This window comes from Streptomyces sp. NPDC047315, from assembly GCF_040643215.1.
GTDB lineage: Bacteria > Actinomycetota > Actinomycetes > Streptomycetales > Streptomycetaceae > Streptomyces.
In genome coordinates, this window is record NZ_JBEYTZ010000002.1 from 57,672 (window position 1) to 112,133 (window position 54,462).

The following is a 54,462-nucleotide window of genomic DNA, read 5'->3' on the forward strand; positions in this document are numbered from 1 at the left end:
CCACGAAGCGGGCGTCGTCCATCTGTGCGTCGTAGTACTGCATGGCGCCGACCAGGGCGTCCTTCTTCAGGCAGGGCGCCACGCGCAAGGCGCCCCGCCGGGAGAGGTGGCGGTGGACCGGCAGGCCGCGGCCGTGGCCCGAGGAGACCGACATCGCGTCGTACAGCGCGACGCCCGATCCGGCGTAGAAGCGCTCCCAGCCCTTGTGCTGGAGGGGGTAGAGGAACGGAACCGGCTTCACCAGATGGGGCGCCAGCCGCTCCAGCAGCAGACCCCGCTCCTTCAACGCTTCGCGGACCAGCGCGAAGTCCAGCATCTCCAGATAGCGCAAGCCGCCGTGAATGAGCTTGCTGGAGCGGCTCGACGTACCCGATGCCCAGTCCCGGGCCTCCACGAGCCCGGTCGAGAGCCCTCTGGTCACCGCGTCGAGCGCGGTGCCCGCGCCGACAACGCCGCCGCCGACCACCAACACGTCCAGCTCCCGCTCGGCCATTGCGGCGAGCGCCTGCGCGCGCTCCTCGGGTCCCAGTGTCGCTGTCCTCACTGCGTGCCTCCCGTCGCCCCCGTCTGTCGTGCCCGGGCCCGGATCCCGGCCCCGGCGTCGGCCGGGGCCCCGTCCACGGACGCCCGCGTCCCGTGCGCGCGTCCAAGTCCCGTACCGCACACGCGCGGCCCGCACGTCCGTGCGCTTGCCGCGCGGACGTCCGCACCGTGCGCCTGCCCGCACGGGCCCGACCCATGTGCCGCGCCCCCGCCCAACCGGGCGGACGACACGACCCACTGCTGTGCCCACCTCCGGGAATCCGCCCCGGTGGCCCGGCTCACAACATCGATTCTGTCCGCACTCGCCGACTTCAGCCACCGCCTGTGGATAACACTCGGGCGGCCACGCCCGCGCAATACCGCATATCGGTCATATTTACGCCTAGTCTGACATTGCGCCCGCCTCATTTCGCCCACAGGGCTTGCGCCAACGCCCGCCATCGGTTAAGGGAAGGACGGCCAACGCCATGCCCGCAGATCTCGCCGTCATCGGACTCGGTCACTACGGTCTGCCGCTGGCCCAGGCCGCCGTGGCCGCCGGGATCCAGACCATCGGCTACGACACCGACCCCCGCCAACTCGCCGAACCCGCGGCCGGCCGCACCCCCGCCGACATCCGCCGCATGGTCTCCAACGGGTTCCGGACCGTCACCGACCCCGCCGAACTCGGCCGGGTCCGCACCGCGGCCCTCTGCGTCCCCACCCCGCTCGGCGCCGACGGCAACCTCGACCTCACCGCCCTCGCCGACGCCGCCCGCGCCCTCGCCGCCCGCATGCGCCCCCACACCACCGTCCTGCTCGAATCGGCGGTGCAACCCGGCACCACCGAGGGCTTCCTGCGGCCCCTCCTCGAAGAGGGCTCCGGGCTGCGGGCCGGCCGCGACTTCCACCTCGCCCACTCCCCCGGACGGGTGGATCCCGGCAGCCGCACCCACGGCTACGCCAACACCCCCAAGGTCATCGGTGGACTAACACCCGCCTGCACCGAAGCCGCCGCCGCCTTCTACGGCCGGCTCAGCGACAAGGTCGTACGCGCCCGCGGACCCCGCGAAGCCGAGACCGTCCAGGTCCTGGAGACCAACTTCCGCCACGTCAACATCGCGCTCGTCAACGAGATGGCGATCCTCTGCCACGACATCGGCGTGGACCTGTGGGACGTGGTGCGCTGCGCCGAGACCAAGCCGTACGGCTTCCTCGCCTTCCGCCCCGGGCCCGGCGTCGGCGGACACGGCGTCCCGATCGACCCGGGCGTCCTGCCCCACCCCGGACGCACCCCAGGCCCCCCGCTGCGGATGGTGGGCCTGGCTCAGGAGATCAACAACCGGATGCCCCAGTACGTCATCCAGCGCTGCGCCACCCTCCTGAACGAACACGGGAAGTCCGCGCGCGGCGCGCGCGTGCTGCTGCTCGGCGTCACCTACCGCCCCGACATCGCCGACCTCCAGGGCTCCCCCGCGACCGAGATCGCCCGCCGCCTGATGGACCTGGGCGCGTCCGTCAGCTACCACGATCCGTACGTCCCCGGCTGGCACGTGCACGAACGGCCCGTCCCCCGCGCCGACTCCCTCTACGAGGCCGCGTCCGGCGCCGACCTGACGGTCCTCCTCCAGCACCACCGCACCTACGACCTCCAGGGACTGGCCGTGAAGGCGCAGCTCCTCCTGGACACCCGCGGCGCCACCCCCGTCGGCGCCGCACACCGACTGTGACCGGTAAATCCCGCGGCGTTGTCAGTCGCCGCTGTTAATCTCCCGACCATCGACCCGCACGTGCGTGCGGGAGCCAGTCTTGGGGGGATCCACCGATGAGCCAGTCCGTTCCGCCGCCGTCCGGCAATCCGTTCGCCCCGGGCCCCGAGGGCCAGGGGCCGCAGGGCGCGCCCTTCGCACCCGGCGTCCCGCTCGCCCCCGCCCCCATGCCCGTGCGCAGCAAGCCGGGGCTCGGCGTCGCTGCCGGCGTCGCGGCGGCCCTGGTGGCGGCGGTCGCGTACGGGCTGGTCACGGGCTCCATCGAGCGCGAGTTCGGCTGGGCCGCGCTCGGCGTCGGCGCCCTCATCGGCTTCGCCGCCAACAAGGCCGGCGGCGGCCACAAGCTGCTGCCCTTCGTGGCCGCGGTGCTGGCGCCGCCCGCGGTGTACCTGGGCCAGCTCATAGGTCTGTCCATGGTCCTCGCCGAGTTCTTCAAGGTGCCCTTCACCGAGATCTTCTTCGAGGAGTTCGGCGCGGTGCGGGACGCCTGGAGCAAGGAGGCGGACTTCGCGACGTACAGCTTCATGGTCGTCGGAGCCCTCGTCGCCTTCGCCACCGCCCGGCGCAGCGACTGACCCCGCGCGCGCCCGTGGAACCGCCGCACGCACACCGGCGCTGACGCACGAGGGCCCGTGTCGGACCGTCCGGTCCGACACGGGCCCTCACCCGCTCCGTGCTCGCGCGTCAGCGCTTGTGCTGGGAGTCCCCGACGGTCACCTCAACGCGCTGGAACTCCTTCAGCTCGCTGTAGCCCGTGGTCGCCATGGCGCGGCGCAGGGCACCGAAGAAGTTCATCGAGCCGTCCGCGGTGTGCGAGGGGCCCGTCAGGACCTCCTCCGTCGTCCCGACGATGCCCAGGTCGACCAGCTTGCCGCGCGGCACGTCCTCGTGCGCGGCCTCCATGCCCCAGTGGCGGCCCCGGCCGGGCGCGTCCGTCGCCCGGGCCAGCGGCGAGCCGATCATCACGGCGTCCGCACCGCAGGCGATCGCCTTCGGCAGGTCGCCGGACCAGCCCACGCCGCCGTCGGCGATGACGTGCACGTACCGGCCGCCGGACTCGTCCATGTAGTCACGGCGGGCGGCGGCGACGTCGGCCACCGCCGTCGCCATGGGCACCTGGATGCCCAGGACGTTGCGGGTGGTGTGCGCGGCGCCGCCGCCGAAGCCGACGAGCACGCCCGCCGCGCCCGTGCGCATCAGGTGCAGGGCCGCCGTGTACGTGGCGCAGCCGCCGACGATCACGGGGACGTCCAGCTCGTAGATGAACTGCTTCAGGTTCAGCGGCTCGGCCGCGCCGGAGACGTGCTCGGCGGAGACGGTGGTCCCGCGGATCACGAAGAGGTCCACGCCGGCGTCCACCACGGCCTTGGAGAACTGCGCCGTGCGCTGCGGGGAGAGCGCCGCGGCGGTGACCACGCCGGAGTCGCGCACCTCCTTGATGCGCTGCCCGATCAGCTCCTCGCGGATCGGCGCGTCGTAGATCTCCTGCAGGCGCCGGGTCGCGGTGTCGGCCGGCAGCTCGGCGATCTCGTCCAACAGCGGCTGCGGGTCCTCGTACCGCGTCCAGAGCCCTTCGAGGTTCAAAACGCCCAGACCGCCCAGCTCGCCGATCCGGATCGCGGTCTGCGGGGAGACCACCGAGTCCATGGGGGCGGCGAGGAAGGGCAGGTCGAAGCGGTAGGCGTCGATCTGCCAGGCGATCGAGACCTCCTTCGGGTCCCGCGTGCGCCTGCTCGGTACGACGGCGATGTCATCGAACGCGTACGCCCGCCGTCCGCGCTTGCCGCGCCCGATCTCGATCTCAGTCACCTGTTTGGGCCTTTCCCTCTGTGTCAGCGTCTTCCAGTATCCCCGACTCATGCCGAAGGGGCGGTGCCGGGCAGCCCTGGGGACCGCCCTGCACCACCCCTGTGCGCACGCGCGGGGAGTGCCGGCTCGCGCCTACTTCCTGCTGTAGTTCGGCGCCTCGACCGTCATCTGGATGTCGTGCGGGTGGCTCTCCTTGAGACCCGCCGAGGTGATCCGGACGAACCGGCCGTTGGCCTGGAGGTCGGGCACGGTGCGACCGCCGACGTAGAACATCGACTGGCGCAGCCCGCCCACGAGCTGGTGGACGACGGCCGAGAGCGGACCCCGGTAGGGCACCTGGCCCTCGATGCCCTCGGGAACCAGCTTCTCGTCGGAGGCCACGCCCTCCTGGAAGTACCGGTCCTTGGAGAAGGAGCGCTGCTCGCCGCGGGACTGCATCGCGCCCAGCGAACCCATGCCGCGGTACGACTTGAACTGCTTGCCGTTGATGAACAGCAGCTCGCCCGGGGACTCCTCGCAGCCGGCGAGCAGGGAGCCGAGCATCACCGTGTCGGCGCCGGCGACCAGCGCCTTCGCGATGTCTCCGGAGTACTGCAGGCCGCCGTCACCGATGACCGGAACGCCGGCTTCCTTGGCGGCGAGCGACGCTTCGTAGATGGCGGTGACCTGCGGGACGCCGATGCCGGCGACGACGCGCGTCGTACAGATCGAGCCCGGGCCGACGCCGACCTTGATGCCGTCGACACCGGCGTCGATCAGGGCCTGGGCGCCGTCGCGCGTGGCGATGTTGCCGCCGATGACGTCGACGTGGGACGCATTCGACTTGATCTTGGCGACCATGTCGCCGACCAGCCGGGAGTGACCGTGGGCGGTGTCCACGACGATGAAGTCGACGCCCGCCTCGATCAGCGCCTGGGCGCGCTCGAAGGCGTCACCGGCGACGCCGACGGCGGCGCCGACGAGCAGCCGGCCGTCCTTGTCCTTGGCCGCGTTCGGGTACTGCTCGGCCTTCACGAAGTCCTTGACCGTGATCAGGCCCTTGAGGACACCCGCCTCGTCGACCAGCGGAAGCTTCTCGATCTTGTGACGGCGCAGCAGCTCCATGGCGTCCACGCCGGAGATCCCGACCTTGCCGGTGACCAGCGGCATCGGGGTCATGACCTCGCGCACCTGACGGCCGCGGTCGGTCTCGAAGGCCATGTCGCGGTTGGTGACGATGCCCAGGAGCTTGCCGCTCGGGTCGGTGACCGGGACGCCGCTGATGCGGAACTTGGCACAGAGCTGGTCGGCCTCGGCGAGGGTGGCGTCCGGGTGCACCGTGATCGGGTCGGTGACCATGCCGGACTCGGAGCGCTTGACCAGGTCTACCTGGTTGGCCTGGTCGGCGATGGAGAGGTTGCGGTGCAGTACGCCCACGCCGCCCTGACGGGCCATGGCGATCGCCATCCGCGACTCGGTGACCTTGTCCATGGCCGCGGAGAGCAGCGGGATGTTCACCCGTACGTTCTTGGAGATGTACGAGGAGGTGTCGATCTGGTCGGGAGCCATGTCGGAGGCGCCCGGCAGCAGCAGCACATCGTCGTAGGTCAGCCCGAGTGTCGCGAACTTTCCGGGCACTCCGTCGACGTTGGTCATGACACCTTCCCCAAATGGCCTTGATCGGTGCGGATGTCCATGCTAACGGCCCCGGGCACCGTCTCATTCCACGATCAAGATCACCCGGCAGCTTTGTGCTTTGACACACATCCGCCACGGAGGAGTACGGAGGAAGGCGCCGCCCGACTCAGCCGCCGACTCAGCACTGGCGAAAGCAGCGGCGAAAGCGGCAGCGAGAGCAGCGGCGAAAGCGGCGGCTCAAAAGAAGTGGCCCGGTCCGCGCCGGACCACCGGACGCCCGGGCTACTTACTGGCCGGCCAGTGCACGCAGCCGGCTGAGCGCACGGTGCTGGGCGACCCGTACGGCGCCGGGGGACATCCCCAGCATCTGCCCGGTCTCCTCCGCGGTCAGCCCCACCGCGACCCGGAGCACCAGCAGCTCGCGCTGCGTCTCGGGGAGGTTGGCGAGGAGCTTCTTGGCCCACTCCGCGTCGCTGCTGAGCAGGGCGCGCTCCTCGGGGCCGAGGGAGTCGTCCGGGCGCTCCGGCATCTCGTCGGAGGGCACGGCCGTCGAACCCGGGTGGCGCATGGCGGCGCGCTGGAGGTCGGCGACCTTGTGCGAGGCGATGGCGAAGACGAACGCCTCGAAGGGGCGGCCGGTGTCGCGGTACCTCGGCAGGGCCATCAGCACGGCGACGCAGACCTCCTGTGCGAGGTCTTCGACGAAGTGCCGCGCGTCGCCGGGCAGGCGGCTCAGCCGGGTGCGGCAATAGCGCAGCGCGAGGGGATGGACGTGCGCGAGGAGATCGTGCGTGGCCCGCTCGTCTCCGTCGACGGCACGATGAACGAGGGCACCGATCACCGTGCTCTTGTCGTCACGCATCGGTCCATGGTGCCTCGGTGTCCGTTGTTCCGTGGCACCGCGTCCCATGTTGTGCACCGAAGCGTTATGAGCAGGTGCGCTGGAACTCATCTCCTGCGCCCTCCCCTTCCGCTCGACCGACTCCCCGAGGAACTCCACATCTCAAGGATGCGGCATCGCGCGGGAAACGGACGCCCGAAGCGGTCCGTCTCCCCGCCCACCACCGTAAGGCGAGCGGGGTTCACAACACCTTCGGGGGACCCGCGCCCCGCCACGGCACGTCCTCAGCGGACCAGACCCCAGCGGAATCCGAGCGCGACGGCGTGCGCCCGGTCCGATGCGCCGAGCTTCTTGAAGAGCCGGCGGGCGTGGGTCTTGACCGTGTCCTCGGAGAGGAACAGCTCGCGGCCGATCTCCGCATTGGACCGGCCGTGACTCATGCCTTCGAGCACCTGGATCTCCCGCGCGGTGAGCGTGGGCGCGGCGCCCATCTCGGCCGAGCGCAGCCGCCGCGGGGCGAGCCGCCAGGTCGGGTCGGCGAGGGCCTGCGTCACGGTCGCCCGCAGTTCGGCGCGCGAGGCGTCCTTGTGCAGATAGCCGCGGGCGCCGGCGGCGACCGCGAGCGCGACGCCGTCGAGGTCCTCGGCGACCGTGAGCATGATGATCCGGGCGCCCGGGTCGGCCGAGAGCAGCCTCCGTACGGTTTCGACGCCGCCCAGGCCGGGCATGCGCACGTCCATCAGAATCAGGTCCGAGCGGTCCGCGCCCCAGCGGCGGAGGACTTCCTCGCCGTTGGCCGCGGTCGTCACGCGCTCGACGCCGGGCACGGTAGCCACCGCACGGCGGAGCGCCTCTCGGGCAAGCGGGGAGTCGTCGCAGACGAGGACGGATGTCATGACTGACCTCCGTGGCTCTCGCAGCTGATGCGCGTCACCTTGAGCCTCCAGGCTGGGTACGTATCGTCACCTGTGCGGTTGAACGCTCTCGGACATGTGCCCGAGCGCTCGTTCCTTCAACCGCCTCCGACCTACCAACGACGGTCACTCGAAAGAGTTACGGGTTCCGCAGCCCTCTTCCGCACCTCGCCCGGAACCGCGTGTTCGGCGGGTTTACCCGGAGGCAATGCCCCATTTAGATGCTTTTTCTTCACTTTGGGTAGTGTCTGGGGCTAGATTCGCAATGAATCATATTTACATCTACTTAGATAGTAGATGTACGGTCGTGAGGCATGGTGCGGATGCCTGATGCGGCCCGCATCCCGCAGCCGCACGACCCGACCGGATCCACTCAGCACGGTTTCAAGGGGCAAGCGCTATGGCAGATTTCTCCCGCCTTCCCGGACCCAACGCCGACTTGTGGGACTGGCAGCTCCTCGCGGCCTGCCGTGGGGTGGACAGTTCGCTCTTCTTCCACCCCGAGGGCGAGCGGGGTGCAGCACGGAGCGCGCGCGAGAACTCGGCGAAAGAGGTCTGCATGAGGTGCCCGGTACGCGCGGAATGCGCGGCACACGCACTGGCGGTCCGAGAGCCGTACGGCGTGTGGGGCGGACTGACCGAGGACGAACGCGAGGAGCTCATGGGGCGTGCACGCCACCGGCTGGTCCCGGCGACGAGCGGCGCGCCGGGGACGCGGCACCACTGAACGACCGCCGACCCAGGACATCGAAGAAACGTTTCTCTGCATCGCCCCGTAGATCCTGACCGCCGTCACCGGCGGCGCCGGACCACCGGGGTGCACGGAGAGTCGTCCGTACCTCCGAAGGAGGTTGGGGGGCGGGGCACACGCATGCCCAGCCGCAGCCGACCCCCGCTCTGCGGGGCGGACCGACCCGGGCCGCCGTCAGCGCGCGGCGGCCAGGGTCAGCTGGTCGAGGGTGGCGGCCACCGCCGGCACCTGGGAGAGGTCCGGGAGGGTGAGCGCGACGATCTCACGGGCCACTTCGGGGGCGAGGGTGACGGCCACGACCCCCTTGGGCCGTACGGATTCCAGCGCCAGCTCGGGCAGGACGGCCACGCCCAGGCCCGCGCCGACGAGCCCGACCACCGCGGGGTAGTCGTCCGTGGCGAAGTCGATGCGGGGGGTGAAACCGGCGGCCTCGCAGACGTCGACGAGCTGTCGGCGACAGCGCGGACAGCCCGCGATCCACGGGTCGTCGGCGAGGTCCCCGATCGAGACCGTGCCCGCCGCGGCGAGCCGGTGGCCCTCGGGGACGAGCGCGACGAGGCGATCGGTGAGGAGGGGGCGTACGACGAGGTCGTCCCACTCGGTCTCGGTGCGCTCGGCACCCGAGCCGGAGCCCGAACCCGAGCCGGGGCCTGGACCCGAGCCGGAGCCTGGGTCCGCCTCGCGCTCGCCGTCGGCCGCGGCCCGGGCGGCATCCCCGTACCGGAAGGCCAGGGCCACGTCGCAGTCGCCCTCGCGCAGCATCTCCACGGAGCGCGGGGGCTCGGCGTCCACGAGGGAGACCCGGGTGCCGGGGTGGGCGGCCCGGAGCGCGGCGAGGGCGGCGGGCACGAGGGTGGAGCTGCCGCTGGGGAACGAGACCAGGCGCACCCGGCCGGCCCGCAGGCCCGCGATGGCCGCGACCTCCTCCTCCGCTGCGGTGAGCCCGGCGAGGATGCCGGTGGCGTGGCGCACCAGCGCCTCGCCGGCCTGCGTCAGCCGCATCTCGCGGCCGGTACGAATCAGCAGGGGGGTGCCCGCGGAGCCTTCCAGGGCCTTCATCTGCTGGCTGACGGCGGGTTGGGTGCAGCCGAGGGTCCGGGCGGCGGCGGAGAAGGAACCGGTGCTTGCCACGGCGCGGAGCACTCGGAGGTGACGTGCCTCGATCATGCTTCAAATATAAGAGACGCTTGGGCCTCGGGCGACTAATCGTCTAGAAGGTTTGAGGCCGTGGGTTTAGCGTGGGCACATGAAACTACTGACCGTGAACGTGGGCCGCCCGAAGGCTGTGGAGTACACCAATACGCCCGGCGGTCTCACCGGGATCGACAAGCAGCCGATCGACGGGCCGGTGCGGGTGGCCGACCCGAACGACCTCGGGCGGACCGACGGCGGCGGTAGCGGGCTGGACGGGGACGCGGTCTGCGACCCGAAGCACCACGGGGGCACCCACCAGGCCGTTTACGTGTACGCGCGGGAGGACCTGGACCGCTGGGAGCGGCGGCTGGGGTCGCGGCTCGCCAACGGCGCGTTCGGCGAGAACCTGACCACCGTCGGGCTGGAGGTGTCCGGGGCGAGGATCGGCGAGCGGTGGCGCATCGGCGACCGGGTCGTCCTGGAGGTCACCAGCGGTCGCGTGCCGTGTCGGACGTTCGCGGGGTGGATGGGGGAGCTGGGACTGCCGGAGAAGGGTTGGGTGAAGGAGTTCACCCAGCAGGTGGAGCCCGGTGCGTATCTGAAGGTCATCGAGCCGGGGGAGGTACGCGCCGGCGATCCGATCGAGGTGGTGCACCGGCCGGATCACGACGTGACGGTCGCCGTCGCCTTCCGGGCCCAGACCACCGAGCGCTCGCTGCTTCCGTCACTCATGGTCGCCGGGGAGGCGCTCAACCCCGACTTGGTGAAGCTGGCCCGGGATTACCTGGCCAAGCACGGTGGCCAACAACTCCCGGCGTAGTGCGTTGCTTTAGCCCGCAACTCTCGGTGTAGGGGATGGTCAACCGGGGGCTTAGGGGATCCACCGGGGATCCGGGGGCGGATGACTCAGGGGCGAGTGGGGGCTCGCCCCTGATGTCCTGGTGGCCGCGGTTTGCGACGCTGGTCGTACGTTCCGGGTGGGGCTCGGATGACGATCGCGAAAAGATCGCGGAAGGGGGTGGGACAGGGGGAACCGTGCGTGCGCGGAAGGCGTGCGAGGGGCACTAACGTGCCGTCTATGACGACCGCACTGATTACGGGAGCCACCGCGGGCATCGGTGCCGCGTTCGCGCGGCGACTCGCTGCCGATGGACGCAACCTGGTCCTGGTGGCCCGCGACACCACCCGCCTACGGGAGCAGGCCACCGAGCTGCACGATCGGCACGGCATCGAGGCGGAGGTGCTGACCGCCGATCTGGCGACGGACGACGGGATCGCCGCCGTCGAACGTCGGCTCGGCGACCGTAGGAACGCGGTGGACCTGCTGGTCAACAACGCGGGCTTCGGCAACAAGGGCCGCTTCCTCGAAGTGTCCATGGCCGATGAGTTGACGATGCTGAAGGTGCACTGCGAGGCCGTGCTCCGGCTCACGGCGGCGGCGGTCGAGCCGATGCGTGAGCGCGGTAGGGGCGGTGTGATCAATGTGGCGTCGGTGGCGGCTTTCGTGCCCCGCGGGACGTACGGGGCGTCGAAGTCGTGGGTCGTCCAGTTCACCCAGGGCGCGGCCCGGGACATGGCGGGTTCCGGGGTGCGGCTGATGGCGCTCTGCCCCGGCTTCGTGCGCACCGAGTTCCACCAGCGGGCCGGGATGGGGACGGACAACATCCCCGGCTGGATGTGGCTCGACGCGGACAAGGTGGTGGAGACGGCCCTCGCCGATCTGGCGCGCGGCAAGGCGGTCTCGATCCCCGACCCCCGTTACAAGGCGCTGATGGGAGTGGTGAAGGTGACCCCGCGCGGGCTGCTGGGCGGCGTCACGTCGAAGACCGGAAGGAAGTACGGACCGCAGTAGGAACAGCAGGAGGGGAGGCGTATGGACGCAAGCGCGGGTGCGGGCAGGAACGCGAGCGTGAACGCGGGTATGAGCACCGGGTGATGACGAAGCGGCAGTCCCCCGAAGGCGTCCCGGCGCAGGACCCGACCGACGGCGCGGCCAGCAGCGCGACCAGCAGCGCGGCCGGAGGGGCCGAGGGCGGAGGGGCCGGCGACGGTGGGGGCGCAGGTCGGGTGCGGCGGCCCGAGGTGCTGTTGGCCATGGGGCCCGGGATCGCCGAGCAGCTGTTCACCGAGCGGCACCTTCGACGGCTCACCGCCCTGGCGCACACCGATCCCGACGTGATCGCCCACGACCTGGTCGCTCCCCCGCCCCGGGTCCGGGCGGCGCTCGCTTCGGCGGAGGTGCTCCTCACCTGCTGGGGGACGCCCGTGCTGAGCGCCGAGGTGCTGGCCGAGGCGCCCCGGCTGCGCGCGGTGGTCCACGCGGCCGGGTCGGTGAAGGGCCACGTCACCGCGGCCTGTTGGGAACGCGGCCTCGCCGTCTCGTCCGCGGCTGCGGCCAATGCGCTCCCGGTCGCGGAGTACGCACTCGCCGCGATCCTCTTCGCGGGCAAGCGGGTCCTGCCGTCGGCGCGCCTCCACGAGCGGTTGCGCACCCGGCACGACTGGCGGGTCGAGTTGGCGGACGCGGGGAACTACCGGCGCACCGTCGGCGTCGTCGGGGCGTCCCGCGTCGGTCGGCGGGTGATCGAGCTGCTGCGCCCCTTCGACGTGGCCGTGCTGTTGTACGACCCGTACGTGGGCGAAGCGGAGGCGGCGGCGCTGGGGGTGGTGCCGGTCGAGCTGGACGAGTTGTGCCGGCGGAGCGACGTCGTGTCGGTGCACGCGCCGGAGCTGCCCGCGACGCGGCGGATGTTCGACGCGCGGCGGCTGGCGCTGTTGCCGGACGGTGCGACGCTGGTGAACACCGCGCGGGGCTCGCTGGTCGACCAGGACGCGCTGGTGCGGGAGTTGGTGGCGGGGAGGTTGTACGCGGTGCTGGACGTGACGGACCCGGAGGTGCCGGCCGTCGACTCGCCCCTGTACACGCTGCCGAACGTGCTGCTGACCCCGCACGTCGCCGGCTCGCTCGGCACGGAGCTGCACCGGTTGGCGGACTGTGCGCTGGACGAGTTGGAGCGGTACGGGCGGGGGCTGCCGTTCGTGGAGCCGGTCACCGCGGGGGACCTACGGCGCTGGGCGTGAGCCGGCGGGCCCGCTGCGGGGAGGGCGACGGGGTGCAACGGCGGAGCCCGGTGCCCCCGCGACGGGGGCACCGGGCTCGTTCGCCTGGGGCGAGCGTCAGTGGGAGTGGCCGTGGCCGCCGTGACCGGCGTCCGCGGGCTCCTCTTCCTTCTTCTCGACGACCAGGGTCTCGGTCGTGAGCAGCAGGGAGGCGATGGACGCGGCGTTCTCCAGGGCGGAGCGGGTGACCTTGACCGGGTCGATGACGCCGGCCTTCACCAGGTCGCCGTACTCGCCGGTCGCGGCGTTGAAGCCCTGGCCCTTGTCGAGCTCGGCGACCTTGGAGGTGATGACGTAGCCCTCCAGGCCGGCGTTCTCGGCGATCCAGCGCAGCGGCTCGACCGCGGCGCGGCGGACGACGGAGACGCCGGTGGCCTCGTCGCCCTCCTTGCCGAGGTTGCCGTCGAGCACCTTCGCGGCGTGGACGAGCGCGGAGCCACCACCGGAGACGATGCCCTCCTCGACCGCGGCGCGGGTCGCGGAGATGGCGTCCTCCAGACGGTGCTTCTTCTCCTTGAGCTCCACCTCGGTGGCGGCGCCGACGCGGATCACGCACACGCCGCCGGCCAGCTTCGCCAGGCGCTCCTGGAGCTTCTCGCGGTCCCAGTCGGAGTCCGTGGCCTCGATCTCGGACTTGATCTGGGCGACGCGGCCCGCGACGTCCTCGGCGTTGCCGCCGCCGTCGACGATGGTCGTGTCGTCCTTGGTGATCGTGACGCGGCGGGCGGTGCCCAGCACGTCCAGACCGGCCTGGTCGAGCTTGAGGCCGACCTCTTCGGCGACGACGGTGGCACCGGTGAGGGTGGCCATGTCCTGGAGCATCGCCTTGCGGCGGTCGCCGAAGCCGGGCGCCTTGACGGCCACGGCGTTGAACGTGCCGCGGATCTTGTTCACGACGAGGGTGGAGAGCGCCTCGCCCTCGACATCCTCGGCGATGATCAGCAGCGGCTTGGAGCCACCCGCCTGGATGACCTTCTCCAGCAGCGGCAGCAGGTCCTGGATGGAGCCGATCTTGCCCTGGTTGATCAGGATGTAGGGGTCGTCGAGGACGGCCTCCATGCGCTCCTGGTCGGTGACCATGTACGGGGACAGGTAGCCCTTGTCGAAGGCCATGCCCTCGGTGAAGTCCAGCTCCAGGCCGAAGGTGTTGGACTCCTCGACGGTGATCACGCCGTCCTTGCCGACCTTGTCCATGGCCTCGCCGATCAGCTCGCCGACCTGCTGGTCCTGAGCGGAGAGCGCGGCGACCGCGGCGATGTCGGACTTGTCCTCGATGGGACGGGCGGTGGCCAGCAGGTCGTCGGAGACGGCCTTGACGGCGGCGTCGATGCCCTTCTTCAGGGAGGCCGGGGAGGCGCCGGCGGCGACGTTGCGCAGACCCTCGCGGACCAGCGCCTGGGCCAGGACGGTGGCGGTGGTGGTGCCGTCACCAGCGATGTCGTTGGTCTTGGTCGCCACCTCCTTCACCAGCTGGGCGCCCAGGTTCTCGTACGGGTCCTCGATCTCGACCTCGCGGGCGATGGTGACGCCGTCGTTGGTGATGGTGGGGGCGCCGAACTTCTTGTCGATGACGACGTTGCGGCCACGGGGGCCGATGGTCACCTTGACGGTGTCGGCCAGCTTGTTGACGCCGCGCTCAAGGGCGCGACGGGCGTCCTCGTCGAACTTCAGGATCTTCGCCATGGGAGCGTTACTGTCCTCTTCTGAAATGCGTCTGAATGAGAACCGCGCCCCCAGCGCCCGGACGTGAGTCGCCAGTGGGTGCCAGGGGCGCGGATCAAGACAAGCGGTGCGCGGATTGCTCGGGTTCCGTCGCGGCGGGCCGTGGCTCGCCCCGGGGAACCCTCGCTTCCCGGACTGGGCTCGACTTACTTCTCGACTTACTTCTCGATGATGGCGAGAACGTCGCGGGCCGAGAGGACGAGGTACTCCTCGCCGTTGTACTTCACCTCGGTGCCACCGTACTTGCTGTAAAGCACGACGTCGCCGGTCTTCACGTCGAGCGGCAGGCGCTCGCCGTTCTCGAAGCGGCCCGGGCCCACGGCGAGGACGACGCCCTCCTGGGGCTTCTCCTTCGCAGTGTCCGGGATGACCAGGCCAGAAGCCGTGGTCTGCTCGGCGTCGAGCGGCTGGACCACGATGCGGTCCTCGAGCGGCTTGATGGCAACCTTGGAGCTGGCGGTCGTCACGATCCGACCTCCCCCTTCGGAGATCTCACGGGGTTAACTGTCTGAGGTGGCGACCAGGTCGATCCGTCGTCGCGGGTGCCGGACCTGCCCGTCGCTGTGTTGGCACTCTCCTGCGGGGAGTGCCAGAGGCGAGACTATGACCGCGATTAGCACTCGGTCAAGCGGAGTGCCAATCAGCTCGTACGTGGCGGGTCGGAACGGCTCGTACCCGACGGGTCCCGGCAGGGGTCCGGCGTCAGCGCGGGGCGTGCCGTTCCGGCGGGGATCCGGGGGTCTTCGGAGGTCGCTGCGGACCGTGGATCCGGTCCAGCAGCCGGGTGGCGGACTCGGCCAGCACCGGGGCGCGCAGGGCGGGCGTACGGGAAGGGCGCGCGGCACGGCCGGAGGTCGCGGAGCGCGTCGCGGGGTGCGGCGGGGAGTGCGCCGCAGGGTCCGTCAGGGAGGGCGTCGCGGAACGTGTCGGGGAGGGCGCCGGGGAGTGCTTCGACATCACCGGGTCGACGGACGGCGTACGCGCCGGGGCGCGTCGCTCCCCCGCCTGCGCTCCCTCGGGCCCCGCCGCGCCCCCGCCGGCCGACGCCTCGGGTTGGACGGCCCGGCGCCCCAGGCGCTCGATGGGGTCGACGGAGACCGCCGGGTCCACGGACGGCGAGGAGCAGCCGCCGCAGCCGAGCACGACGGCCGCGACCGCGCCCGCCGCCGTGCGCCAACCCGCGCCCGTGATGGCCGCGCCCGTCACCGTCCGGGCCGCCGTGGGCTCGCACGCGGCCTGGCTCACACGTAGTCCTCAAGGCGCGCGACTGCGTATCCCTTGTCCGTGACCACCTTCATGACCTGGCGGACCATGTCGGTCATGGATCCCTTCCAGTCGTCCGCGCCGCGGAAGTGGGTCAGGATGATGTCCCCCGGGTGGAGGTCACGGTCCCACTCCCGCCACTCCATGTGGTCCGGGAACGCCTCCGCCGCCCACAGCGGCACGGCCTTGACGCCGCAGGACTGCGCGGCGCGCAGGGTGTCGCCGTTGTAGTTGCCGTACGGCGGACGGAAGAGCGGCGGGCGCTTGCCGTAGAGCTTCTCCAGCTTCTCCTGCTGGCCGCAGATCTCCTGCTCCTGGGCGTCGTAGGAGAGCCCGGGCATGTAGCGGTGGTTCAGGGTGTGGTTGTGCAGGGCGGCACCCTGGTCGCGCATCCGCTTGAAGTAGCCGTAGTCGTCGTCGATCACGTAGTCGCTGAGGAAGGCGCTGTAGGGGATCTGGAGTTCGTCCATCATCCGCAGGAAGTCGGGGTCCTTCTCCACGCCGTCGTCGATCGTCAGGAAGACGACCTTCTCCTTCACCGGCACGGTCGTGAAGACCGGCGGCAGGGACGCGCCGCCTTCGACCTCGAAGCCCTTGCGGGTGGTGATGAACGGCTTCGACGCGGGCGGCTGCGGCGCGGGCAGCGGGGTCTTGGCCAGGCCCCACTTCTGGGCCGCGACCGCCCGCGCCTTCTGGTTCCGCTTGACCCGTTCCACGTACGCGGCGAGCGATCCGGCCGGGCCGGCCTGTTCCGCGGCCCGCTCCGCCTTCTCGATCTGGGACGCCTCGGCCTGCTGGCCGGAGTGCGGGACCGTGCCGTCGCCGCCCTCGCCCGGCGCCTGGAGGCCGCACGCGGAGCCGAGCAGGCCCACCAGGACGACAGCGGCGACCGCGCCGGCCCGACGGCCTCTGCGCCGCGCCCGACGCCGCCCGCCCGGCGGCGCTCCGGACCGATTAATTTGTCTTACTTGTTGCATTTGTCGTACTAGTCGCATGGCGCTGAATCCTGGCAGCACGGCTCCGCAGGACCCGGACGACACCGCCGTCGCGGACGGACCGTGACCCTCCTGGCCCACAATGGGCCAGGTGAACGACCTCCCCGAGCTCCGTCCCGAACCCCTCCCCGAGCCCCTTGGCGCGCTGCTCTCCGACGAGGGGCGCGCCCTGCTCGACGCGTTGCGCGAGCACGACCCGTCCCAGGAGCTGGCGATCGCGACCCGGCTGCGTCGGGACCATCCGGCCGCGCTGGTCTCGGCCGCGTTGGGGCAGGCGCGGTTGCGGCAGCGGGCGGTGGCCAAGTTCGGCGCGGAGGACGCGTACCGCATGTACTTCACGGCGAACGGCGTGGAGCAGGCCACCCGCGGGCCCGTCGCCGCGTACCGGGCCGCCCGGCTCGCCGCGCTCGGGGTGCGCAGCGTCGCGGACCTGTGCAGCGGGATCGGCGGCGACGCGATCGCGCTCGCCCGCGCGGGCATCCGGGTGCTCGCGGTCGACCGCGACCCGCTGACCGCCGCGACCGTCCGTGCGAACGCCGCCGCGCTGGGCCTGGACGACCTGGTCGAGGTGCGGTGCGCGGACGTCACCGAGGTGGACGTCTCCGGGTACGACGCCGTCTTCGTCGACCCGGCGCGCAGGGGCGGACGCGGCCGGGTCTTCGACCCGGAGGCGTACTCCCCGCCGCTGTCCTGGGCGCTCGACGCGGCCCGGCGCCGGCCGTACGCCGCGCTCAAGATCGCGCCCGGGATCCCGCACGAGCTGGTGCCGGCCGACTTCGCGGCGGAGTGGATCTCGTACGAGGGGGACGTGAAGGAGGCCGTGCTGTGGTTCGGCACGCCCGGTGGCCGCGGTGTGTCCGCGACGCTGCTGACGGGGTCGGGCGCCGACCCGTGCACCCTGGCCGGGCGCGGACTGCCGAATCCGCCCGTACGGCCCGTGGGCCGCTATCTGTACGAGCCAGACGGCGCCGTGGTCCGCGCCCATCTCGTCGCCGAGGTCGCGGCGGAGCTGCCGGGCGGCGGGCTGGTGGACGAGACCATCGCGTACGTCACCGCGGACGGGCTGCGGGCGCTGCCGTACGCCACCGCGTACGAGATCACCGACGTGCTGCCGTTCAACCTGAAGAAGCTGAAGGCGCTGCTGCGCGAGCGCGGGGTCGGGGTGCTGACGGTGAAGAAGCGGGGGTCGGCCGTCGAGCCCGAGGAGCTGCGGCGGAAGGTCAAGCCGCAGGGGCCGAACGCGGCGACGGTGTTCCTGACGAGGGTCGCCGGTGCGCCGACCGTGCTGATCGGGCGGCCGGCGGAGGTCTGAAGAGGTCTGGCGGGGGTCAGCGGTGCGCCCCGCCGCGGGCGCGGGCCGCGGGCACGGGGTCGAGCAGGCGCGCCGCCCAGGCGTGGTGCGCGATCGCCTTCGCGACCCCCAGCAGGCCCGGTACGACGAGGGCGGCGCCGGCGCCGAAGGTGTACGCGAACCGGCTGTTCGTCGTGGAGTAGCTGGACAGGTAGCCGCCACCGCCGCCGGAGGTGGAGGCGGACGCGCAGATCAGCACGCCGGCGGTGACGAGCGCGAGGGAGACCAGCAGCCAGCACACGGTGATCGCGGCGCGGCTGAAGCGGGCGTCGCCGATCGGGTCGCGGTGCTGGGCGGCCAGGTCCTTCAGCTCGGCGCGTACGGCCCGGTCGTCGCGGACCCCGCGCACGAGGAAGACGGCGGAGGGGACGAGGGCGAGCGCGCCGAGGAAGGTCAGGAAGGCGGCGAAGACGACGGTGAAGGCGTCCACGATGTCGTCGAGCGCGACGAGGGCGGTGCCGACGAGGACCCAGCCGAGTTCGAGGCCGGCGACGAGGAGGAGGAGCAGACCGAGCTTGGCGGGGCCGATGGATTGCCGGGTGAGGTCGTGGAGCGCGTCTTCGCGAAGCGGAGTGGTTTCGCCTGCGGTTTCGCCTGCGGCGGGCGGTGCTGCGGGGTCGCCTGCGGCGGGCGACGCTGCGGGGGTGTGGGCTGCGGGTGCCTCGCCCTGGGCCGGGGCGTCTGCGGCTTGTGCTGAAGGCTCTGCGGCTTGCGTCGGGGCCTCTGCGGCTTGCGCTGGGGGCTCGCCCTCGTGCGTCAGGGCCTCTGCGGCTTGCGTCGGGGCCTCTGCCGGGGTGGGCGGGGATATGCCGGGGGGTGGTGAGGGTGGGGGGTGCGCGGCCATGGGGCGGAGACTACCGGCCGGTGGTGACTCGTCGCGCAACTCCTTGCGTCCCCGCGACACACCCGCCGTAGACCCACCGGCACATTGGTCACCTCCGGCCGGTGGTGGGCTGTTCGCGCAGTTCCGCCCCTAAAGACCCTCGGCGTTTTCCCGCGGGGACGTTAGTCTCTGCGGCCCGGCAGGGGCTTGTCGCGCAGTTCCCCGCGCCCCTGATTCGCTGCCCCTGCGAGTCACCTGCGGGCCGTGGAGCTCGGGACACAGGGGGAGGAACTGCGCGAGCAGCCCACCGCCGGGGCGCGGACGTCATCACCGCTCACCCGTCACGGCGCCGCAGCGCTCAGCTCCGACGCGCGGGTCAGGAGGAGGGTGCGTTCGCGGGCGTTGTGGGTCAGGGCCGCGGCCCTGGTGAATTGGGCGGCGGCCTCCGCGGCGCGGTCCAGGCGGGCCAGGAGGTCGCCGCGGACGCTCGGGAGCAGGTGGTAGTCCTTCAGCGCCGGGTCCTCGGCCACCGCGTCCACCAGGACGAGGGCCGCTTCCGGGCCCTCCGTCATGGAGATCGCGACGGCGCGGTTGAGTTCGACGACCGGGGAGGGGGCGACCGCGGCCAGTTGTCCGTACAGCACCGCGATCGTGCGCCAGTCGGTGTCCTCGTAGTGCACCGCACGCGCATGGCACGCGGCGATGGCCGCCTGGAGGACGTACGGCCCCGGCGGCGGCGCCGCGCTCGTCAGGGCGCTCGCACGGGCCAGGGCCGCGAAGCCGCGTTGGATCAGCAGGCGGTTCCAGCGGGCGCGGTTCTGGTCGGCGAGCAGCACGGGCCCGCCGTCGGAGTCGGTGCGGGCCGGGATGCGGGACGCCTGGACCTCCAGGAGCGCGTTCAGCCCGTGGACCTCCGGCTCGTCCGGCATCAGCGCCGCCAGCTGGCGGCTGAGCCGCAGCGCGTCCTCGGCGAGCCCGGGCCGGACCCAGTCGTCGCCCTTGGTGGCGGAGTAGCCCTCGTTGAAGACCAGGTAGATGACGTCGAGCACGGAGCCGAGGCGGGACGCGCGATCGGGGGCGCCCGGCACCTCGAAGGGCACGCCCGCCTTCGCGAGGGATCGTTTCGCCCGGACGATGCGCTGGGCGACCGTCGCCTCCGGGACGAGGAAGGCGCGGGCGATCTCCTCCGTGGTGAGCCCGCCCAGCAGCCGCAGCGTGAGCGCGATCCTGGCGTCCGTCGACAGCACGGGGTGGCAGGCGGTGAAGATCAGCCGCAACAGGTCGTCGTCGATGTCGTCCGCGTCCGGCGGCTCCGCCGGCGGCTGGACGTCCTCCAGGGCACGTCCGACCTCGGCGAGCTTGCGCGCGTAGTTCTCCTTGCGGCGTACGAGGTCGACGGCGCGCCGCTTGGCGACGGAGACCAGCCAGGCGCCCGGCTTGTCCGGGACACCCGAATCCGGCCACTGTTCGAGCGCGGCGACCATCGCGTCCTGCGCGATCTCCTCGGCTATGCCGACGTCCCGGACGATGCGGGCCGCGGCGGCGATGATCCGTGCGCGCTCGATCTTGAAGACTGTTTCCACCGCGTTCGCTGCCGTCACGGCCACCCATCAGAGCAGCCGTGATCGGCAGCGGCAAGTCAGCGCGACCGGGCGGATCAGCCTTCGGCGATCTGTCGGACCTCGCAGGTCACGGTGAACGCTTCGTCGTGCACCTGGAGGAAGCGCTTGGCCCACTCCTCCGCCTCCGCCATGTCCTTGCACTGGGAGATGGAGTAGCCGCCGACGACCTCCTTGGTCTCGGTGAAGGGGCCGTCGGTGGTCGAGAGCTTCCCGCCCGACCAGGTGATGCGCCTGCCCTCGGAGGTCGGGGTCAGACCGGCGGTGTCCAACATGACCCCGGCCTTGGTGATCTCCTGGAACAGGGCGTCCATGCGCTCGGCCATCTCCGGGGAGAAGCCGGCGGCCTGGGCGGGGTCGTTCTCTTCGATGCGGACCAGCGTCAGAAAGCGGGGCATGTCGAGCTCCTGGGTCGTTCGGCGTGCGCGGGACGTTCCCCGCGCCTCACCCTTGCGTCGAACGGGAAGACCGCCGATCGACACCCCCGCGGAAGAATCTCGAAGAATTTTTCCGCGGACTTCCCGGCCGACGTCGATCAGTCGAGCCGATCGACCGACGTCGATCAATCGACGCCGAGCGATTCGAAGCGCCAGCGGTGTACGGGGCGGGTGATCAGCTCCGCGGCCGGTTCCGGCAGCTCCGGCAGGTCCCGGGCCTCTCCCGACGGCGCCTCCCACCAGGTGATGACCAGGACCCGGTCGTCACCGGCGCGGAAGGTCTCGCGCCGCAGCGCGGTGCGCGGCAGCTCCTGGGCGCGGGCCCACTCCAGCAGCTCCGCTCCCCGGCCGCGGACCGCCCGGGCCTCCCACATCAATGCGATCGTCGTCATCGGCGTGATCACTCGATCCTCACGAGTAGAGGTTCTTCTTGCTGATCTCGTGCACATGATCGTGCGAGTGCGAGTGGGAATGCCCGTGACCGTGCCCCTCTCCGTGGTCCGCGGGCACGTGCGGGTCCGTCACCGGCAGCGACGAGTCCGCCGAGAGGTCCAGCGCCGACGCCGGCCGGTTGCGCGCCACCATCTCCGCGCCCAGCGCCGCCACCATCGCGCCGTTGTCGGTGCACAGCTTCGGCCGGGGCACCCGCAGCCGGATGCCCGCCCGCTCGCAGCGCTCCTCGGCCAGCGCCCGCAGCCGCGAGTTCGCCGCCACGCCGCCGCCGATCATCAGGTGGTCGACGCCCTCGTCCAGGCACGCCCGGACCGCCTTGCGGGTCAGCACGTCGACGACCGCCTCCTGGAAGGACGCCGCCACGTCCCGTACCGGCACCTCCTCCCCCGCCGCCCGCTTCGCCTCGATCCAGCGGGCCACCGCGGTCTTCAGCCCGGAGAAGGAGAAGTCGTACGCGGGGTCCCGGGAGCCGCTGAGCCCGCGCGGGAACGCGATCGCCTTCGGGTCGCCCTCCTTCGCCAGCCGGTCGATCACCGGACCGCCGGGGAAGCCCAGGTCGAGCACGCGCGCGATCTTGTCGAACGCCTCGCCCGCCGCGTCGTCGATGGTGGCGCCGAGCGGTCGTACGTCGCTGGTGATGTCGGGGGCCAGCAGCAGCGAGGAGTGCCCGCCGGAGACCAGCAGCGCCATCGTCGGCTCGGGCAGCTTGCCGTGTTCGAGCTGGTCCACGCAGATGTGGGAGGCGAGGTGGTTCACCCCGTACAGCGGCTTGCCGAGCGCGTACGCGTACGCCTTCGCCGCCGACACGCCCACCAGCAGGGCGCCGGCGAGGCCGGGGCCCGCGGTCACCGCGATGCCGTCGAGGTCGCGCGCCGAGACGCCCGCCTCCGCCAGCGCGCGCTCGATCGTGGGGACCATCGCCTCCAGGTGCGCGCGGGAGGCGATCTCGGGGACGACCCCGCCGAAGCGGGCGTGCGCGTCCACGCTGGACGCGATGGCGTCCGCGAGCAGGGTCGTGCCGCGGACGATGCCGACGCCGGTCTCGTCGCAGGAGGTCTCGATACCGAGGACCAGCGGTTCGTCAGCCATGACTCAACATTCCCTTGCGTTGCCTTGCACCTGGTGCCGCATCACGAGCGCGTCGACGTTGCCGGGCTGGTAGTAGCCGCGGCGGATTCCGATGGGCTCGAAGCCGAAGCGCTCGTAGAGCTTCTGGGCCCTGGTGTTGTCCACCCGTACTTCGAGCAGGACCTCGTCGCACTCGAAGGCGGTGGCGTGTTGGAGCAGGTCGGACAGGAGGCGGGCGCCGAGGCCGGTGCCCCAGCTCTCGCGGGCCACCGCGATCGACAGGACGTCGCCGACGCCGCCGGCCGCGGCCAGCGCCGCGTACCCGACGATCCGCCCGGCCCCGCCCTCGCCGGCCCCGTCCCCGTGCCCGTCCCCACCAGCCTCTTGCTCGGCGACGACGAAGCGGCGGGTGGCGCGCGGGCCGCGCGACTGGGCGAGGTCGGCCCAGAACATCCCGGCCGTCCAGGCGTCCTCCGGGAAGAGGTCGCCCTCCAGGACGAGCACCTGCTCGATGTCCCACCAGCGCATCTCGCGCAGGACGACGCCCTCGGCGGGCCGTGGGACGTGCGGGCCGGTCACTGGGGCGTGACCACCTTGTAGTTCTTCGGCACCTGCGCGTCGGGCCGGCGCAGATAGAGCGGCTGCGGCGGCAGGAACTCCTCGCCGGCCGCCAGCTTCGCCGCCGCGAGCGCCGCGAGGGCGCCGGCGGACGCGTGCTCCGGGGCCGCGCCCGCGCCGTCGCGCGGGACGTCGACGAACACGTCTGGATAGAGCAGTGCGCCCGCGCCCGCCGCCGGCAGGCCGGCGACCTCCGCCGCGACGTCCGCCGGCCGGTCCACCGACGGCCCGGTGACGCGCTCGCGCGGTGATGCGTAGCGCGCCCAGTAGACCTCCTTGCGGCGGGCGTCGGTCGCCACCACGAAGGGGCCGTCGAAACGACCGTCGAACCGGCCGCTGGTGCCGGCGGCGTACGCGATGCCGTCCAGCGTGCACAGCCCGTACACCGGCACGCCGAGCACCGAGCCGAAGGTGGCGGCGGTCACCAGGCCGACGCGCAGTCCCGTGTACGGGCCGGGGCCGACGCCCACGACCACGGCGGTGACGGCGTCGAGCGCGGTGCCGGCCTCGGCGAGGACGCGGTCGACGGCCGGCAGGAGCAGTTCCCCGTGGCGGCGCGCGTCCACGCTGCTGGACTCGGCGACGACGGACGAGCCGTCGTGGAGGGCTGCGGTGACGGCGGGCGTGGCGGTATCCAGAGCGAGCAAGAGCACGCGAACAGCCTACGGCGCCGGCGACCGGGGCACGGCTCCCCCTCTAACGGGGGAGCCTGCTGCTACCGTCGCCACGGAAAGCATCAAGTTCGACAGTCGTTCAGTTCGAGAATCGGTCCGTTGGACAGTCGTTCCGGCCGGACTCCCGGGCCGGACCCCCTCCGTCTCGCATGCGAAAGGTGGCGCACGGTGGCACGCAGCTCGGGAATCGTGGCCGGGCTCACGGCAACCGCTCTGGTCGGCGTGTGTTTCCTCGCGTACCAGGCGCAGGCCAGCGTCTCCGACGCCAAGGCGAAGCCGGGAGCGAGCGCGGCGCCGGTGAAGTCCCCGGCCAAGCCCGTCGATCCGCGGGTCCTGCCCGCGAACTCGGGCGCCGGCGTACGGGTCGTCTACGCGCTGGAGTCGCGCCGCGTCTGGCTGGTCGAGGCGAGGAACAAGGTGACGCACACCTTCGAGGTCATGCCGTCCACGGTGCACCCGAAGCCGGGGCAGTACGCGGTGACCTCGCGCTCCGGGCAGGTGCCGGGCTCGGACGGGTTGACGATCGAGCACGTGGTGCGGTTCGCCAAGGAGGGCGGGGCCACGATCGGCTTCAGCGCCGCGGTGGACGGCTCCATGAAGGCACCGGATCCGAAGAAGAAGACCGGCGGCGTGCGGATGACGCGCGAGAACGGCAACGCGATGTGGAGCTTCGCGACGGTCGGCACGAAGGTCGTCGTCGTCCCCTGACGCCCCCGCGAATCCGCCCGTACGGGGGACCCGCCGTCCCGCAGCGCGTACGCGTCGCGCTCCCCCGCGCCTCTGGACGGAGCCGCCTTAGCCCTGCGGGAGCGTTGGCCTCTGCGGCCCGGTGGTGGGCTGTTCGCGCAGTTCCCCGCGCCCCTAAAGGCCGCACCTGCCCTGCGTTCACTAAGAAGGCTGGGCGACTGCGGGCAACCCAGGGGCGCGGGGAACTGCGCGACAAGCCACAGACGGCCCGCGGACGCCCCAGCACAGCCCGCCGCACCGCGGCACCGCGCCCCGCGGAAGCCCGCCGCACGGCGACTACGCGGCTGTGCGGCGCGCTCTGCCGTCCGTCGTCTCCTGCTGCTCGACGCCTTCGGCGTCCACCGCGCCCTTCAGGCTCTCGCGCCGCTCCGCCCGGGGCGGCGTCGAGACCGCCTTAGCCGCGGCGCAGGCCGCCAGCAGATCCCGCATGGACGGCGGTCGGGGCTCACGCTCGGATGCCGACATGGCTGCCTCCTGGAGTACGGGGGCCAGATTAGTTAGGTTCACCTAACCAAGCGTCCGTACCATGGGAACACGCACGACGGGCCCGACGCAACTTTTTCCCGACGTCTTGTCGGAAAATCCCCGCGGCGTCGCAAACCTGCAGTACCGGAGCGTCGCAAACCTGTGCACAAAACCGCCGCAGCGGCCGGCTCACACGGCAGCCAGGTCCACGTCCGCCCACCGCCGGCCGTACCCCCGCAGCGTCACCGTCCGCCGGTCGTCGTCCGTGTCCCCCACGACGCGGTGGATCACCACGTGCAGCCGGTCGTCCGACAGCTCCTCGACCTTGCCGTCGCCCCACTCCACCACCACCACGGACGCGGGCAGCGAGACGTCCAGGTCCAGGTCCTCCATCTCGTCGAGCCCGCCCCCGAGGCGGTACGCGTCGACGTGCACCAGCGCGGGGCCGCCCGTCAGCGAGGGGTGGACGCGGGCGATGACGAACGTGGGCGAGGTGACCGCGCCGCGCACCCCGAGGCCCTCGCCGAGGCCGCGGGTCAGGGTCGTCTTGCCGGCGCCCAACTCGCCCGTGAGCATCACCAGGTCACCGGGGCGCAGCAGCTTCGCGAGCCGTCGCCCCAACTCCTGCATGTCGCCCGCGGAGTCCACGGCGCGGCGGTGGTCGACGGCGGGGGCGGCCGGAACGGGGGACGCGGCCGAGGCGTCAGCCGGGCGGTGCGGTGCTTCCATACGGGCCAACGTTAGCCGCTGTCGACCCGGCGCCGACCCGTGCGAGCAGGTCCGCCAGCCGGTCGGTGACGACCTCCGGGTGCTCCAGCATCACCAGGTGCCCGGCGTCCGGCACGATCACCAGCTCCGCGTCCGGCAGCAGGTCCGCGATGGCCTCGCTGTGCGAGCTGGGCGTGACCAGGTCCCGGTCCCCGGCCAGCGCCAGCACCGGGACCTCCCGGAAGACGGCGAGCGCGAGCGCCTTGTCGTGTTCGTCGAAGGCCGGGTAGAACTCCGCGACCACGTCGATCGGGGTGGACTCGATCATCCGCTCGGCGAACCGGGCAACCGCCGGATCGACGTCCCGCGACGAGAACGAGTACCGCTTGATCAGCCCGGCGAACAGGTCGGCCGTGGCGCGCCGGCCCCGCTCCACCAGCTCCGCCTGCGAACCGAGGGCGCGCAGCACCCCGGGCAGCACGCGCCGCACCGCGGCGACGCCGGCGACCGGCAGGCCGTAGTTCACCTCGCCGAGCCGTCCGCTGGAGGTGCCGACGAAGGCGGCGGCGACCACCCGGTCCCGCACCAGTTCGGGGTACTGCTCGCCGAGCGCCATCACCGTCATTCCGCCCATCGAGTGCCCGACGAGCACCAGCGGGCCCTCGGGCACCGCCGCGTCGATGACGGCCTTGAGGTCGCGGCCGAGTTGCTCGATGGAGACGGGTTCCCGGTCCGGGCCCTGCTGGGCGGCGCCGCGCGCGGAGCGGCCGTGGCTGCGCTGGTCCCAGTGGACGGTGCGGACCAGTCCGCGCAGGGCGGCGCGTTGGAAGTGCCAGGAGTCCTGGTTGAGGCAGTAGCCGTGGCTGAAGACCACCGTGACGGGGGCGGGGGCGCGGCGGCCGAAGAGCCGGCGGCGGCGCGGGCCGCGGTCCGGGTCGGCCTCGTCGACCTCGTCCACCTCGTAGTAGAGCGTGGTGCCGTCGTCGGCGAGGGCCTTGCCGGGGGTGCCGCGCAGGGCGCCGTACGGGCCGGTGGCGTCCAGGGCGAGCCGGGCCTTCTTGCGGATGCCGCGGCCGACGGTGAGGCGTTCGATCGCGACGCCCGCCGCCGCGCCCGCGGCGAGCACTCCTATCGCGGCCCCGGCGATGCCGGCGCGGCGCCAGGTGCCGGTGGCGGAAGCCGCCGCCGCTGCCGCTGCCACGGCGTCCCCCGTGCTGCTCTCGCTCACCGTGCTGCTCCTCGCTCGTCCGGCCTGGTTCGGAAGAAGGGTCCTAGAGCCTGCCTTGCGGGCCTAAGACGACCCCCAGCCTCCTTTTCCTCGATCAGGCGTTCTCATGCGCGGTCGGGCCGACCGCCCGCCGGTTCGGGCGCCTCGTCGAGTTCGGGCAGTTCGTTGAGGTGGACCCGCGGCACGCGCTTGCCGATGCGGGTGACGATCTCGTACGCGATGGTGCCCGCGGCCCGCGCCCAGTCCTCGGCCGTGGGCTCGCCGCGGTCGCCGGCGCCGAAGAGCACCGCTTCCGCGCCCTCCTGGACCTTGCGTCCGCCGAGGTCGACCACGAACTGGTCCATGGCGACGCGCCCGGCGACCGTGCCCCGCTCGCCGCCGACGAGGACGGGGCCGCGGCCGGAGGCGTGCCGCGGGACGCCGTCGGCGTAGCCGACCGGGACGAGTGCGAGGGTGGTCTCGTCGGCGGTGGCGTACGTGTGTCCGTAGCTGATCCCGTGGCCGGCGGGGACGCGCTTGGCGAGGGCGACGTGGGCGACCAGCCGCATCACGGGGCGCAGGCCGAGTTCCTGGTGGGTGCCGACCTCCGGGGACGGCGAGACGCCGTACATCGCGATGCCGGTCCTGACCAGGTCGAAGTGGGACTCGGGGAGGGTGAGCGCGGCCGGCGAGTTCGCCATGTGGCGGATCTCGGGCTCGATGCCCTCGCCCTCCGCGTACGCCAGCATCTCGCGGAAGGTGTCGAGCTGGTGGCGGATCGAGGGGTGTCCGGGCTCGTCGGCGCAGGCGAAGTGCGACCAGACGCCGGTGACCTTCACCGCGCCCTCCGCTTCGGCGGCGCGGGCGGCGGCGATCAGCTCGCGCCAGTCGGCGGGCTGGCAGCCGTTGCGGCCGAGGCCGGTGTCCGCCTTGAGCTGGACGCGGGCGGTGCGGCCGGTCTCGCGGGCCGCCGCGATCACCTCGCTCAGCGCCCACGTGCCGCTGACGCCCATGTCCAGATCGGCCTCGATGCCCTCGCGCCAGGGGCCGCCCGGCGTCCACAGCCAGCACATCAGACGGGAGTCGATGCCGGCGGCGCGCAGCGCGAGCGCCTCTTCGGGCGTGGCGGTCGCGACCCAGGTGGCGCCGGCCTGGAGCGCGGCCCGGGCGCAGGGCACGGCGCCGTGGCCGTACCCGTCCGACTTCACCACGGCCATCAGGGCGGCGCCGCGGGCGCGGGCGCGCATCGTCTCGACGTTGGCGCGCAGGGCCGCCAGGTCGATCTCCGCCCGGGCCCGGGTGTCACGGGCATGTCGGGGATGTGTGGTGGTCGGTGTGCTTTTCATCGGGCCCAGTCTCTCAGGCACCGCCGCGCCGTTGCTCGGGCGACTCCCGGTTCCCACCGGTGGCGGTGTGTGCTCGCTCGTGTCCGCTGCCCGGTGGTCCCGCTCGGGCCCGGTCAGTGGCTCACCTCATGGAACGGCGGTGCGCGCCCTTGCGCAGCCGGGCGGCCGGGACCGCGTCGGGCCGCCCCTTCGGCATCCCGTACCGCGTGCGTCTCACGCGTCCCGTACGTCCCGCCAGGCGTGGCCCAGTCCCTCCGCCACTTCGTAGGACGTCACGGGGACGCCTTTGGATGCAGCGTGGCGGGCGGCGAGTCCGTGCAGGTACGCCGCGGCCGAGCCGGCGTCGCGGGCGGTGAGGCCGGCCGCGAGGAGGGAGCCCGCGAGACCGGCGAGTACGTCGCCGCTGCCGGCCGTCGCCAGCCAGGGCGTCCCCATGGCGTTGACCCGTACGGGTGAGCGGGGGTCGGGGTCGGCGACGAGGGTCGTGGACCCCTTGAGCAGCACGGTCGCCCCGTAGCGGCCCGCCAGTTCGCGCACCGAGGCGAGGCGGCGCGCCTCCACGTCGGCGCGGGCGCTGCCGAGCAGCGCCGCGGCCTCGCCGGCGTGCGGGGTGAGCAGGGTGGGCGCCGAGCGGGCGCGCAGCCGGTCCGGGTCGACCCGGCGCAGCCCGTCGGCGTCGACGAGCACGGGCACGTCCGAGTCGAGCACGGCGTCGACGGCGTCGAGGTCGTCCCCGAGCCCGGGGCCGACGATCCACGCCTGGACGCGGCCGGCGCGCTCCGGCGGCCCGGCGTGGACCAGGGTCTCGGGGAAGCGGGTGATGACGGCGTCGGCGGCGTGGCCCACGTACCGCACCGCACCGGCGCCCCCGCGCAGCGCGCCGGCGACGGCGAGCACCGCGGCGCCGGGGTAGCGGGCCGAGCCGGCGACGACGCCGACGACGCCGCGGCGGTACTTGTCGCTGGTGGCGTCGGGCTCGGGCAGCAGCAGCGCCACGTCCTGGTGTTGCAGCGCCTCCAGCGCGGGTACGGACGGCAGCACGGCGTCGAGCCCGATGTCGACCAGTCGCACCGCGCCCGCGTGGGTGTGCGCGGGGTCGACCAGGAGCGCCGGCTCGTACGTGCCGAAGGTGACGGTGAGGTCGGCGTGGACCGCTTCCCCGCGGACCTCGCCGCTGTCGGCCTCGACGCCGCTCGGCAGGTCGACGGCGACGACGACCGCGTTCGAGCCGCGGGCGGCGCGCACGACGGGGACGGCGTCGGGGCGCAGCCCGCCGGTGCCCCCGATGCCGGTGATGCCGTCGAGCACCAGGTCGGCGGCGGCGAGCACGTCGAAGGGGTCGTCGGCCGTGCCGAGGGGGTGTCCGCCGGCCGCGGTGAGGGCGGCGAGGCCGCCCGGGTGGGCGCGGTCTGGCGCCAGCAGCACGGCGTGCACGCCCGCGCCGCGGCGGGCGAGGCGGGCGCCGGCGTACAGCGCGTCGCCGCCGTTGTCGCCGCTGCCGACGAGGACCACGACCCGTGCCCCGTACACCCGCCCCAGCAGTTCGGCGCAGGCGGCGGCCAGGCCGGCGGCGGCGCGCTGCATCAGCGCGCCGTCGGGGAGCCGGGCCATCAGTTCGGCCTCGGCGCGACGGACGGTGTCCACGGTGTGGGCGGTACGCATGGTTCCGAGTCTGCCCCAGGAGGGGCCGTGGCGCGCTGCGAGGCCCAAGTGGGGCTCGAACCGACGCAGTTGCAGCGGGAACCGCGGGCGGCCCGGCCTGCGGGCACGGGGTTGACGACACCTCAAGTCGAACTTAGGTTTGCCTTACCTAACCGGCTGCTTCCCCGGCCGGCCACCTGCGAAAGGTGTCCTGACCCATGCGCTCTGCCGCCCGCACCACGGACCACGCCACGGACCGCACGACCGCCCGCCCCGCCGCGCGCACCACGGCCCGCACCGCCGCCCGTGCCTCCGTCGCCCTGCTCGGCGCCACCGCCCTCACGCTGGGCCTCGCTTCGTCCGCGTCCGCGGCGACCGTCACCAGAACCGTGACCGACGGCGCGACGTACAACCTCTCCCTGACCGCGCCGAGCACCGCCGCCGCGGCCGGCCAGAACGTCACCGTGAGCGGCAGCGGCTACAACCCCAGCCAGGGCGTGTACGTGGGCCTGTGCGCCGTGCCCGCCGGCGTGGACGTCACCAACCCGGCGACGTGGAACGCCAAGCCCACGCCGTGTCTGGGCGGCCAGGACCAGTCGGGCACCACCGGCGCGTCGCACTGGGTCAACAGCGACTGGTGGTGGATGGCCCCGAACAACTCCTCGCCGTACACCGTCTCGAACAACCGCGGCAGCTTCTCCGTACAGATCCACGTGAAAGCACAGGTCTCCGCGGGCGTCACCTGCGGTCAGTCCGGTGTGACCTGTGCGATCGTCACCCGCGCCGACCACTTCGACACCAACGACCGGAAGTACGACGTCTACGTCCCGGTGACGTTCTCCTAAGCCATGCCCAACACTCGTCCCACGGGCACCACGAGCCCCGGTCGCGCCCGCCGCATCCGGCGGTGCGCGGTCGGGGCCGTGGCCGCGCCCCTGCTGCTGTTCGCCTCGGTGGCGGCGGCCACGCCTTCCGCCGCTTCGGCCACCGCCGCCCCCGCGGCGTCCCCCGGTGAGGCCACCGGTCCCACCGGCCAGAAGCTGACCGTCTCCGCGACGCAGGACATCGACCCCGCCGGCCAGAAAGTCACCGTCACCGGCACCGGCTACGACGTCGCCAAAGGCATCTATCTCGCCGTCTGCCACGTCCCCGAACGCGGCAAGGAGCCGAGCCCCTGCCTCGGCGGCACCGACTTCTCCGGCGCCTCCGGCTCCTCGTACTGGATCTCCAACAACCCGCCCGACTACGGCCGGGACCTGGTCAAGAAGTTCACCGTCGGCGCCGACGGCAAGGGCAGCTTCACCCTTCAGCTGACCGTCAAGGCCAAGGACAGCAGCGCCGACTGCACCCGGGCCAGGTGCGCCGTCGTCACCCGCGCCGACCACACCCATCTGGCCGAGCGCGACCAGGACGTCGTCGTCCCGGTCGCCTTCGCCGCCGGCGGCGGCACCCCGACGCCCGAAGTGCCGCCCGGCACCGTGCGCCACCAGACCGTGCGCACGCTCGCACCGGCCGGCGGCGCGGCGCAGCACGTGGCCGTCGACGCGAAGGCGGGACGGCTGTACGTCGCCGTCGACAGCGGCAGCGCACGCCGGCTCGTCACGTACGCCACCGCCACCGGCGAGGTCGTCGGCGCGCCCGTGCCGCTGCCCGACGCCGTCACCGCGATGGCGCTGGACGCCCGGGCGGGCACCCTGCACCTGGCGCTGGGCAACCGGCTCGCCACGTACGACACGGCGGGCGGACGCCTCACCGACAACCGGGCGGAACTGCCAGGCAACGTCAACCTGCTGGCCGTCGACCCCGGCGCGGGCCGCCTGTACGTCGCCGTCCAGCCGACGAAGTCGGTGGCGGTCTACGACACCGGGAACTGGCGGCCCGTCGGCACGCCGATCGCGTACCCCTGGCCGGTGGCCGGGCTCGCCGTCGACACCGCGGCGCGCCGCGGCTACGCGACGTACGTCGGCCCGAACACCTCGACGAGCCCCATGACCTTCTTCAACATGCTGAACGCGATCGACGGCAGGACCGGGCGGGCCGTGGGCACTCCGCTCAGCCTCGGCACCACCGCGCTCGGCAGCATGGGCGTCACGGTCGACCCCACCACCCGCACCGGATACGTCGCCAACCTCGCGGCGGGCACCGTCTTCTCCGTCGACCTGGCGGCGAACGAGGTGACCGGCACGCTCGCGGTCGGCGCCAACCCGAAGGCGCTGGCTTACGACGCGACGACCCGCACGCTGTACGCGGCGCAGACCACGGCGCCGACGGTGGCGGCGGTCGACGTGCGGAAGGGCGCGATCAGCGAGGCGCTGAAGGTCGGGGACCGGCCGTCCGCGCTGGCCCTGGACGAACGCACGCACACGCTGTTCACGGTCGCGGACGGCAAGGTGACGCAGACCCAGCGCCGGGTCTCCCCCGCGGTGACCGCGGCGCCGAAGGCGGTCACGGTCACCGCGGGGCAGCCGGCGACCTTCACCGCGGCCGGCACCGGCACCCCGGCACCGACCGTGAGCTGGGAGGTCAGCGCGGACGGCACGGCGTGGCAGCGCGTCGCCGGGGCGGCGGGCACGGGTCGAACGCTGACGTTCAAGGCGACGGAGCGGCATGACGGCAACCGGTACCGGGCGGTGCTGTCGAACGCGGTGGGTTCGACGCGGACGCAGCCGGCGGTCCTGAAGGTGACGCCGACGCCGACGCCTGCGCGTCCGTCGCCGCCGCCGTCGTCTGACCCGCCGGTTGCGGACCCCCCGGCCGGGGACCCGCCGGTCGGTGACCCGCCGTCCGCCACGACCGGTGGCACCGGCGGGGGCCTCGCGCCGGCGGGCAGCGAGGGCGGCGGCGGCTCGCTCGCCGCGACGGGCTCGTCTGCGCTCCCGCTGGCGGCGACAGCGGCGGCGCTGACGGCCGCGGGCGCGACGCTGCTCCTCCTCCACCGCCGCCGCCATCGGTAGAGCCGCAGCCCTGACAAACCCGCCGTTGCTCTGCGGCTGCGCTGGTCTCCGCGCCCCGGTGGTGGGTTGCTCGCGCAGTTCCCCGCGCCCCTAAACACCTCCGCCCCAGCCCGCAGACGAGTGACGGGGGCAGCGTGGCGCTGGGGGTCCCCCCACGCCCTCTGGGCGTAGGGGGCGGAACTGCGCGACCATCACTCGCCTGCGGGCTGAGGCAAGGAGGTTGGGGGCGCGGGGAACTGCGCGAACAACCCACCACCGGCCGGTAGAAAACAACCGGCCCGCAGAACAACGGCGCAGACGCCCAGGGGCGCGGGGAACTGCGCGAACAACCCACCACCGGCCGGTAGAAAACAACCGGCCCGCAGAGCAACGGCGCGATCCTGGGGGCGCGGGGAACTGCGCGAGCAGCCCACCACCGGCCGGTAGAAAACAACCAGCCCGCAGAACAACAGCGCGATCCTGGGGGCGCGAGGAACTGCGCGAACAACCCACCACCGGCCGGTAGAAAACAACCGGCCCGCAGAGCAACGGCGCGATCCTGGGGGCGCGGGGAACTGCGCGAACAACCCACCACCGGGCCGCAGAGACCAACGTCCCCGGCAGCGCAACGGCGCAGACGTCCAGGGGCGCGAGGAACTGCGCGAGCAGCCCACCACCGGGCCGCGGGGACCAGCGCACTCGCAGGGCAACGGCGGCCAGGTCCACCACCGCCCAGCACAGCGCAGCGTCCTACCCCTCCGCGATGACCACCGCCGAGGCCACCCCCGCGTCGTGGCTCAGCGACACGTGCCACGACCGCACCCCCAATGCCTCCGCCCGCGCCTCCACCGTCCCCCGCACCCGCAGCCGCGGGCGGCCCGATTCCTCCACGTACACCTCCGCGTCCGTCCACAGCAGGCCCGCCGGCGCGCCCAGCGCCTTCGCCACCGCCTCCTTCGCCGCGAAGCGCGCCGCCAGCGAGGCGTAACCGCGCCGTTCGCCGCTCGGCAGCAGCAACTCCCGCTCCAGGAAGAGCCTCGTCGCCATGCCCGGCGTACGCCGCAGCGACGCCGCGAACCGGTCGATCTCGGCGACGTCGATCCCCACCCCGATAATCATGTGCTCACTCCACCGTCACGGACTTCGCCAAATTGCGCGGCTGATCGACCTCATTGTCCCGGGCCGTCGCCAACTCGCACGCGAAGACCTGCAACGGCACGGTCGCCACCAGCGGCTGGAGCAGCGTCGGGGTCACCGGCACCCGGATCAGGTGGTCCGCGTACGGCACCACCACCTCGTCGCCCTCCTCCGCGATCACGATGGTGCGCGCACCGCGCGCCCGGATCTCCTGGATGTTGGAGACGACCTTGTCGTGGAGGACGGAACGCCCGCTCGGCGACGGCACCACCACGACCACCGGCAGCCCCGGCTCGACCAGCGCGATCGGCCCGTGCTTCAACTCGCCCGCGGCGAAGCCCTCCGCGTGCATGTACGCGAGTTCCTTCAGCTTCAGCGCGCCTTCCAGCGCCACCGGGTAGCCCACGTGCCGGCCCAGGAAGAGGACCGTGTCCTGGTCGGCGAGGGAACGGGCGAGCTCCCGTACCGGTTCCATCGTCGTGAGGACGCGCTCCACCGCCTCGGAGATCCGCGCCAGGTCCCGGACGACCGCCCGGACCTCGTCGCCCCACGTGGTGCCGCGCGCCTGCCCCAGGTAGAGCGCGACGAGGTAGCAGGCGACCAGTTGGGTGAGGAACGCCTTCGTCGAGGCGACCGCGACCTCCGGCCCGGCGTGGGTGTAGAGCACCGCGTCGGACTCGCGCGGGATCGTCGAGCCGTTCGCGTTGCAGATCGCCAGCACCTGCGCGCCCTGCTCCCGCGCGTGCCGCACCGCCATCAGGGTGTCCATGGTCTCCCCGGACTGGGAGATCGCGATCACCAAGGACCGCCGGTCCAGGATCGGGTCGCGGTAGCGGAACTCGCTCGCGAGCTCCACCTCGCACGGGATGCGGGTCCAGTGCTCCACCGCGTACTTGGCGATCAGCCCGGCGTGGAAGGCGGTGCCGCACGCCACCACCACGACCTTCTCCGTCGACCGCAGCACCGACGCCGGGATGCGCACCTCGTCCAGCGTCAGTGCGCCGTCCTCGTCGATCCGGCCGAGCAGGGTGTCCGCCACCGCCTTCGGCTGCTCGGCGATCTCCTTGAGCATGAAGGAGGGGTAGCCGCCCTTCTCGGCCGCGGACGCGTCCCAGTCGACGTGGTACGGCCGCACGTCCGCGGGCGCCCCCTCGAAGTCGGTGACCTGGACGCCCTCCCGGCGCAGCTCCACCACCTGGTCCTGGCCCAGCTCGATCGCCGAGCGCGTGTGGTCGATGAAGGCGGACACGTCGGACGCGAGGAAGGACTCGCCCTCCCCCACCCCCACCACCAGCGGGGAGTTGCGGCGCGCCCCCACGACCGTGTCGGGCTCGTCCGCGACCACCGCGACCAGGGTGAACGCGCCCTGGAGCCGTCGGCACACCTGACGCATCGACTCCGTCAGGTCCCCGCAGGAGGAGTACGACTCGGCGAGCAGGTGCGCCACGACCTCGGTGTCCGTCTCGGAGGCCAGGTCGTGGCCGCGGGCGGCCAGCTCGGCGCGGAGCGCGGCGAAGTTCTCGATGATGCCGTTGTGGACGACGGCGACCCGGCCCGCGTTGTCCAGGTGCGGATGGGCGTTCGCGTCGGTCGGTGCGCCGTGGGTGGCCCAGCGGGTGTGTCCGATTGCCGTGGAGCCGGTCGGCAGGGGCCGCTCCACCAGGGCCTTCTCCAGGTTGACCAGCTTTCCGGCGCGCTTGGCCGCGGCGAGCCCGCCGTCGGCGAGCACGGCGACGCCCGCGGAGTCGTAGCCGCGGTACTCCAGTCGCTTCAGCCCGGCGACGACCACGTCGAGCGCCGACTGTCCACCGACATATCCCACGATTCCGCACATGCGGCGCAGCCTACGTCCGCGGCGGCGCACGGCCCGGGTGCGACCCGGACGGCATCCGTCGGCCACCCGCGTGACCGAGCACACGGCCCGCGTACCGGCCGGTTCCCCGACAATGTCCCTGTGATCACGTCGCCGCCGAACAGCACCCATCGCCGGGCCAACGAGCACGCGGCCACCCCGTACGTGGACCTGACCCGCGCCGAGTGGAGCGCGCTGCGCGACAGGACCCCGCTGCCGCTGACCGCCGAGGAGGTGGAGCAGCTGCGCGGGCTGGGCGACGTGATCGACCTGGACGAGGTGCGGGACGTCTATCTGCCGCTGTCGCGGCTGCTGAACCTGTACGTACGGGCCACCGGCGAGCTGCGGGGCGCGCTCAACACCTTCCTGGGGGCGGCGGGCGGCGGCCAGGGCGCGCAGCGCGGCACCCCGTTCGTCATAGGGGTCGCGGGCTCGGTCGCCGTCGGGAAGTCGACGGTCGCCCGGCTGCTGCGGGCGCTGTTGGCGCGCTGGCCCGAGCACCCGCGCGTGGAGCTGGTCACCACGGACGGGTTCCTGCTGCCGATGAAGGAGCTCCAGGCCCGCGGGCTGATGTCGCGGAAGGGGTTCCCCGAGTCGTACGACCGGCGCGCCCTGACCCGTTTCGTCGCCGACATCAAGGCGGGCAAGGACGAGGTGACCGCGCCCGTCTACTCGCACCTCACGTACGACATCGTCCCCGGCGAACGCCTCGTCGTGCGCCGCCCCGACATCCTCATCGTCGAGGGCCTGAACGTGCTCCAGCCGGCGCTGCCGGGCAAGGACGGCCGCACCCGGGTGGGCCTCGCGGACTACTTCGACTTCTCCGTGTACGTGGACGCCCGACCCGAGGACATCGAGCGCTGGTACCTCAGGCGCTTCCGGGCGCTGCGCGAGACCGCGTTCCGGGACCCCTCCTCGTACTTCCGCAAGTACACGCAGGTGTCCGAGGACGAGGCGCTGGAGTACGCCCGCACGATGTGGCGCACCATCAACAAGCCCAACCTGCTGGAGAACGTGGCGCCGACCCGCGGGCGTGCCACCCTGATCCTGCGCAAGGGCCCCGACCACAAGGTCCAGCGGCTGTCCCTGCGCAAGCTCTGAGGAGTCCGGCGTGCTGCACGTACGACTGATCACCCCGACCGACCGCACCGACGAGGTCGTGCGGCTGATCGAGGACACCCCGGGCACGGCCCACGTCGCGGTCCTGCCCGGCGCCGCCCGCAACCCGGCGGGCGACGTGGTCCTGTGCGACGTGGCACGCGAGGCGGGCGACCAATTGATCGGCGGCCTGCGCTCCCTCGGCGTCGACGAGACCGGCTCGATCGCGGTCGACGACATCCACCTGTCCCTGTCCCGCCGCGCCGACAAGGCGGAGGCCGAGGCCCCCGGGGAGGCGGCGGACGCGGTGCTGTGGGAGCACCTGGAGGACGCCACCCACGAGGAGTCCACCCTCTCCGCCACGTACCTCGCCTTCATGACGGTGGCCACGATGATCGCGGCCTGCGGCGTCGTGCTGGACAACGCGATCCTCATCGTGGGCGCGATGGCGGTCGGCCCCGAGTTCGGCCCCCTGGCCGGCATCTCCACCTCCCTGGTCCGCCGCACCCCCCGCCTCGCCGTGCGCTCCCTGCTCGCCCTGCTCGTCGGCTTCGCGACGGCGATGGTCGTCACGGTCGGCTTCAGCCACCTGATGACCGGGCTCGACCTCTTCCACGCCGCGGACCTGGAGGCCCCCCGCCCCAACACGAACTTCATCTACCAGCCGGACGCCTTCTCCTTCGTCGTCGCCATCCTCGCCGGCATCGCCGGCACCCTCTCCCTCACCTCGGCGAAGTCCGGCGCGCTCGTCGGCGTCGCGATCTCCGTGACGACGATCCCGGCGGCGGCGAACGCGGCGGTCGCCTTCAGCTTCGACGAGTACCGCCAGGCGTGGGGCTCCACGGAACAACTCCTCCTCAACCTCCTCGGCATCACCCTCGCCGGCACCCTGACGCTCCTGGCCCAAAAACTCTTCTGGGCCCCGCGCAAGCCGTGACCTGCAGGGCGCGCCGCTCAGTTGAGGAGCAGCAGCGCGTCACCCGGGTCTCCCCACCGCCCGCGCGCACGCGCGCACGTACTCGTGGACCAGTTCGCGGCGGTCGTCCGCGCGCCAGGCCAGGGCGAAGCGGCTGGGGGCGAGGTCGGGGACCTCGCGGGTGACGACCTGGCCGAGGGTGATCAGGGGGGCGTTGCCGGCCGCGAGGAGGACCACGCCGAGGCCGGCGACCAGGGCCTCGTACGTCTCCTCGGTGCTCGCCACCTCCGCGCCGACGCGCGGCGGGCGGCCGGCGCGGGCGTCGAGGGCGAGCCAGTAGTCGCGCAGCGGGCCGGCGCTCTCGGGGAGGGCGAGGAAGGGCTCGTCCAGCAGGTCGGCGAAGGGGACGGCGGGCTTCGCGGCCAGCGGGTGGGTCTCGGGGAGGGCGACCAGGCGGGGCTCCTCGGCGAGAACCAGCCAGCGGTAGCGCTCCGGGTCGGGCAGCGGCAGCCAGACGAACGCGGCGTCGCTGGAGCCGTCGGCGAGGCCGGCGGTCGGGTCGTGCCACGGGACCTGGCGCAGCGACACGCGGGCGGCGGGACGGACCGCGGTGAAGCGGGAGCGGATCGCCGGCAGGACGCCCCCGCGCCCGGGGCTGGTGCTCATGCCCAGGACGAGGACCGCCGCCCGGTCGGCGACGGCGCGGGAGACCGCGTCCCGCGCCCCGTCCCACTCGGCGAGCATCCGCCGCGCGTACGGCAGCAGCGCCGCGCCGACCTCGCTGAGCCGGACCTCCCGCCGGTCCCGCTCGAACAGCGCGGCTCCCACCTGTTTCTCCAGCATTCTGATCTGCTTGCTCAGCGCGGGCTGCGAGACGTACAGCCGCTCGGCCGCGCGGGTGAAGTGCAGTTCCTCGGCGACCGCGACGAAGTACCGCAGGTCCCGTCCGTGAACGTCCATAACCATCGGCTATCACGACGTGACTTGGACGGACAACTGGCTTTCCCTGCACGGTGGTTGGCAACACGCAGGACGGGCGACGAACGAGGGAGCGGAACATGAACAGGGTCTGGCTGGTCACCGGTGCGAGCAGCGGCTTCGGACGCGCCCTCACCGAAGCCGCGGTGGCCGCCGGTGACGTCGTGGTCGCCGCCGCCCGCCGCACCGCGCTCCTGGACGACCTCGTCGCCGCCCACCCCGACCAGGTCGAGGCGCTGCCGCTGGACGTCACCGACACCGCGGCCGTCGGCGCCGCCGTAGACGGGGTGGTGTCCCGGCACGGACGCATCGACGTCCTGGTGAACAACGCCGGACGCGGCCTGGTCGGCGCGGTCGAGGAGACCACCGAAGAGGAGTTGCGGGACCTGATGGACCTGCACTTCTTCGGCCCCCTCGCGCTCACCCGGGCCGCGCTGCCGCACATGCGGCGCCGCGGCACCGGCGCCGTCGTGCAGCTGAGCAGCATGGGCGGCCGGTTCGCGTTCGCCGGCGTCGGCGGCTACTGCGCCACCAAGTTCGCCCTGGAGGGGCTCTCCGAAGCCCTGGCCGCCGAGGTCGCCCCGCACGGCATCCGGGTGCTGATCGTGGAGCCCGGCGCCTTCCGCACCGGCTTCGCCGGCGCCGGCGCGCTCCAGCAGTCCACGGCGCTGGACGTCTACAAGGACACCGTGGGCCCGGTCCGCACCGGCCTCGCGAGCGGCAGCGGCCAGGAGCCCGGCGACCCGGCCAAGGCCGCCGCCGCGATCCTCACCGCGCTGGACTCCGACGAGCCCCCGCTGCGGCTGCCGCTCGGCAACGACGCCGCGGACGCGATCACCGGCCAACTCGACCGCGCCCGGGCCGAACTCCGCACCTGGGAAGCGCTCGCCCGCTCCACCGACTTCGACTCCTGACGCCCGGGACGCGTACGGTTTCGGAATCCCGGCTCCGAAACGAGGTCCGCCCCCGGATGCAGCCCGCACCCACCGAGCGCCTGACCGCCCACCGGAAGGTCGCGACCGCCCTCGCCCCGCTCGGCGACCGCCAACTCGCCGAACTCCTCTCGACAGCCCGCCCCCTCGGCTCCGGCATCGGCGGCACGTCCGCCCTGCTGGAGCTGGACGGGGTGCCCGTCTTCGTCAAGCGCGTCCCGGTGACGGACACCGAACGGCGGCCCGAGCACCGGCACTCCACGGCGAACCTCTTCGGCCTCCCGCCGTACTGCCAGTACGGCATGGGCCACCCCGGCAGCCCCGGCTTCGGGGCGTGGCGCGAGCTGGCCACCCACACCGCGACCACCGCCTGGGTGCTCACCGGCGGCCCCGACGCCTTCCCCCTCACCCACCACTGGCGGGTCCTGCCGGACGCCCCGCCCGCGCTCCCGGACGAACTCGCCGACGTGGACCGCGCCGTCGCCTACTGGGGCGGCGGCGCGGGCGTACGGCGACGCATCGAGGAGCTGGCGCAGTCCTCCGCGAGCCTGGTGCTCTTCTTGGAGCACGTCCCCCGCACGCTCCACGACCACCTCGCCGAAGAGCTGCGCTCGGGCGACGAGCAACGCGCAGACGAGGCCGTACGGCGGACGGAACGTCAGCTTGCCGCCGGCGTCACCGCCATGAACGACCACGGGCTGCTGCACTTCGACGCGCACTTCCGCAACGTCCTCACCGACGGACGCCGCCTGTACTTCGCCGACTTCGGCCTCGCCCTCTCGCCCCGCTTCGACCTCTCCCCCGCCGAGGGCGACTTCCTCGCCGCGCACACCACCCACGACCGCGCCTACGCCATGAGCTATCTGGTCAACTGGCTGATCACCACCGTGTACGGGCACGACCGCACCGAACGCGAAGCGCTCGTCCACGCCTGCGCGCAAGGGGAACGGGCCCCGGACGGCCCCGCCGCGGTCCGGGCCGTGATCGAACGTCACGCGCCGGTCGCCGCCCTCGTCACCGACTTCTACGGCCACTTCGCCGACAGGAACCGCGAGACCCCGTACCCCGCCGAAGCAATCAGCCGGGCCCTGGCCACTCTGACGCCCTGACGCCCTGACGCCCTCGAAGACGCACGAAGGGGCCCGCACCCCATGGGTGCGGGCCCCTTCGCGACACGAAACTAACCGAGCGCCGACTTCACCGCGTCCGCCAGCCGCTCCGCGACCGAGCGCGCCTGCTCCAGGTCGGCCGCCTCGACCATGACCCGTACCAGCGGCTCCGTACCGGAGGGACGCAGCAGTACGCGACCGGTCGCGCCCAGCTCCCGCTCGGCGTCCGCGACCGCCGCCGCCAGCTCCGCGGAGGTGCGGACCCGGGATTTGTCGACGTCCGGAACGTTGATCAGCACCTGCGGCAGTCGCTCCATCACCGCGGCCAGCTCCGCAAGCGTTCGGCCCGTCGCCGCCACCCGCGCCGCCAGCATCAGCCCGGTCAGCGTGCCGTCGCCGGTCGTCGCGTGGTCCAGGACGATGACGTGGCCGGACTGCTCGCCGCCGAGCGCGTACCCGTGCTCCTTCATCGACTCCAGCACGTAGCGGTCGCCCACCGCGGTCTGCACCAGCGCCAGGCCCTCCCGCTCCATCGCGAGCTTGAAGCCGAGGTTCGACATCACGGTCGCCACCACGGTGTCCCCGCGCAGCGTGCCCGCCTCGCGCATCGCCAGCGCGAGCACCGCGAGGATCTGGTCCCCGTCGACCTCCTCGCCGGCGCCGTCGACGGCCAGGCAGCGGTCCGCGTCGCCGTCGTGCGCGATGCCGAAGTCCGCACCGTGCTCGATGACGGCCGCCCGCAACTGCTCCAGGTGCGTGGAGCCGCAGCCCTCGTTGATGTTCAGCCCGTCGGGGGCCGCGCCGATGGTGATGACGTCGGCGCCGGCCCGGGCGAACGCCTCCGGGGAGACCCGGGACGCCGCGCCGTGCGCCTCGTCGAGGACGACCTTGAGGCCGTCGAGCCGGTTCGGGAGCACCGCGACGAGATGGGCGACGTACTTGTCGAAGCCCTCGTCGTAGTCGGTGACCCGACCGACGCCCGCACCGGTCGGCCGGTCCCACGGCGCACCCGTGCGGTGCTGCTCGTACACGGTCTCGATGCGGTCCTCCAGCTCGTCGGCGAGCTTGTGGCCGCCGCGCGCGAAGAACTTGACGCCGTTGTCGGGCATGGCGTTGTGGCTGGCGGACAGCATCACGCCGAGGTCCGCGCCGAGCGCACCGGTGAGGTGCGCCACCGCGGGCGTCGGCAGCACGCCGACCCGCAGCACGTCCACGCCCGCGCTGGCGAGCCCCGCCACCACGGCCGCCTCCAGGAACTCTCCCGACGCACGCGGATCTCGCCCGACCACCGCGGTGGGCCGGTGGCCCTCAAAGGTCCCCGCCTCGGCCAGCACGTGCGCCGCCGCGACGGAAAGGCCGAGCGCGAGCTCCGCCGTCAGATCCGCGTTGGCGACACCGCGCACGCCGTCCGTGCCGAAGAGTCGTCCCACAACCGTCCTCCGAAAGTGCCTCGTGAGCCATGCTCCGAACAGAAAGCCTGACGGACCGGGCGGAGCCGCACGCTCCGCCGCCACCAAGCCTGGGGAAAACGTACGCCCCGGTGGCATGGAACGGAGCCACCGGGGCGTACGTACGAACAGCCGAGCAGGCGATTTAGCGCTTGCTGTACTGCGGGGCCTTGCGGGCCTTCTTCAGACCGGCCTTCTTGCGCTCGACCGAACGGTCGTCGCGGCTCAGGAAGCCGGCCTTCTTCAGCGGGCCGCGGTTGTTGTCCACGTCCGCCTCGTTCAGCGCGCGGGCCACGCCCAGGCGCAGGGCGCCGGCCTGGCCGGAGACACCGCCGCCGGAGATGCGGGCGACGACGTCGTAGCGGTCGTCGAGTTCGAGCACCTTGAAGGGCTCGTTGACTTCCTGCTGGTGCACCTTGTTGGGGAAGTAGTCCTCAAGGGTGCGACCGTTGATCTTCCACTTGCCGGAGCCCGGAACGATCCGGACGCGGGCGATGGCGTTCTTGCGGCGGCCCAGGCCGGCGGCCGGCTGCGGGTCGCCGAAGCGGGAGGCCAGCGACTCGCTGGTGTACTCGCCCTCGACGGGCACCTCCGACTCGAAGGTGGTGACCTCTTCGTAGGTCTCTTCGCCCTCGACGGGGATCTCAGTGGTGGTCTCGGCCACGGTGTTCCTCAGATTCTCTTCAGTCTTTGGGATGGCCGGACTTACTGCGCGACCTGGGTGATCTCGAACGGAACCGGCTGCTGAGCAGCGTGCGGGTGGTTCTCGCCCGCGTAGACCTTCAGCTTCGAGAGCATCTGACGGCCCAGGGTGTTCTTCGGGAGCATGCCCTTGACGGCCTTCTCGACGGCCTTCTCCGGGCTCTTCTCCAGCAGCTCGTCGTAGCGGACGGAGCGCAGACCACCCGGGTAGCCGGAGTGGCGGTACGCCATCTTCTGGGTCCGCTTGTTGCCGGACAGGTGCACCTTGTCCGCGTTGATGATGATGACGAAGTCACCAGTGTCGACGTGGGGCGCGTAGATCGGCTTGTGCTTGCCCCGGAGAAGGGTGGCGGCGGTGGTGGCCAGACGGCCCAGGACGACGTCCTGCGCGTCGATGATGTGCCACTGGCGCGTCACATCGCCGGGCTTGGGGCTGTACGTACGCACGGTCGTAGCCTTCGCTTCTTCAGTGAGTGAGTCTCCCCCCGCCCACGGGGGACGGAAAGAGTAGGTCCTGACAAGGCCACCCGAACGATCACGACAGCCTTGGCGGCACGCCGGGGACGCAACCCGAGTGCTCGCCGCTGGTCATCGGTCCGGTGGACCGGCGTAAGGGCCTCTCACGTGAGATAGAGCAAGCCAATACGCATAACGAAGCAGAAGCTTACCCGCCCCCCTCCGGACGGGTCAAAGTCGCCCGGTGCAACCTCCGCGTCACCCACCGGCCATCGGAACGCACCGTATCCGTACAACTACCGTGCGCGCTGGACCCGGCGCTCGTCCCACACCGGCTCGCGCGTCTCCCGCACCATCCCGTCCGAGCCGAAGACCAGATAGCGGTCGAAGGAGCGGGCGAACCACCGGTCGTGGGTGACGGCGAGCACCGTCCCCTCGTAGGCCTCCAGACCGTCCTGGAGCGCCTGCGCGGACTCCAGGTCCAGGTTGTCCGTGGGCTCGTCCAGCAGCAGCGCCGTCGTCCCCGCCAGCTCCAGCAGCAGGATCTGGAAGCGCGCCTGCTGCCCGCCGGAGAGCCGGTCGAAGGGCTGGTCGCCCTGGCGCTCCAGCTCGTACCTGCGCAGTACGGACATCGCCCCGCCGCGGTCCTTCGCGTGCTCCGTCCACAGGATGTCCACCAGGGTGCGGCCCAGCAGCTCCGGGTGGGCGTGCGTCTGCGCGAAGTGGCCGGGCACCACCCGGGCGCCCAGCTTCCACAGCCCGGTGTGCGCCACCGTCCCGTCCCCCGCCAGCAGCCGCAGGAAGTGCGACTTGCCGGAGCCGTTCGACCCCAGCACCGCCACCCGCTCCCCGTAGAAGACCTCCAGGTCGAACGGCTTCATCAGCCCGCTCAGCTCCAGCGCCTGGCAGGTCACCGCGCGCACCCCGGTCCGGCCGCCCTTGAGCCGCATCCGGATCTCCTGCTCCCGCGGCGGCTCCGGCGGCGGACCCGCCTCCTCGAACTTCCGCAGCCGGGTCTTCGCCGCCTGGTAGCGCGAGGCCATGTCATCGCTGCGCGCCGCGTACTGCTGGAGGTCCAGCACCAGCTTCTTCAGCCGGGCCCGCTCCTCGTCCCAGCGCCGCCGCAGCTCTTCGAAGCGGGTGAAGCGCTCCTTGCGGGCCTCGGGGTACGTGGCGAAGCCGCCGCCGTGCACCCACACGTCCGAGCCCGCGGCGCCCGGCTCGACGCTGATGACCTTCTGCGCGCTGCGGGCCAGCAGCTCCCGGTCGTGGGAGACGAAGAGCACCGTCTTGCGGGTCTCCGCGAGCCGCTCCTCAAGCCAGCGCTTGCCCGGCACGTCGAGGTAGTTGTCCGGCTCGTCCAGCAGCAGCACCTCGTCCGGGCCGCGCAGCAGCGCCTCCAGCGCCAGCCGCTTCTGCTCGCCGCCGCTGAGCGTCTTCAGGTCGCGGAACTGGGCGCGCTCGTACGGCACCCCCAGCGCGGCCACCGTGCACATGTCCCACAGCGTCTCCGCCTCGTAGCCGCGCGCCTCCGCCCAGTCGCTGAGGGCCTGCGCGTACGCCATCTGCGCGGCCTCGTCGTCCACCGTCATGATCCGGTGCTCGGCCGCGTCCACCGCGGCTGCGGCCTCCCTGATCCGCGGCGACGCCAGCGAGACCAGCAGGTCGCGCACCGTGCGGTCGTCGCGCACCGAGCCGATGAACTGCCGCATCACGCCCAGCCCGCCGCTCGACGAGACCGAGCCCCCGTGCGGCTGCAACTCCCCGGACAACAGCCTGAGCAGAGTCGTCTTGCCCGCGCCGTTCGCCCCCACCAGGGCGACCTTGGCGCCCTCGCCGACCCGGAACGAGGCGTCGGCGAGCAGCACCCGGCCGTCGGGCAGGTAGTACTCCAGGTGCGCGGCTTCGAGATGTCCCATTGTTCGATGATGCGGGCCGGGACCCCGCGAACCCAACCGGTTTAGGATTCGCGGCATGAGCTTTGGTCAGGGGGGGCCTCAGTGGGGGTCCGGTGAGGGACAGAACCAGAACCCGTGGAACGGCCGGGATCCGTACGGCCAGGGGCAGGGCGGGGATCCGTACGGCACGGGTCGCCCCGGTGATGGCGCGTACGGCAACGCGTCCGACACCCCGGACTGGGCCGCGCTCGCGGACGCCTCCGCGGAGCGCGCCCGCAAGCGGCGCCTGCTGATGATCGGCGGCGGCGGGCTCGCCACCGTCGGCATCGCCGCGATCGTGGCCACCGCGATCGTGCTCTCCAACGACTCCGGGGACACGCCCACCACGTCCACCGGTTCCCCGAGCGCGAGCGTCGCCCAGGAAACCCAGCCCGGGCCGTCGTTCGCCTCGGTCGCCCCTGCGCCGCCGCCGAACCCGTCGGACTACATCTCCGACGAGAAGAAGGACAAGGCGCCGCTGAACCTCGACACCTTCTTCCCCGGCACCACGATGACCATGGCCGACCGCAGGTACGCCAAGGGCGCCACCAACAGCACCGACGCCTGCGCCTCCGCGGCCCAGGGCGCCCTCCCCGCCGTCCTCTCCTCCAACGGCTGCGACCGGGTCTTCCGCGCCACGTACAGCAAGGACGGCGTCGCCGTCACCATCGGCGTCGCCGTCTTCGGCACCCAGGCGGAGGCCCAGCGGGCCGCGGAGACCAAGCGGAACATCGCCCCGCTGCCCGGCGCCGGCGTCCCCTCGTTCTGCAAGGGCGGACCGGTCTGCCTCTTCCGGTCCTCCTACGCCGGCCGGTACGCCTTCTACACCAGCACCGGCTTCACCAACGGCAAGTCCGTCACGGCGCAGGACGCGAAGGTGTACCAGGCCGCCAAGGACATCACCGACCTGACGTTCCAGCAGGTCCGCGCCCGCGGCGAGGCGCAGGCGTCAGCCGCAGCAGCCACCGGCGGCTGACCCGCCAGCCACGGGCAGCGACCGCTTGTTGCGGGCCTCCTTGCTGCGGGCGGCCAGCAACTCGTCGGACGGATAGCCGACTTCCTCCAGCGTCAGCCCGTGCGGCCGTACGACGTGCACGGCGGAGTCCCGCACGCCGGCGGCCAGCACCTGCGCCGGCCACGTCGCCGGCCGGTGCCCGTCGCCGACGAAGAGCAGCGCGCCCACCAGCGAGCGCACCATGTTGTGGCAGAAGGCGTCCGCCCGCACGGTCGCGGTGATCACCCCGGCCCCGTCCCGCTCCCACGACAGCTGCTGGAGGGTGCGGATCGTCGTCGCGCCCTCGCGCTTCTTGCAGTACGCGGCGAAGTCGTGCTCCCCGACGAGCCCGCGCGACGCCTCGTTCATCGCGGCCACGTCCAGCGGCCAGTCGTGCCACAGCACGTGGCCGCGCAGCAGCGGGTCGACCCCGCCCGGGTGGTCGCAGACCCGGTAGGCGTACCGCCGCCAGATCGCGGAGAAGCGGGCGTCGAAGCCGGCGGGCGCCTCGGCGACCCGCCAGATCCGCACGTCCCGCGAGAGCCGCCCCGCGAGCCGCTTCAGCAGCTTCTCGCGGTGCTCGGCCCACACCTCCACGGGGAGGTCGACGTGGGCCACCTGGCCGCGGGCGTGCACCCCGGCGTCCGTACGGCCGGCCACGGTCAGCTCGTACGTGGTGGTTGACCTGGTCACCGTGCGGAGGGCGTCCTCGATCTCGCCCTGCACGGTGCGCCGCCCGCCGGCCTGCTTCGCCCAGCCGGAGAACTCCCTGCCGTCGTACGACAGGTCCAGCCGCAGCCGGACGAACCCGGGCCCGATGCCCTCAGCACTCACGTGTTGATCCTCTTGTCACGGGAACGGGCCCGCTCCCCCGAGGGGGAACGGGCCCGTCCACCAGCCTTGCGACGCGATCGGCGAACCGATCAGGCGTCCTTGGACTCCGCGGCCTCGGCGGCCGGCTTGGCGTCCTCGACCGGAGCCTCGGCGGCCTCGTCGGACTCCTTCTTCAGGGCGTCCTCCTTGACCGCGCGCACCGTCGCGGCCTCGGCCTCGGCGACGGTCGCCTTCTTGGCGATCTCGCCCTCGACGAGCTCGATCACGGCCATGCGCGCGTTGTCACCACGGCGGTTGCCGATCTTGGTGATCCGGGTGTAGCCACCCGGGCGCTCGGCGTACCGCGGGGCGATCTCGGTGAAGAGCGTGTGCACGATGCCCTTGTCCGTGATCGTCTGCAGGACCAGGCGACGGTTGTGGATGTCGCCCTTCTTCGCCTTGGTGATCAGCCGCTCGGCGACCGGACGCAGGCGGCGGGCCTTGGCCTCGGTCGTGGTGATGCGGCCGTGCTCGAACAGCGCCTTCGCGAGGTTCGCGAGGAGCAGCCGCTCGTGCGCTGCGCTGCCGCCCAGACGGGCGCCCTTGGCGGGCTTCGGCATGGTGTTTCTCCTTGTGTACTGCACCGGCCGTGTCAGGTACCGATGTCAGGTCCCCGCAGGCGGACGCCCACGGGCAGTTTTGTTGCCACGCCCCGGAGGTGCTTTGGGGGCGCTGGGGTGGTGCTTTTAGGGGCGCGGGGAACTGCGCGACCAGCAACAGCGGACGCGCAGTCGCCCACCGGTGGTCGGGCCTACGGTCTCCCGTAAACACCCGACCCCGGTGGAACCGCTTAGTACTGCTCGGTCTCGACGAAACCCGCATCCGCGTCGTCATCCGCGCCGAACGCGTCAGCCGCGGCGGTGGGGTCGAATCCGGGCGGGCTGTCCTTGAGCGCCAGGCCCATGCCGGCCAGCTTCGCCTTGACCTCGTCGATCGACTTCGCACCGAAGTTGCGGATGTCGAGCAGGTCCGCCTCGGAGCGGGCCACCAGCTCGCCCACCGAGTGGATGCCCTCGCGCTTGAGGCAGTTGTAGGAGCGGACCGTGAGCTCCAGCTCCTCGATCGGCAGGGCCAGGTCCGCGGCGAGCGCGGCGTCCGTCGGGGACGGGCCCATGTCGATGCCCTCGGCGTCGATGTTCAGCTCGCGGGCGAGACCGAACAGCTCGACCAGGGTCTTGCCGGCGGAGGCCATGGCGTCGCGCGGACGCATCGCCTGCTTGGTCTCGACGTCGACGATCAGCTTGTCGAAGTCGGTGCGCTGCTCGACTCGGGTGGCCTCGACCTTGTACGTGACCTTGAGCACCGGCGAGTAGATGGAGTCGACAGGAATGCGGCCGATCTCCTGGCCCACCTGCTTGTTCTGCACGGCGGAGACGTAGCCGCGACCGCGCTCGACGGTCAGCTCCATCTCCAGCTTGCCCTTGCCGTTCAGCGTGGCGAGGACGAGGTCGGGGTTGTGCACCTCGACACCGGCCGGGGGCGCGATGTCGGCGGCGGTGACCAGACCCGGGCCCTGCTTGCGCAGGTACATCACGACGGGCTCGTCGTGCTCGCTGGAGACCACGAGCTGCTTGATGTTCAGGATCAGGTCGGTGACGTCCTCCTTCACGCCGGGCACGGTGGTGAACTCGTGCAGGACGCCGTCGACGCGGATGGACGTGACCGCCGCACCCGGGATCGAGGAGAGGAGGGTACGGCGGAGGGAGTTGCCGAGGGTGTAGCCGAAGCCCGGCTCCAGCGGCTCGATCACGAACCGGGAGCGGTACTCGTCGACGACCTCTTCGGTCAGCGAGGGACGCTGAGCGATCAGCATGCGGATCGTTCCTTCAGTCGGGGGCGCCCGCTATTTGACGCCCGACAGGTGTTGCACAAAACAAAGGGTACGGGCGGTACGACCCGAATGGGCCGTACCGCCCGAACAAACGGCCAAGCAGCCGGAGCCTTCGCAGGCCCCGTGCCCGCAGGCGCGCGCAGCGTCAGACGCGGCGGCGGTTCGGCGGACGGCAGCCGTGCTGCGACATGTGGGGGATAACCCCCACACCCCCAGCCGGACGGCGCCCGCCCGTGCGCGCAGCGTCAGACGCGGCGGCGCTTCGGCGGACGGCAGCCGTTGTGCGGCGTCGGGGTGACGTCCTGGATCGAGCCGACCTCCAGGCCCGTGGCCTGGAGCGAGCGGATCGCGGTCTCACGGCCGGAGCCGGGGCCCTTGACGAACACGTCGACCTTGCGCATGCCGTGCTCCTGCGCACGACGCGCGGCGGACTCCGCCGCCATCTGCGCGGCGAACGGCGTGGACTTCCGGGAGCCCTTGAAGCCGACGTGGCCGGCGGAGGCCCAGGAGATCACGTTGCCCGCGGGGTCCGTGATCGACACGATGGTGTTGTTGAACGTGCTCTTGATGTGCGCGTGGCCGTGAGCGACGTTCTTCTTTTCCTTGCGGCGCACCTTCTTGACAGCGCCCTGACGTCCCTTGGGGGGCATCTATTACTCCTACGGGAGGTGGTCGGTCCTACAGCGAAGACCGCGGATGAGCGTCCGCTGAGGACTACTTCTTGCCCGGCTTCTTCTTACCGGCGATGGCGCGACGCGGGCCCTTGCGGGTACGGGCGTTCGTGCTGGTGCGCTGACCGTGGACCGGCAGGCCACGACGGTGGCGCAGACCCTGGTAACAGCCGATCTCGACCTTGCGGCGGATGTCGGCCTGGATCTCGCGGCGGAGGTCACCCTCGGTGCGGAGGTTGGCGTCCACGTACTCGCGGATCTTGACCAGGTCCTCTTCGGACAGGTCACGAACGCGGGTGTCCGGGTTCACGCCGGTCGCGGAGAGGATCTCCTTGGACCGGGTGCGCCCGACACCGAAGACGTAGGTGAGTGCGATCTCCACGCGCTTTTCGCGCGGGATGTCGACACCGGAAACGCGTGCCATTCAATGGCTCCTGTGTGCTCGGGGGTCTTCCGCAGAACCGCTCCCGACCGCCGACCGCCCTGCTGGGCAGTGGTACGTCCGGGTCCCCGGCCCCCGCCGGAGGTGTCGCCGGCCCCTACGGGCTGGGCGGGCTCTGCGTATGTACGAATGCGTTGCTTGCGTCGCGCGAAGTACTGCGAAGTACAGGTCGGCGTGCGTCAGCCCTGGCGCTGCTTGTGGCGCAGGTTGTCGCAGATGACCATGACCCGACCGTGACGGCGGATCACCTTGCACTTGTCGCAGATCTTCTTGACGCTCGGCTTGACCTTCATGGGATGTGAGGTTCTCCGGGTCAGTGCCACCGCCCTCCGCGGGGGAGGGACGGGACAAGATCTACTTGTAGCGGTAGACGATCCGGCCACGCGTCAGGTCGTACGGAGAGAGCTCCACGACGACCCGGTCGTCCGGAAGGATTCGGATGTAGTGCATCCGCATCTTGCCGGAGATGTGCGCGAGGACCTTGTGACCGTTCTGAAGCTCCACCTTGAACATCGCGTTCGGGAGGGACTCGATCACGGTGCCCTCGATCTCGATGGCACCTTGCTTCTTGGCCACGCTTCGCCCTTCGAATCGGCTACCTTGATCGACTCCCGTAGTCCACCGGGCCGCCCGCACGCGGGCAGACGGGTACACGAGAGCCGACGCATCAGTCTACGTCAGGCCATCCGAAAAGACGAATCCAGCAAGCCTGCCCGCTCGGCAAGATCCTTATGCACCCGGTCCCCCGGGTGCGCCGCCGATCGGTATGACCGACTTCGGATGGATCAGACTCATCAGATGGATGGGATGGATCGGACGGTTCAGCCGGCCAGCGGGTCCGGCGCGGCCGTGATGCCCAGCTCCGCCAGCTTCGCCTTGCCGCCGTCCGGCGAGGTCAGCACCAGCGGGCCCTCCTCGGTGAGCGCCACCGAGTGCTCCCAGTGCGAGGACCAGGTGCCGTCCGTGGTGATCACGGTCCACTCGTCCGCCAGCACCTCGGTCTTCGGCGTGCCGAGCGAGACCATCGGCTCGATCGCCAGGCAGAGGCCGGGCACCAGCCGCGGGCCCTTGCCGCGCTTGCGGGCGACGTAGTTCAGCAGGTGGGGCTCCATGTGCATCTCGGTCCCGATGCCGTGGCCGCCGTACTCCTCGATGATCCCGTACCGGCCGCCGCCCGGCTTCGGCTGACGGCGGATGTACGTCTCGATCGCCCGCGACAGGTCGACGAGCCGGTTGCCCGCCTTCATCGCGGCGATCCCGGCCCACATCGACTCCTCGGTCACCCGGGAGAGCTCGACCAGCTCCGGAGCGTGACCGGTGCCGACGAAGGCGGTGAAGGCCGCGTCGCCGTGCCAGCCGTCGACGACGGCGCCCGCGTCGATCGAGATGATGTCGCCGTCCTTGAGGACGGTCTTGTCGTCCGGGATGCCGTGGACCACGACCTCGTTGGCCGAGGTGCAGATGGTGGCGGGGAAGCCGCCGTACCCGAGGAAGTTCGACTTGGCGCCGTGCTCGGCGAGCACCTTGCGGGCGACCTCGTCCAGGTCCTTCGTGGTGGCGCCGGGCACCGCGGCCTCCCGGGTCGCCGCGTGGATCGCGGCGACGACCAGCCCCGCCGCGCGCATCTTCGCGATCTGCTCCGGGGTCTTGAGCTGCACCATGCCCGAATCCTTGCCTTTCACCTTCAGTCACCCGCGCGACCGGTCACCCGGGTGACGCCGACGGCTCTCGTCTCGCTCAACAGTACGGCCGCGGCGTCCGTCAGACACCGCGGCCGTATCTCGTACTACGGGGCCCACCGGCCCCGGGCGGGGCTCGTCAGCCCTTCGCCTTGTCCTTGTCCAGCGCTTCCATCGCCCGCTGCGTCACCTCGGTGACCGGACCGAGCGCCGAGATCGTCACCACGAGGCCCTGGCCCCGGTAGTAGTCGATGATCGGCTCGGTCTGGGTGTGGTAGACCTCCAGGCGCTTGCGGACGGTCGACTCGGAGTCGTCGTCGCGCTGGTACAGCTCGCCGCCGCAGACGTCGCAGACGCCCTCCTGCTTCGGCGGCTGGTACGCCACGTGGAAGACGTGGCTGGAGTCGTTGCGGCAGATGCGGCGACCCGCGATCCGCTTCACGACCTCGTCCTCGGGGACCTCCAGGTCCAGCACCGCGTCCAGGGTCATGCCCTCGGACTTCAGCATCGCGTCCAGCGCCTCGGCCTGGGACACGTTGCGCGGGAAGCCGTCGAGGAGGAAGCCCCCGACGGCGTCCGGGCGGCCCATCCGCTCCTTCGCCATGCCGATGGTGACCTCGTCGGGAACCAGTTCACCGGCGTCCATGTAGGACTTGGCCTGACGGCCCAGGTCGGTGCCCTGGCTGATGTTGGCGCGGAAGAGGTCACCCGTGGAGATGTGCGGGATCGACAGGTTCTCGGCAAGGTACGCAGCCTGCGTTCCCTTGCCGGCCCCGGGAGGTCCGACGAGGACGATTCGCATCAGCGGAGGAACCCTTCGTAATTGCGCTGCTGGAGCTGGCTCTCGATCTGCTTCACGGTCTCCAGACCCACACCCACGATGATGAGGATGCTCGTCCCGCCGAACGGGAAGTTCTGGTTAGCGCCTCCGAAGCCCACCAACGCCATCGTCGGGACGAGAGCAATCAGACCCAGGTACAGCGAGCCAGGCCAAGTGATCCTGTTGAGCACGTAGCTCAGGTACTCGGCGGTAGGTCGACCAGCCCGGATGCCCGGGATGAATCCACCATACTTCTTCATGTTGTCCGCGACTTCCTCGGGGTTGAACGAGATGGCCACGTAGAAGAAGGCGAAGAAGACGATCAGCAGGAAGTACGTGATGATGTAGTACGGGTGGTCGCCCTTGACCAGGTGTGCTTCGATCCAACGCTTCCAGCCGGACGAGCCGCTGGAGAACTGCGCGATCAGCGCCGGGATGTAGAGCAGCGACGACGCGAAGATGACGGGGATCACACCCGCCTGGTTCACCTTCAGCGGGATGTACGTGGAGGTGCCGCCGTACGAACGGCGCCCGATCATCCGCTTCGCGTACTGGACGGGGATCCTGCGCTGGGCCTGTTCGACGAAGACCACCAGCGCCACCATCACGAAGCCGATCAGGATGACGGTGCCGAACTCGATCCAGCCCTTGGCGAGCGTGCCGCTCTCCTTGATGGCCCACAGCTGGCCGGGGAAGGCCGAGGCGATCGCGATGAACATCAGGATCGACATGCCGTTGCCGATGCCGCGGTCGGTGATCAGCTCGCCCAGCCACATCGTGACGGCGGTGCCCGCGGTCATCGTGATGACCATGACCACGGTCGTGAAGATCGATTGGTCTGGCACGATCTGCGAACCGACCGAGCAGCCCTGGAACAGCATGCCGCTACGGGCCGTCGCCACCAGACCCGTGCCCTGGAGCACGGCCAGCGCGACCGTCAGGTAGCGGGTGTACTGGGTGATCTTCGCCGTACCGGACTGGCCCTCCTTCTTGAGGGCTTCCAGGCGCGGGATGACCACGGTCAGCAGTTGGAGAATGATGCTCGCCGTGATGTACGGCATGATGCCGAGCGCGAAGATGGTGATCTGCAGCAGCGCCCCACCGCTGAGCACGTTCACCAGGCCGAACAGGCTGTTGTTGCTCTTGGACGCCTGGTCGACACAGATCTGGACGTTCTGGTAGTCGACGCCTGGGATCGGGATGTGCGATCCGAGGCGGAACAGAATGATGATGCCCAGTGTGAAGAGCAGCTTCTTGCGCAGGTCGGGCGTCTTGAACGCTCGGGCGAACGCGGTGAGCACGGTGCCTCCTGCGACCCCCGCGCTACTGCGTCAGAGGTGACGGTCTTGAGGATCGACGGATACTTATCAGCTAACTAACAGCAAAACGCCCGGTGAGGTTCCCGTCGGGAACCAAACCGTTCGGAGTTCTCCACAGCAGTGGACGCCGTTACCTTACCGGCGACGGTGCCACCCTTGGAACGACCAACCGGGGATGCCCCTTTTGGGAGGCATCCCCGGTCGGTGTTCAGCCTGCGGCCACTGAGCCCGTCTCAGACGAGTTCGGTGACGGTACCGCCGGCAGCGGCGATCTTCTCCTTGGCGGAGCCGGAGACGGCGTCGACCGTCACCTGCAGCGCCACGGAGACCTCACCCTGGCCGAGGACCTTGACGAGCTGGTTCTTGCGAACCGCACCCTTGGCGACCAGATCGGCCACCGTGACCTCGCCACCCTCGGGGTAGAGCGCGGCCAACTTGTCCAGGTTCACGACCTGGTACTCGGTGCGGAACGGGTTCTTGAAGCCCTTGAGCTTCGGGAGGCGCATGTGGAGGGGCATCTGCCCGCCCTCGAAGCGCTCCGGAACCTGGTAGCGGGCCTTGGTGCCCTTGGTGCCACGACCGGCCGTCTTACCCTTCGACGCCTCACCGCGACCGACACGGGTCTTCGCGGTCTTGGCGCCCGGGGCGGGACGGAGGTTGTGGACCCTCAGCGGGTTCTGCTCCGCCATGTCAGTCGACCTCCTCGACCGTCACGAGGTGG

Annotated in this window: 56 protein-coding genes (2 of these 56 running past the window's edge); 15 read left to right on the top strand and 41 right to left on the bottom strand. The window is 71.8% G+C overall.

All coding sequences use genetic code 11. The annotated features are described in order from the left end of the window. Positions 1 to 544, bottom strand: the 5' end (the start) of a protein-coding gene (locus tag ABZ842_RS02070) for a glycerol-3-phosphate dehydrogenase/oxidase (protein ID WP_361530122.1). The gene continues 1,163 nt to the left of window position 1, outside the view; only the first 544 of its 1,707 coding nucleotides appear in the window; the start codon lies at positions 542 to 544; the stop codon falls past the left edge of the window. A gap of 466 nt (positions 545 to 1,010) precedes the next feature. Here ABZ842_RS02070 and ABZ842_RS02075 point away from each other — a divergent pair, with 466 nt between their 5' ends. Together ABZ842_RS02075 and ABZ842_RS02080 are read left to right on the top strand one after the other, a co-directional pair. After that, positions 1,011 to 2,252, top strand: a complete 1,242-nt coding sequence (locus ABZ842_RS02075; RefSeq protein WP_361530125.1) for a nucleotide sugar dehydrogenase — start codon at positions 1,011 to 1,013, stop codon at positions 2,250 to 2,252. A gap of 95 nt (positions 2,253 to 2,347) precedes the next feature. Beyond that, entirely contained in the window at positions 2,348 to 2,866 is a 519-nt protein-coding gene (locus ABZ842_RS02080; protein WP_361530128.1) for a hypothetical protein, read from the top strand. A gap of 109 nt (positions 2,867 to 2,975) precedes the next feature. Here ABZ842_RS02080 and ABZ842_RS02085 read toward each other — a convergent pair whose 3' ends face one another. The 4 genes from ABZ842_RS02085 to ABZ842_RS02100 form a co-directional block, all read right to left on the bottom strand. Further along, on the bottom strand, positions 2,976 to 4,100 hold the full coding sequence (locus ABZ842_RS02085) for a GuaB3 family IMP dehydrogenase-related protein (protein ID WP_361530131.1): 1,125 nt from the start codon (positions 4,098 to 4,100) through the stop codon (positions 2,976 to 2,978). A 132-nt stretch (positions 4,101 to 4,232) separates the two neighbouring features. Continuing rightward, entirely contained in the window at positions 4,233 to 5,735 is a 1,503-nt protein-coding gene (gene guaB, locus ABZ842_RS02090) for an IMP dehydrogenase (protein ID WP_361530134.1), read from the bottom strand. A gap of 268 nt (positions 5,736 to 6,003) precedes the next feature. Next, entirely contained in the window at positions 6,004 to 6,579 is a 576-nt protein-coding gene (locus ABZ842_RS02095) for a sigma-70 family RNA polymerase sigma factor (RefSeq protein ID WP_361530137.1), read from the bottom strand. Between the two features lie 263 nt (positions 6,580 to 6,842). Next, the gene (locus ABZ842_RS02100; RefSeq protein ID WP_003948568.1) at positions 6,843 to 7,454 is read right to left on the bottom strand and encodes a response regulator transcription factor; all 612 of its coding nucleotides are present in this window, start codon (positions 7,452 to 7,454) and stop codon (positions 6,843 to 6,845) included. A 418-nt stretch (positions 7,455 to 7,872) separates the two neighbouring features. Between ABZ842_RS02100 and ABZ842_RS02105 the strand changes: the two genes are divergently transcribed. Then, a complete protein-coding gene (locus ABZ842_RS02105; protein ID WP_361530140.1) occupies positions 7,873 to 8,199 on the top strand; it encodes a WhiB family transcriptional regulator in 327 nt (108 codons plus the stop codon). Between the two features lie 198 nt (positions 8,200 to 8,397). Here ABZ842_RS02105 and ABZ842_RS02110 read toward each other — a convergent pair whose 3' ends face one another. Further along, positions 8,398 to 9,390: a LysR family transcriptional regulator gene (locus ABZ842_RS02110; RefSeq protein WP_361530143.1), complete on the bottom strand. Its 993-nt coding sequence runs from the start codon at positions 9,388 to 9,390 to the stop codon at positions 8,398 to 8,400. Positions 9,391 to 9,469: 79 nt separating this feature from the next. On the opposite strand from ABZ842_RS02110, the gene ABZ842_RS02115 reads away from it, so the two are divergent. The 3 genes from ABZ842_RS02115 to ABZ842_RS02125 all read left to right on the top strand — a co-directional run bounded on the left by ABZ842_RS02115 (position 9,470) and on the right by ABZ842_RS02125 (position 12,438). Continuing rightward, positions 9,470 to 10,177, top strand: a complete 708-nt coding sequence (locus tag ABZ842_RS02115; RefSeq protein ID WP_361530146.1) for an MOSC domain-containing protein — start codon at positions 9,470 to 9,472, stop codon at positions 10,175 to 10,177. Positions 10,178 to 10,435: 258 nt separating this feature from the next. Continuing rightward, positions 10,436 to 11,209, top strand: coding sequence for an SDR family oxidoreductase (locus tag ABZ842_RS02120; RefSeq protein WP_361530149.1), 774 nt, complete (start codon positions 10,436 to 10,438; stop codon positions 11,207 to 11,209). A 242-nt stretch (positions 11,210 to 11,451) separates the two neighbouring features. Then, positions 11,452 to 12,438 carry a hydroxyacid dehydrogenase gene (locus tag ABZ842_RS02125; RefSeq protein WP_361530951.1) on the top strand — a complete coding sequence of 329 codons (987 nt, stop codon included), beginning with the start codon at positions 11,452 to 11,454 and terminating at the stop codon, positions 12,436 to 12,438. A 96-nt stretch (positions 12,439 to 12,534) separates the two neighbouring features. Here the strand turns inward: ABZ842_RS02125 and groL are convergent, their stop codons facing one another. From groL to ABZ842_RS02145, 4 genes are all read right to left on the bottom strand, one after another. Continuing rightward, a complete protein-coding gene (gene groL / locus ABZ842_RS02130) occupies positions 12,535 to 14,160 on the bottom strand; it encodes a chaperonin GroEL (protein ID WP_361530152.1) in 1,626 nt (541 codons plus the stop codon). Positions 14,161 to 14,357: 197 nt separating this feature from the next. Then, entirely contained in the window at positions 14,358 to 14,666 is a 309-nt protein-coding gene (groES, locus tag ABZ842_RS02135; protein WP_003948573.1) for a co-chaperone GroES, read from the bottom strand. Between the two features lie 235 nt (positions 14,667 to 14,901). Continuing rightward, the gene (locus tag ABZ842_RS02140; protein ID WP_361530156.1) at positions 14,902 to 15,444 is read right to left on the bottom strand and encodes a hypothetical protein; all 543 of its coding nucleotides are present in this window, start codon (positions 15,442 to 15,444) and stop codon (positions 14,902 to 14,904) included. Next, positions 15,441 to 16,439 carry a polysaccharide deacetylase family protein gene (locus ABZ842_RS02145; protein ID WP_361530159.1) on the bottom strand — a complete coding sequence of 333 codons (999 nt, stop codon included), beginning with the start codon at positions 16,437 to 16,439 and terminating at the stop codon, positions 15,441 to 15,443. Before ABZ842_RS02145 ends, ABZ842_RS02140 begins: the two co-directional genes overlap by 4 nt. Positions 16,440 to 16,548: 109 nt before the next feature. Between ABZ842_RS02145 and ABZ842_RS02150 the strand changes: the two genes are divergently transcribed. After that, on the top strand, positions 16,549 to 17,769 hold the full coding sequence (locus ABZ842_RS02150) for a class I SAM-dependent methyltransferase (protein WP_361530162.1): 1,221 nt from the start codon (positions 16,549 to 16,551) through the stop codon (positions 17,767 to 17,769). A 16-nt stretch (positions 17,770 to 17,785) separates the two neighbouring features. Here ABZ842_RS02150 and ABZ842_RS02155 read toward each other — a convergent pair whose 3' ends face one another. The 7 genes from ABZ842_RS02155 to tsaB form a co-directional block, all read right to left on the bottom strand. Then, positions 17,786 to 18,652: a hypothetical protein gene (locus ABZ842_RS02155; RefSeq protein WP_361530165.1), complete on the bottom strand. Its 867-nt coding sequence runs from the start codon at positions 18,650 to 18,652 to the stop codon at positions 17,786 to 17,788. A 320-nt stretch (positions 18,653 to 18,972) separates the two neighbouring features. After that, positions 18,973 to 20,232 carry a sigma-70 family RNA polymerase sigma factor gene (locus tag ABZ842_RS02160; protein ID WP_361530168.1) on the bottom strand — a complete coding sequence of 420 codons (1,260 nt, stop codon included), beginning with the start codon at positions 20,230 to 20,232 and terminating at the stop codon, positions 18,973 to 18,975. A 56-nt stretch (positions 20,233 to 20,288) separates the two neighbouring features. Next, positions 20,289 to 20,648, bottom strand: coding sequence for a YciI family protein (locus tag ABZ842_RS02165; protein ID WP_361530171.1), 360 nt, complete (start codon positions 20,646 to 20,648; stop codon positions 20,289 to 20,291). 164 nt (positions 20,649 to 20,812) lie between these two features. Next, positions 20,813 to 21,079, bottom strand: coding sequence for a hypothetical protein (locus ABZ842_RS02170; protein ID WP_361530174.1), 267 nt, complete (start codon positions 21,077 to 21,079; stop codon positions 20,813 to 20,815). A 19-nt stretch (positions 21,080 to 21,098) separates the two neighbouring features. Further along, positions 21,099 to 22,229: a tRNA (adenosine(37)-N6)-threonylcarbamoyltransferase complex transferase subunit TsaD gene (tsaD, locus tag ABZ842_RS02175; protein WP_361530177.1), complete on the bottom strand. Its 1,131-nt coding sequence runs from the start codon at positions 22,227 to 22,229 to the stop codon at positions 21,099 to 21,101. A 3-nt stretch (positions 22,230 to 22,232) separates the two neighbouring features. Then, positions 22,233 to 22,736: a ribosomal protein S18-alanine N-acetyltransferase gene (gene rimI / locus ABZ842_RS02180; RefSeq protein WP_361530954.1), complete on the bottom strand. Its 504-nt coding sequence runs from the start codon at positions 22,734 to 22,736 to the stop codon at positions 22,233 to 22,235. Positions 22,737 to 22,783: 47 nt separating this feature from the next. Beyond that, positions 22,784 to 23,479 (bottom strand): tRNA (adenosine(37)-N6)-threonylcarbamoyltransferase complex dimerization subunit type 1 TsaB, encoded by a 696-nt coding sequence (gene tsaB / locus ABZ842_RS02185; RefSeq protein ID WP_361530180.1) that lies wholly within the window; start codon positions 23,477 to 23,479, stop codon positions 22,784 to 22,786. A gap of 189 nt (positions 23,480 to 23,668) precedes the next feature. On the opposite strand from tsaB, the gene ABZ842_RS02190 reads away from it, so the two are divergent. After that, positions 23,669 to 24,208, top strand: coding sequence for a hypothetical protein (locus ABZ842_RS02190; protein WP_361530183.1), 540 nt, complete (start codon positions 23,669 to 23,671; stop codon positions 24,206 to 24,208). 315 nt (positions 24,209 to 24,523) lie between these two features. On the opposite strand, the gene ABZ842_RS02195 is transcribed toward ABZ842_RS02190, so the two are convergent. From ABZ842_RS02195 to ABZ842_RS02215, 5 genes are all read right to left on the bottom strand, one after another. Then, positions 24,524 to 24,712 (bottom strand): hypothetical protein, encoded by a 189-nt coding sequence (locus ABZ842_RS02195; protein ID WP_361530186.1) that lies wholly within the window; start codon positions 24,710 to 24,712, stop codon positions 24,524 to 24,526. 189 nt (positions 24,713 to 24,901) lie between these two features. Next, on the bottom strand, positions 24,902 to 25,441 hold the full coding sequence (gene tsaE / locus ABZ842_RS02200) for a tRNA (adenosine(37)-N6)-threonylcarbamoyltransferase complex ATPase subunit type 1 TsaE (protein WP_361530189.1): 540 nt from the start codon (positions 25,439 to 25,441) through the stop codon (positions 24,902 to 24,904). After that, positions 25,416 to 26,648: an alpha/beta hydrolase gene (locus ABZ842_RS02205; protein ID WP_361530193.1), complete on the bottom strand. Its 1,233-nt coding sequence runs from the start codon at positions 26,646 to 26,648 to the stop codon at positions 25,416 to 25,418. The genes tsaE and ABZ842_RS02205 overlap by 26 nt, the downstream gene beginning before the upstream one ends. Before the next feature lie 104 nt (positions 26,649 to 26,752). Next, a complete protein-coding gene (gene alr, locus ABZ842_RS02210; protein ID WP_361530196.1) occupies positions 26,753 to 27,973 on the bottom strand; it encodes an alanine racemase in 1,221 nt (406 codons plus the stop codon). Positions 27,974 to 28,186: 213 nt separating this feature from the next. Further along, positions 28,187 to 29,635 carry an NAD(P)H-hydrate dehydratase gene (locus ABZ842_RS02215; protein ID WP_361530199.1) on the bottom strand — a complete coding sequence of 483 codons (1,449 nt, stop codon included), beginning with the start codon at positions 29,633 to 29,635 and terminating at the stop codon, positions 28,187 to 28,189. 197 nt (positions 29,636 to 29,832) lie between these two features. On the opposite strand from ABZ842_RS02215, the gene ABZ842_RS02220 reads away from it, so the two are divergent. Both ABZ842_RS02220 and ABZ842_RS02225 read left to right on the top strand, forming a co-directional pair. Beyond that, complete coding sequence (locus ABZ842_RS02220) at positions 29,833 to 30,459, top strand: hypothetical protein (RefSeq protein WP_361530202.1); 627 nt, start codon at positions 29,833 to 29,835, stop codon at positions 30,457 to 30,459. A 3-nt stretch (positions 30,460 to 30,462) separates the two neighbouring features. After that, positions 30,463 to 32,568, top strand: a complete 2,106-nt coding sequence (locus tag ABZ842_RS02225; RefSeq protein WP_361530205.1) for an endoglucanase — start codon at positions 30,463 to 30,465, stop codon at positions 32,566 to 32,568. A gap of 729 nt (positions 32,569 to 33,297) precedes the next feature. Here ABZ842_RS02225 and ABZ842_RS02230 read toward each other — a convergent pair. Beyond that, positions 33,298 to 33,666: a holo-ACP synthase gene (locus ABZ842_RS02230; protein WP_361530208.1), complete on the bottom strand. Its 369-nt coding sequence runs from the start codon at positions 33,664 to 33,666 to the stop codon at positions 33,298 to 33,300. Positions 33,667 to 33,670: 4 nt separating this feature from the next. Continuing rightward, on the bottom strand, positions 33,671 to 35,518 hold the full coding sequence (gene glmS / locus ABZ842_RS02235; RefSeq protein WP_361530211.1) for a glutamine--fructose-6-phosphate transaminase (isomerizing): 1,848 nt from the start codon (positions 35,516 to 35,518) through the stop codon (positions 33,671 to 33,673). 120 nt (positions 35,519 to 35,638) lie between these two features. Here glmS and coaA point away from each other — a divergent pair, with 120 nt between their 5' ends. Together coaA and ABZ842_RS02245 are read left to right on the top strand one after the other, a co-directional pair. After that, entirely contained in the window at positions 35,639 to 36,637 is a 999-nt protein-coding gene (gene coaA, locus ABZ842_RS02240) for a type I pantothenate kinase (RefSeq protein WP_361530214.1), read from the top strand. A gap of 10 nt (positions 36,638 to 36,647) precedes the next feature. Further along, the gene (locus ABZ842_RS02245) at positions 36,648 to 37,571 is read left to right on the top strand and encodes a DUF389 domain-containing protein (protein WP_361530217.1); all 924 of its coding nucleotides are present in this window, start codon (positions 36,648 to 36,650) and stop codon (positions 37,569 to 37,571) included. Between the two features lie 39 nt (positions 37,572 to 37,610). Here ABZ842_RS02245 and ABZ842_RS02250 read toward each other — a convergent pair whose 3' ends face one another. Beyond that, positions 37,611 to 38,516: a LysR substrate-binding domain-containing protein gene (locus ABZ842_RS02250; protein WP_361530220.1), complete on the bottom strand. Its 906-nt coding sequence runs from the start codon at positions 38,514 to 38,516 to the stop codon at positions 37,611 to 37,613. A gap of 92 nt (positions 38,517 to 38,608) precedes the next feature. Here ABZ842_RS02250 and ABZ842_RS02255 point away from each other — a divergent pair, with 92 nt between their 5' ends. Both ABZ842_RS02255 and ABZ842_RS02260 read left to right on the top strand, forming a co-directional pair. Next, positions 38,609 to 39,442 carry an oxidoreductase gene (locus tag ABZ842_RS02255; RefSeq protein ID WP_361530223.1) on the top strand — a complete coding sequence of 278 codons (834 nt, stop codon included), beginning with the start codon at positions 38,609 to 38,611 and terminating at the stop codon, positions 39,440 to 39,442. Between the two features lie 56 nt (positions 39,443 to 39,498). After that, on the top strand, positions 39,499 to 40,569 hold the full coding sequence (locus tag ABZ842_RS02260) for a protein kinase family protein (RefSeq protein WP_361530226.1): 1,071 nt from the start codon (positions 39,499 to 39,501) through the stop codon (positions 40,567 to 40,569). 71 nt (positions 40,570 to 40,640) lie between these two features. Here ABZ842_RS02260 and glmM read toward each other — a convergent pair whose 3' ends face one another. The 4 genes from glmM to ABZ842_RS02280 all read right to left on the bottom strand — a co-directional run bounded on the left by glmM (position 40,641) and on the right by ABZ842_RS02280 (position 45,094). Next, entirely contained in the window at positions 40,641 to 41,999 is a 1,359-nt protein-coding gene (glmM, locus tag ABZ842_RS02265; protein WP_361530229.1) for a phosphoglucosamine mutase, read from the bottom strand. A 163-nt stretch (positions 42,000 to 42,162) separates the two neighbouring features. Next, on the bottom strand, positions 42,163 to 42,681 hold the full coding sequence (rpsI, locus tag ABZ842_RS02270) for a 30S ribosomal protein S9 (RefSeq protein WP_361530232.1): 519 nt from the start codon (positions 42,679 to 42,681) through the stop codon (positions 42,163 to 42,165). A gap of 41 nt (positions 42,682 to 42,722) precedes the next feature. Further along, on the bottom strand, positions 42,723 to 43,166 hold the full coding sequence (gene rplM / locus ABZ842_RS02275; protein WP_361530235.1) for a 50S ribosomal protein L13: 444 nt from the start codon (positions 43,164 to 43,166) through the stop codon (positions 42,723 to 42,725). Between the two features lie 305 nt (positions 43,167 to 43,471). Then, positions 43,472 to 45,094 (bottom strand): ATP-binding cassette domain-containing protein, encoded by a 1,623-nt coding sequence (locus ABZ842_RS02280; protein WP_361530238.1) that lies wholly within the window; start codon positions 45,092 to 45,094, stop codon positions 43,472 to 43,474. Between the two features lie 55 nt (positions 45,095 to 45,149). Between ABZ842_RS02280 and ABZ842_RS02285 the strand changes: the two genes are divergently transcribed. Continuing rightward, positions 45,150 to 46,088 (top strand): hypothetical protein, encoded by a 939-nt coding sequence (locus tag ABZ842_RS02285; protein WP_361530241.1) that lies wholly within the window; start codon positions 45,150 to 45,152, stop codon positions 46,086 to 46,088. Here the strand turns inward: ABZ842_RS02285 and truA are convergent. The 12 genes from truA to rpmD form a co-directional block, all read right to left on the bottom strand. Beyond that, on the bottom strand, positions 46,062 to 46,940 hold the full coding sequence (truA, locus tag ABZ842_RS02290) for a tRNA pseudouridine(38-40) synthase TruA (RefSeq protein ID WP_361530244.1): 879 nt from the start codon (positions 46,938 to 46,940) through the stop codon (positions 46,062 to 46,064). The genes ABZ842_RS02285 and truA overlap by 27 nt on opposite strands. An 89-nt stretch (positions 46,941 to 47,029) precedes the next feature. Then, a complete protein-coding gene (rplQ, locus tag ABZ842_RS02295; RefSeq protein WP_361530247.1) occupies positions 47,030 to 47,539 on the bottom strand; it encodes a 50S ribosomal protein L17 in 510 nt (169 codons plus the stop codon). A 230-nt stretch (positions 47,540 to 47,769) separates the two neighbouring features. After that, entirely contained in the window at positions 47,770 to 48,792 is a 1,023-nt protein-coding gene (locus ABZ842_RS02300) for a DNA-directed RNA polymerase subunit alpha (RefSeq protein ID WP_146481858.1), read from the bottom strand. A gap of 263 nt (positions 48,793 to 49,055) precedes the next feature. After that, complete coding sequence (gene rpsK, locus ABZ842_RS02305; RefSeq protein WP_167986473.1) at positions 49,056 to 49,460, bottom strand: 30S ribosomal protein S11; 405 nt, start codon at positions 49,458 to 49,460, stop codon at positions 49,056 to 49,058. 64 nt (positions 49,461 to 49,524) lie between these two features. Then, complete coding sequence (rpsM, locus tag ABZ842_RS02310) at positions 49,525 to 49,905, bottom strand: 30S ribosomal protein S13 (protein ID WP_361530251.1); 381 nt, start codon at positions 49,903 to 49,905, stop codon at positions 49,525 to 49,527. 197 nt (positions 49,906 to 50,102) lie between these two features. Continuing rightward, the gene (gene rpmJ / locus ABZ842_RS02315; RefSeq protein ID WP_003956441.1) at positions 50,103 to 50,216 is read right to left on the bottom strand and encodes a 50S ribosomal protein L36; all 114 of its coding nucleotides are present in this window, start codon (positions 50,214 to 50,216) and stop codon (positions 50,103 to 50,105) included. Positions 50,217 to 50,277: 61 nt separating this feature from the next. After that, the gene (infA, locus tag ABZ842_RS02320; protein WP_003956442.1) at positions 50,278 to 50,499 is read right to left on the bottom strand and encodes a translation initiation factor IF-1; all 222 of its coding nucleotides are present in this window, start codon (positions 50,497 to 50,499) and stop codon (positions 50,278 to 50,280) included. Positions 50,500 to 50,744: 245 nt separating this feature from the next. Next, on the bottom strand, positions 50,745 to 51,584 hold the full coding sequence (gene map, locus ABZ842_RS02325; RefSeq protein ID WP_361530254.1) for a type I methionyl aminopeptidase: 840 nt from the start codon (positions 51,582 to 51,584) through the stop codon (positions 50,745 to 50,747). A 157-nt stretch (positions 51,585 to 51,741) separates the two neighbouring features. Further along, entirely contained in the window at positions 51,742 to 52,404 is a 663-nt protein-coding gene (locus tag ABZ842_RS02330) for an adenylate kinase (protein WP_361530257.1), read from the bottom strand. Continuing rightward, on the bottom strand, positions 52,404 to 53,723 hold the full coding sequence (gene secY / locus ABZ842_RS02335; RefSeq protein ID WP_361530260.1) for a preprotein translocase subunit SecY: 1,320 nt from the start codon (positions 53,721 to 53,723) through the stop codon (positions 52,404 to 52,406). The genes ABZ842_RS02330 and secY overlap by 1 nt, the downstream gene beginning before the upstream one ends. A 251-nt stretch (positions 53,724 to 53,974) precedes the next feature. Further along, on the bottom strand, positions 53,975 to 54,430 hold the full coding sequence (gene rplO, locus ABZ842_RS02340; RefSeq protein WP_361530263.1) for a 50S ribosomal protein L15: 456 nt from the start codon (positions 54,428 to 54,430) through the stop codon (positions 53,975 to 53,977). 1 nt (position 54,431) lies between these two features. After that, positions 54,432 to 54,462 carry the end of a 50S ribosomal protein L30 gene (gene rpmD / locus ABZ842_RS02345; RefSeq protein WP_006347219.1) on the bottom strand. It continues 152 nt past the right edge of the window, so the window shows 31 of its 183 coding nt (coding positions 153-183); its start codon lies off the right edge, out of view — the gene reads right to left on this strand; the stop codon is at positions 54,432 to 54,434.

What these genes read in the sequence shown, in the direction of transcription:
- ABZ842_RS02165 (WP_361530171.1), bottom strand. Translation starts at nt 20,648, where the DNA reads ATGCCCCGCTTTCTGACGCTGGTCCGCATCGAAGAGAACGACCCCGCC.
- ABZ842_RS02115 (WP_361530146.1), top strand. Translation starts at nt 9,470, where the DNA reads ATGAAACTACTGACCGTGAACGTGGGCCGCCCGAAGGCTGTGGAGTAC.
- glmS (WP_361530211.1), bottom strand. Translation starts at nt 35,518, where the DNA reads ATGTGCGGAATCGTGGGATATGTCGGTGGACAGTCGGCGCTCGACGTG.
- ABZ842_RS02215 (WP_361530199.1), bottom strand. Translation starts at nt 29,635, where the DNA reads ATGCGTACCGCCCACACCGTGGACACCGTCCGTCGCGCCGAGGCCGAA.
- ABZ842_RS02145 (WP_361530159.1), bottom strand. Translation starts at nt 16,439, where the DNA reads ATGCAACAAGTAAGACAAATTAATCGGTCCGGAGCGCCGCCGGGCGGG.
- rplO (WP_361530263.1), bottom strand. Translation starts at nt 54,430, where the DNA reads ATGGCGGAGCAGAACCCGCTGAGGGTCCACAACCTCCGTCCCGCCCCG.
- alr (WP_361530196.1), bottom strand. Translation starts at nt 27,973, where the DNA reads ATGAAAAGCACACCGACCACCACACATCCCCGACATGCCCGTGACACC.
- ABZ842_RS02075 (WP_361530125.1), top strand. Translation starts at nt 1,011, where the DNA reads ATGCCCGCAGATCTCGCCGTCATCGGACTCGGTCACTACGGTCTGCCG.
- ABZ842_RS02195 (WP_361530186.1), bottom strand. Translation starts at nt 24,712, where the DNA reads ATGTCGGCATCCGAGCGTGAGCCCCGACCGCCGTCCATGCGGGATCTG.
- ABZ842_RS02170 (WP_361530174.1), bottom strand. Translation starts at nt 21,079, where the DNA reads ATGACGACGATCGCATTGATGTGGGAGGCCCGGGCGGTCCGCGGCCGG.
- rpmJ (WP_003956441.1), bottom strand. Translation starts at nt 50,216, where the DNA reads ATGAAGGTCAAGCCGAGCGTCAAGAAGATCTGCGACAAGTGCAAGGTG.
- ABZ842_RS02225 (WP_361530205.1), top strand. Translation starts at nt 30,463, where the DNA reads ATGCCCAACACTCGTCCCACGGGCACCACGAGCCCCGGTCGCGCCCGC.
- ABZ842_RS02280 (WP_361530238.1), bottom strand. Translation starts at nt 45,094, where the DNA reads ATGGGACATCTCGAAGCCGCGCACCTGGAGTACTACCTGCCCGACGGC.
- tsaD (WP_361530177.1), bottom strand. Translation starts at nt 22,229, where the DNA reads ATGGCTGACGAACCGCTGGTCCTCGGTATCGAGACCTCCTGCGACGAG.
- ABZ842_RS02300 (WP_146481858.1), bottom strand. Translation starts at nt 48,792, where the DNA reads ATGCTGATCGCTCAGCGTCCCTCGCTGACCGAAGAGGTCGTCGACGAG.
- guaB (WP_361530134.1), bottom strand. Translation starts at nt 5,735, where the DNA reads ATGACCAACGTCGACGGAGTGCCCGGAAAGTTCGCGACACTCGGGCTG.
- ABZ842_RS02255 (WP_361530223.1), top strand. Translation starts at nt 38,609, where the DNA reads ATGAACAGGGTCTGGCTGGTCACCGGTGCGAGCAGCGGCTTCGGACGC.
- rplQ (WP_361530247.1), bottom strand. Translation starts at nt 47,539, where the DNA reads ATGCCGAAGCCCGCCAAGGGCGCCCGTCTGGGCGGCAGCGCAGCGCAC.
- ABZ842_RS02125 (WP_361530951.1), top strand. Translation starts at nt 11,452, where the DNA reads ATGGGGCCCGGGATCGCCGAGCAGCTGTTCACCGAGCGGCACCTTCGA.
- ABZ842_RS02285 (WP_361530241.1), top strand. Translation starts at nt 45,150, where the DNA reads ATGAGCTTTGGTCAGGGGGGGCCTCAGTGGGGGTCCGGTGAGGGACAG.
- tsaE (WP_361530189.1), bottom strand. Translation starts at nt 25,441, where the DNA reads ATGGAAGCACCGCACCGCCCGGCTGACGCCTCGGCCGCGTCCCCCGTT.
- ABZ842_RS02260 (WP_361530226.1), top strand. Translation starts at nt 39,499, where the DNA reads ATGCAGCCCGCACCCACCGAGCGCCTGACCGCCCACCGGAAGGTCGCG.
- groL (WP_361530152.1), bottom strand. Translation starts at nt 14,160, where the DNA reads ATGGCGAAGATCCTGAAGTTCGACGAGGACGCCCGTCGCGCCCTTGAG.
- ABZ842_RS02220 (WP_361530202.1), top strand. Translation starts at nt 29,833, where the DNA reads ATGCGCTCTGCCGCCCGCACCACGGACCACGCCACGGACCGCACGACC.
- ABZ842_RS02110 (WP_361530143.1), bottom strand. Translation starts at nt 9,390, where the DNA reads ATGATCGAGGCACGTCACCTCCGAGTGCTCCGCGCCGTGGCAAGCACC.
- ABZ842_RS02330 (WP_361530257.1), bottom strand. Translation starts at nt 52,404, where the DNA reads ATGCGAATCGTCCTCGTCGGACCTCCCGGGGCCGGCAAGGGAACGCAG.
- rimI (WP_361530954.1), bottom strand. Translation starts at nt 22,736, where the DNA reads ATGCGCTGGTGGGACATCGAGCAGGTGCTCGTCCTGGAGGGCGACCTC.
- ABZ842_RS02230 (WP_361530208.1), bottom strand. Translation starts at nt 33,666, where the DNA reads ATGATTATCGGGGTGGGGATCGACGTCGCCGAGATCGACCGGTTCGCG.
- map (WP_361530254.1), bottom strand. Translation starts at nt 51,584, where the DNA reads ATGGTGCAGCTCAAGACCCCGGAGCAGATCGCGAAGATGCGCGCGGCG.
- ABZ842_RS02155 (WP_361530165.1), bottom strand. Translation starts at nt 18,652, where the DNA reads ATGGCCGCGCACCCCCCACCCTCACCACCCCCCGGCATATCCCCGCCC.
- ABZ842_RS02080 (WP_361530128.1), top strand. Translation starts at nt 2,348, where the DNA reads ATGAGCCAGTCCGTTCCGCCGCCGTCCGGCAATCCGTTCGCCCCGGGC.
- rpsK (WP_167986473.1), bottom strand. Translation starts at nt 49,460, where the DNA reads ATGCCCCCCAAGGGACGTCAGGGCGCTGTCAAGAAGGTGCGCCGCAAG.
- ABZ842_RS02100 (WP_003948568.1), bottom strand. Translation starts at nt 7,454, where the DNA reads ATGACATCCGTCCTCGTCTGCGACGACTCCCCGCTTGCCCGAGAGGCG.
- ABZ842_RS02095 (WP_361530137.1), bottom strand. Translation starts at nt 6,579, where the DNA reads ATGCGTGACGACAAGAGCACGGTGATCGGTGCCCTCGTTCATCGTGCC.
- ABZ842_RS02120 (WP_361530149.1), top strand. Translation starts at nt 10,436, where the DNA reads ATGACGACCGCACTGATTACGGGAGCCACCGCGGGCATCGGTGCCGCG.
- rpsM (WP_361530251.1), bottom strand. Translation starts at nt 49,905, where the DNA reads ATGGCACGCGTTTCCGGTGTCGACATCCCGCGCGAAAAGCGCGTGGAG.
- ABZ842_RS02105 (WP_361530140.1), top strand. Translation starts at nt 7,873, where the DNA reads ATGGCAGATTTCTCCCGCCTTCCCGGACCCAACGCCGACTTGTGGGAC.
- ABZ842_RS02250 (WP_361530220.1), bottom strand. Translation starts at nt 38,516, where the DNA reads ATGGTTATGGACGTTCACGGACGGGACCTGCGGTACTTCGTCGCGGTC.